Genomic DNA, 56,896 nt, shown 5'->3' with positions numbered 1-56,896 from the left:
GCTAAACGGAGGGCATCAATCAAAGCTTCTTCATCCGACGCATAGTTCCACATACGGAGACCACCGAGTGCTGGACCAAGTGTCGTATCATGAATTGCGATGATTGCTTTTAGACCTGAGACCTTATCGTGACAAAAGACGACCTGTTCGTAATCTTCCATAGCCATTGTTTCAAAGATGCTGAATCGTGCTTCTACGTTTGTTTCTACCATTATGAGTTCCCCCTTAGATTGTCTGTGTGAGCTTTTTTGTAGGTTGGGCATTGAGTAAGGCAAAGGCTAATGAATACAATTTTGCTTCTGCTGTATCCGCTCGACTTGTTAAAACGACAGGTGCCTTCGCTCCGACTAAAATTGCCGCGACGGATGCCTGCGCAAAGTACATCAACGATTTGTAAATCACGTTTCCGACCTCGATTTGGGGAACGACAAGAAGATCAGCTGCCCCTGCAACGTCTCCCGTCAGTCCCTTTTGTTTCGCCGCTTCTAAATTGACCGCATTATCAAGGGCAAGTGGACCGTCAACAAGGCAATCCTTGATCTGTCCGCGCCGATTCATCTGTGTGAGCAGTGCCGCATCGATGGTCGCCTGCATCGTCGGGTTGACGACTTCGACCGCTGCTAAAACAGCAACTTTTGGTAACGTATAGCCAATCGCCCGCAGTGCCGTCACTCCGTTTTCAATGATGTGGACTTTGTCTTCAAGCGTTGGTGCGATATGGATGGCGGCATCCGTCAGTCCGATAGCCGTTTCCCGGCCAGGTACTTCAAATAGTGCCACGTGGGACAATACGTTTCCTGAACGTAAGCCGGTTTCCTTGTTCAATACGGCTTTCATGAACGTCGCTGTTGGTACAAGACCCTTCATCAAGACATCCGCATCCCCTTTACGAACGGCATAGGTTGCTCGTTCTGCGGCTTCTTGTGCAGTAGCTGTATGTGTGATGACGAATTGTGACTCACTTAACTTTCGATCATGAATCATTTTTTGGATACGTGTCGCATCCCCGAACAAATGAAAACGAGCTAATTCATTTTCAATCGCTAGCGACACGGCATCCATGACTTCCTCATCGTCCGCTGACGCGATTGCGACAACGGAATCTTCAAGACGTGCTGCTTGTCGTACCATTTGATCAAACCTCAAGTCATTACCCCCTTACCTGTCATTCTCTTTATTTAACAGCAATTTTCATGCCAATCTAGAATCGACGCCCTACTTGGTTTCTTCTCTTTTAATTTTGCATGGAATTGCATTTTTTGCAATATGTTGCACGCAAAGTTTTGCAATTCAACATTGAATGTTAAACCGTTCGACCTTGTAGTAGAGCGCGCGTAAAGAAATTCCTAACTGTTTGGCTGCTTCCGTCTTATTGCCGTTGACGACATCAAGGGCTTCACGAATTAATTGTTCTTCGACATAAGACATCTCATCTGAAAGATGTTTAATTTCTTTTTTTGGTCGTTCGGAACGTTTCGGAGTCACGGGTACAACCAGTTGAAGGTGCCCTTTTCGTAAGACTTGTTCTGTTTTATCTGTAAAAATCAAAGCACGTCCAATGACGTTTTCCAACTCACGGACATTCCCCTTCCACGTCTGTTTTCGAATCGCTTCAAGTGCGTCTTCCGAAATCCGCTCGACGGATCGGCCGTAACTTTGATTGAGTTTGCGAAGCAAGTGGGTGGCGAGTGGTGACAGATCGTCTGGCCGTTCACGTAAGGCGGGAATGTGAATCGGTAAACGATTGATCCGATAGTACAAGTCTTCCCGGAATTCGCCGGTAATGATTTTTTGTTCGAGATTGGCATTCGTTGCCGCGATAATCCGGACATCGACCGGAACAGCTTTTGTTCCGCCGACCCGGACGACTTCATTTTCCTGTAAGACCCTTAATAATTTGGCTTGGACGTCAAGCGGCAATTCACCGATTTCATCTAAAAACAACGACCCCCCGTGCGCTTCCTCAAAATAGCCTCTTTTACCGCCACGACGTGCTCCTGAAAATGCCCCTTCTTCGTAACCAAATAATTCACTTTCAAGTAAACTTGGTGCAATGGCGGCACAGTTGACCCGAACAAATTGTTCATATCTCCGGTCGCTCGCCGCATGAATCGCATGGGCAAACAATTCCTTCCCCGTCCCGGATTCCCCACGAATCAAGACGTTAACAGGCATAGTTGCCGCTAGTTTGGCTTGGTCCACGACAAAACGCATCGGTTCGCTTTCCGCAATGATGTCATCGAAGGTGTACTTCGCTTCTAACGTTCGAATTTTTTGTTTCGCGGCCTTGAGTTCCTTTGCAAGCGCCTTCATTTCGGAAATATCACGGATGACCCCGACAGAGCCTCTGACTTGTCCATCAACGACGACCGGAGCCGCATTGACGATGATGTCCCGCCGATCTTGTCCAATCTTCATCCGCGCATCGCGTACACTTTCCCCAGTTTCAAGCACCCGTAAATGAACCGATTCCTGCATCCCGATATCGGCACTCGCCGGTTTACCGATCACATCCTGTTCGGTATACCCCGTCATGCGGGTATACGCTGGATTGATTAACATCGTTTCACCGGCTTGATCCGCTACAGAAATCGCTTCACTCGTACAGTGAATGATCGCTTCTAGCATACGTTCTTTTTCTGCCAGACGTTCAAGTAAAACGCGGACGAACTCTCCCGGTAACACCGCGGCTTCCGGGAAAAAATGAATCAATTGTTCAAGCACCCCGTGTTCTCCGGTGGCGTCAATGATAAAATCAATCGCTGTTCCTTCAAAAGCCGTCCATGTCGTCTCGACACGGATTTGTCCTCGTTTGGCGAGCTGGACTCCGATTGCGTGTTCATTCGGATCAACGACCCCGATGACCGTCAACAATGGTGAGCGTTGAAAAGCATGCAGTACTTCTGTCCCACCATGCCCAGCACCCACAATCAAGAGATGATGCATTATGATTCCCCCTTTGAAACTGCTTACATCTTTATCCTACTCGTATTAAAACAGGAGGGCAAATCCAATTCGCAGTCTCGCTTCTTTTCTGATACAATACGCTTGGAAAGGGGTCACACTCATGCGAATCATCGGCTTATTATCTTTACTCATTCCTGGAATCATTGGCGCCATCGGGATCAAACTCATGCGGGATAGTGTTTTCTTAATTGCCCAGTTTCCCTTCCATTACCTGGGGGACTCTGCCTATGTATATGTGTTGCAAGGGGTTAGTGGATTAGTCTTAGCCATCGGCGGGATTGGTTTTGTCGCCGGTTATGTCTTTTACCGTGACCGCAAACGGGGGAAAGTATCCGAGCGGTATCAAAAAAAATAAGCACACAAAAAGGTCCCCATCTCTTGAACTCATTTCAAGCGCGGGACCTTTTATTCGTATAAAGTTGGTTTCACTTACGGATGAACTCCTCTCATAGTAGAACTATTCGTGTACTTCAAAACCATAGGTTGTCCTCTTAATGAAGAGGTTGAAAGAAATCAGATCTGGCTATCGAGCGATCGATAGAACGGTAAAACGACTCCATTATCTGACTTTACTTGGACCTAGGTGAAGCGTAATGTCATCCGCTTGAAGCAGTCGATCATTCGGTTGCTAACATTCACTGCTAGACAACACTCCTTTTCACGAACTGTACTTGTTTCTGGTCTTGCTTGGTCTTGCTTGGTCTTGCTTGGTCTTGCTTGGTCTTTCTTTTTTTTTTTTTTTGTTTTGTTTTGTCTTGCTTGGTCTTGCTTGGTCTTGCTTGGTCTTCGTGTTGCTTTGGACGTTTAATTTACGTTACCCTCCACTTTTCCCTTGCTTCGAAATCGTGGAGCCTCATACCTATTCGAGATGTCTCATCTGAAAAAGATATGAATTGCCTTGGTATAAAAAAACTACCAAGAGAATGTCGTCCATCATCCTTGAGCCGTTTACAGGTGGCGTCCTGAGATGAAGTGTGTTGAATGGTTTTCCGGGAACCAATTCGACTCGACGTTCATCTAACGTCTTTCCAAATCATTTGGTACCTTTATTATAACAAATATTTTAGTTTGTGCAACATATATTTAATGAATATTTATTTTTATTTTTTAATGTAATAGAAGTAGCTGGACCCGATAAAGTAATCCAGGTCCAGCCACTTCGTTTTATTCTCATCTGTTTGCTCAAGATCCATTCATATGACTCGATACATAGGAAATGAATTCTGAGTTTTTAGGACTTTTCTGTTGTTCGATCCGTCCCGTAAACAAGATATGTTCGCTCATGCCCTCTTTCCAAGCTGATTTAATCGCATGGCGCATTGCCCGTTCCACGCGGGACGAAGTCGTTTGATGTTTCTTCGCGATCATCGGATACAATTCCTTTGTAATCAATCCCAATAGATCTTCCCGTTCCAATACCATCAGGACGGCATCTTTTAGATAGGTGAACCCTTTGATATGCGGGGCAATTCCGATTTCTCGTAAAGTAGTCCCGACTTTCGTTTCAACCGGCTCAACCTGGTTTGTCTGGACGCCATGTACGACTAGACGAATTTTATTGACGAGTTGATCCAAACTGAACGGCTTTAATAAAAAGTACGCGGCCCCAAGTGAAACGGCCTGTTGAGATACTTCGTCCTTACCAAATGCACTCAACATGATCACGGCCGGACTGTTTTTATGTTTCGCCAAGGCTTCTAGAACTCCAAGCCCATCTAGATGCGGCATGATGATGTCTAATAACAGGACATCCGTCTCTATCTGTTCTAATTTTTCAAGACAACTCTCCCCATTGTATGCGACACATACCACTTCCATGTCTTCTTGAACAGCTAGATGTTGACGAATCAATTCGACCATTTCTTGGTTGTCATCCGCAATCCCGACTCTAATCAATCGTTACACCCCATTTTTAAGCGATTCCTTCGTGTTCATTGCTTGCTCCATTAATTCTTCTGCGTGACGTAACGTCAAATCCGTCATGTGTGTCCCGGAAATCATCCGCCCTAGTTCATTACCACGCTCTGCGTCCGTCAAGACGTTGACTTGTGTCGTCGTCCGATCCGTCTCTTCGATTTTTCGAATGTACAGATGTTGATCGGCAATTGAAGCGACTTGAGGCAGGTGGGTGATGCATAACACCTGGCTATCAATTGACAGACGATAGATTTTCTCCGCCATCGCTTGGGCGACACGTCCTGACACACCTGTATCGACTTCATCAAAGATGATTGAGGCGACGCCAACCGAACGGGAGAAAATCGATTTGAGACCAAGCATGATCCGAGACAATTCCCCACCCGACGCTACTTTCCCGAGCGATTTAAACGGTTCACCGGCATTGGTCATGATATAGAATTCGACGAAATCAATTCCATTTTTCCGCAGGACTGGTGCTTTTCCGTCCTGCAGGAACCGGATTTCAAATCGCGCTTTTTCCATATAGAGCTGACGTAATTCAAGATGAATCGCTTCACCTAAAAGATGTGATGCCTGTCGTCGTACTTGCGATAACTCGCTGCCGATTTCAAACAACTCAGATTCTAACTGTTCGACTTCCACTTTCAAGTTTTCGATTCGCTCGTCTCGATTGGTCATCGTATCTAGCTCGATGCTGATTTTTTCACCATATGCGATGACTTCTTCAATCGTCGCTCCGTATTTCCGTTTTAGTTGTTGAAAGACCGACAAACGTAGTTCGATCTCATCCAACCGGTTCGAGTCAAACTCTAACGTCTCGAGTTGATCACGAATCGCATACCCAACCTCTTCAAGGGCGTAAAACGCATTGGCAAGTGTATCGCTTTGCCCGGAGAATTCGTCATCGATGCTTGCCGCTTGCTGAAGCTCACGCATCGCGTCACTAACGGAATCGATACCTCGTCGTTCCTCGTGCAACGCATCATAAGCAGCGCTCAGAGACGCATGGAGTTTTTCGAAGTTCGCCAAACGATTTCGTTCGCTTAAGAGTTCTTCTTCTTCCCCCTTACGCAGTTTAGCACTGTCGATCTCTTCCGTTTGAAAGGATAGTAAATCGATTCGCTGTGCCAATGCCTGTTCACTTTGCGCAAGTGCTTGTAAGGCGTTGCGCTTTTCTTCATACAGTTGAAAACGCGCCTGGTATTTCTCAAGAATCGGAGCAATCGTCTCATACCCAAAGTCATCTAAAATCGTTTGATGATACGTACTCTCCATCAAATGTTGATGCTCATGTTGACCATGTAAGTCGACAAGGACACGTCCGAATTCCCGTAGGATCGTCAACGTGACTAATTTATGGTTCACCCGACAAACACTTTTTCCAGAAGCAAACAAATCACGCCGCAAGATGATCATGCCATCTTCCATATCGATACCGTATTCTTCTGCTAACGTATAGGCCATATGCCCCTCTTCGATCATGAACAGTCCTTCAAGCTCAGCTTTGTCTTCACCATAACGGACAAATTCGGCAGATCCACGCCCACCAATCAATAATCCAATCGCATCCAGGACAATCGATTTCCCGGCGCCCGTCTCTCCGGTCAATACCGTCATCCCTTTTTTAAAATCAATCTGTAGCTGGTCAATGATCGCAAATTGTTTAATCGATAATTCAGCTAACATCATGTCAACTCCTTAAAGCATCCCTAAGATACGTTCCGTCACTTCTTTTGCTGCCTCTTCATTCCGTGTAATCATCAGTATCGTATCATCCCCACAGACCGTACCGAGCAGCTCCGTCCAATTTAAATGATCAAAGAGGACACCTAATGCATTCGCGTTACCCGGCAAGACATGCATGACAATCAAATTTTGAGCAGAATCAATCGAGATGAAGCTATCACCGAGTAACCGTCGCAACTTCCCAAGTGGATTAAATCGCTGATCGGCAGGCAGACTGTATTTATAACGCCCATCGTTTAGCGGTACCTTTACAAGATGTAGTTCCTTGATGTCTCGCGAGACAGTCGCCTGCGTTACTTTATACCCTGCATTTCGAAGTTCCTCGACTAACTCATCCTGTGTCTCGATTTCTGACTGCGTAATGATTTCCCGAATCTTGATTAACCGTTGCCCCTTTGTCATCCTTGCACCTCACAGTTTTTCTTCACTGATACTATTGTAATCCAATAATTCGATAAAAGTCCATGCTTGCCCTATGCATTCGCTCCAAAATCAAAAGCAGACTTCATCATCACGACGAAGTCTGCTTTGAATGGGTTCGACTTATAACGCGGCATGTGCCAAACGAACCGTTTCGACTGGATCAACTGACGTATCCATTCCCGGCGTGTCGAGTTGTGCATGCAAAAGAAACTCAATGTTTCCTTCGCCCCCGGTAATCGGTGAAAAATCGAGCTGTTTGACGTAAAAACCTTCCCGAACAAAGAAATCGACCATCTCTTTGAGCACCCGACCATGAATCCGTTCATCCCGAACGATCCCCTTTTTACCAACATCGTCACGCCCCGCTTCAAACTGTGGTTTGACGAGCGCAATGACATCCCCACCCTGAGCTAGAATGGCTTTTAAGGGCGGAAGAATCAATCGCAAGGAAATGAACGATACATCAATGGTCGCAAAGCTTGGCTGAATTGAAAACATGTCTGGCGTCGCATGGCGGAAATTTGTTTTCTCCATTGCCGTCACACGATCGTCCGAACGTAATTTCCAGTCCAGTTGATTTGACCCGACATCAAGCGCATACATATGGGCAGCTCCGTTTTGTAAGGCACAATCCGTGAAACCGCCTGTTGAAGAGCCGATATCAAGACCAATCCTTGCCGACACATCGATATCGAACATAGCAAGTGCCTTCTCCATCTTGAACCCACCACGCCCGACATAGGGCATGACTTGACCTTTGACGGTCAAATCAATATCCGATTTGACCTTTTCACCGGCCTTCTCCAAACGTTCTGTGCCACTAAAGACAAGCCCCGCCATAATCGTCCGTTTTGCTTTTTCACGTGTTTCACATAGACCCCGCTCGACGAGTAAGACGTCGAGGCGGATTTTTTTTACAGTTTCCATGAATCGTTACACACTCTGTTTCTTTCCTTGATTGACAAATGCCCGTACTTCTTCAGCAATTTGTCCAGGTAATAATCCAATTTCTTCCAACAATTCATTGACACCACCGTGTTCAATATACCAATCCGGAATACCAAATCGTTTCACACGTGGGAAGGCTTCCTGCTCATTCGCATGTTCGAGAACGGCTGAACCGAAACCACCTTTTAAGACGGCTTCTTCCATCGTCACGAGTGGAATGCCTTCTGCGTACAACGCATTCAACATTTTTCCATCCAACGGTTTAATTGTCCGCGCATTAATAACACGGACCGACAAGTCACCGTCAAGCAACTCAGCGATTTTCAAGGCATCCTGCACTTGAGGACCAAACGCCATGATGGCGACGTCCGTTCCTTCCCGTTCCACTTCCCATGTATCAAGGGAAATCTCATGCAACGTCTCATCCATCTGAACACCGATCCCTTCCCCACGTGGGAACCGAACGGCAATCGGACCTTCATGTTTGACGGCTGAATAAAGAAGATGCTGCAACTCATTTTCATCTTTTGCCATGACGATTCGGATGTTCGGCACATGACGCATAAAGGCGATATCAAAGACGCCTTGGTGTGTTTCTCCATCTGCTCCGACAAGACCAGAACGATCGATCGTAAACGTCACGTCTAAGTTTTGTCGGGCGACATCGTGTACAAGTTGATCGTATGCCCGTTGGAAGAAGGTCGAATAAATCGAGACGACCGGTTTCATTCCTTGCGTCGCTTGACCAGCAGCAAAGGTCACGGCATGCTGTTCGGCGATTCCGACATCAAACATCCGGTTCGGGAATTCTTTTTCAAAACAATCCAGTTTCGACCCGACGCTCATGGCTGGTGTGATCAACGTCAACTTCTCATCATCACGGGCTATCTTCGTTAACGTATCCGCTACTGTAAACGAATAGCTTGGTGCTTTTGATTTCCCTTTGATGACTTCGCCTGACTCGATCTTATACGGTCCAAGACCATGCCATGTACCGATTCCATCATACTCAGCCGGACGATACCCTTTACCTTTTTTCGTGATGACATGAAGCAGGACAGGTCCTTCTTCTTTTTTCACGTAATTCAACTGTTCGATTAAATCCGTTAAGTCATGACCATCGACCGGTCCGTAATAGTTGAATCCAAGTTCTTCAAAAAACATTCCGGGGACAAGCGCGCCTTTGACAGCTTCTTTTAGCTTCTCGCCGCCTTTTTCAAGTTTTCCACCAATCAGCGGGATTTTCTTGATCAACGTCTCGAGCTCATCTTGGGCATAACGAACTTTACGTGACGAACGGATGCGCCCTAACATCTGGTGCATCGCCCCGACGTTCGGTGCGATCGACATTTCATTATCATTGAGGATGACGATGACATTTTGTTGTTCCGCTCCGATATGGTTCAGTGCCTCAAGCGCCATTCCGCCTGTTAATGCCCCGTCACCGATGATCGCAATCGCCCGGTCATCGTTTCCTTTTAACTCATTTGATACGGCAATCCCCATCGCTGCTGACAGCGACGTCGAGCTATGCCCCGTTTCCCAGACGTCATGAATACTTTCATTCCGTTTTGGGAATCCACATAACCCTTTATGTTGACGCAACGTATCAAACTGCCCAGCACGTCCTGTCAAGATTTTATGCACGTACGCTTGGTGTCCGACGTCCCAAACAAATTTATCGTTCGGGCTATCAAATTCCCGGTGAAGCGCTAACGTCAGCTCGACGACACCCAGGTTCGGTGCCAAGTGCCCACCAGTCGTCGCTAATTCTTCAATCAAAAAGCGTCGGATGTCGCCTGCGAATACTTCTAATTCCGAGATTGACATACGCTTTAAAAATGACGGATCCTGTATCTCTGTCAACTTCATACCTTACCGCCTCTTTCCCTTACATTCTTATATGGTTTGTACCCTACATTGTACTAGAACAATCTTTCGAACGCCACATTCCGGGCGCATAAAAAAAAGACGGCGTGCTACGCCGTCCCTGTTAATGGTCTCGCTTGACGACAAAATCAAGTAGTTCCTTGAGCGGAGCCGCTTCGACCGATAGAGCTTCGATTGCTTCATTCGCCGCGGTCACTTGTGCTGCAAGTGCACGTTTCGCTCCGTCAAGACCTAGTAGTTTCGGATAGGTCGCTTTATCGTTTCCTTCATCACTACCGACCGGTTTACCAATTTTTTCGGCATCCCCCGTCACATCCAAAATATCGTCTTGGATTTGGAATGCAATCCCGAGATGACGTCCGTATCGTTTCAAATGATCAATGTCTGTATCCGTGACTTGCGCCAAAATACCGCCCGCTTCGACCGCAAAGATCAACAAGGCACCTGTTTTCCGTCGGTGAATCGATTCAAGTTCCTGCGCATCACTGATGCCACCACGTTCTCCGAGCATATCGTCGAGTTGACCGCCGACCATCCCGGCCGCCCCGGCCGCCGTCGCGAGCCGCTCGATCAACTTCACCTTGATGTCAGCTGTCGCTGTTGTCTCCAGTAAACAGGTAAAGGCATTGGTCAGCAAGGCGTCACCCGCAAGGATAGCCGTCGCTTCGTCGAATTGAATATGGTTGGTTGGTCGTCCACGTCGCATGTCATCATCATCCATCGCCGGTAGATCGTCGTGAATCAGCGAATATGTATGAATCATCTCAAGTGCCGCTGCCGTCGCATCTCCCATCTTCCGGTCGATCCCATACGCATCAAGGACGGCATAAATCAAGGCAGGGCGGACACGTTTTCCACCGGCATCAAGCGAATAACGCATCGCTGACCGCAGACGGTCTGGTGCATCCAATCGATTCATGAACGTTTCGAGTGCCTGTTCAACTTGCGTTTTCCACTCTGTCAAAACAATCATTGTGATCCCCCTTTTTCTCGTAACGTACCATCTTGCTCCAAGATTTGATCCAGTCTTTGTTCCGCCGTCGACAACTTGCTCTGGCAGAGCGCCGTCAGTTTGACACCTTCTTCGTACAAAATCATCGCTTGCTCAAGTGGCGCTTCCCCTTCTTCAAGCAATTCGACGATTTCTTCTAGCCGTTCCAGCGCAGCTTCAAATGATTGTTCCGTTTCCATCTTCTTCATCCTCTCGTTTCGCTAGGATACTTCCGTCATGAAACTGAACCCGGAAGGTCTGATCTGACAATTGGTGGACTGAACGGATCAGTTGTCCGTCCTGTTCGACATACGTATACCCGCGCAGGAGCACTTGTGTTGGACTGACCGAATCGAGACGGGCGATCATTTGATGAAGTCGTTCCTGTTTCGAACGCATGACGTAATGGATCTGTTCCAACTGTTTACGGGCCCGAATCAGTTCACGCGTTTGATCCGCCAGCCGTTCTCGTAATGGAATCCGCTTCATCCGGTTCGAGATATCTCCTAATGCCTGCTGTTTCGCTTGCATCATCTGCCTGCTGATTCGACTGAGTCCCATCTCCGCCCGGTCTAACCGTTCTTGTTTTAACCCTAACAGGACCCGTGGTGATTTTAAACCATAGCTCCCAGCGAGGCGCGTCACTTGGTCTTTACGTTCTTTGATGTATTGATCGTAGTTGCGGGTCAGACGACGCTTCAACTCGACCACACGTTTTTCGATTTCCGCGGCTTCCGGCGACACCAATTCTGCTGCGGCCGTTGGTGTCGCTGCCCGGACATCTGCGACGAAATCGGCAATCGTAAAGTCCGTTTCGTGACCAACGGCGGAAACAACCGGAATCACGGATTCATAAATCGCTGTCACAACGGCCATCTCATTAAAGGCCCACAGTTCCTCGATCGATCCGCCACCCCGACCGATGATCATGACATCACATGCCTGATGTTCGTTCATCGCTTCAATGGCCCGGACAAGTTGGGGAACCGCTTCTTTTCCTTGGACGAGGACAGGGGCAAAGACGATGGCGGCTTGCGGATAACGGCGGCGTAAAGTCGTCGCGATATCATGTAAAGCGGCGCCTTTTGGTGACGTCACGATTCCGATTTTTTGCGGAAATGCGGGAATCGATTGTTTATGTTCCGCATCAAACCATCCCCGGGCTTCGACATCCTCTTTTAATCGGACATATGCTTCGTAGAGCGCACCTACACCGTCTTCCATCATCCGTTCGACATACAGTTGCATTTCGCCTGATGCCAGATACACCGAAAGTCTCGCCGTAATGACGACACGGGCTCCGTCTCGGATATCTGTTTTGACACGACTCGCGTCGCGTGCAAACATGACTGCCTTCATCCGCGACTGTTCATCTTTCAACGTAAAATAAAGGTGACCGGAAGAGTGCCGTTTAAAGTTCGACACTTCTCCCACCACCTGGACTTGTTGCAGCAACGAATCACTTTCGAGTTCACGTTTCACATAACTGACAAGCTCGGAAACCTGAAGGGGGTTCGTCATTTGGCCGCCTCAATCGTATTATGGAGCAACATCGTGATCGTCATCGGTCCGACACCACCTGGTACAGGCGTAATCATCGATGCTACCTCCTTGACGGTCTCGAATTCGACATCTCCGACCAATTTCCCATCCACCCGGTTGACACCGACATCGATGACGACTGCGCCTGGTTTAATCATGTCGGCGGTAATCAGTTTCGGAACACCGACGGCGACAATCAGAATGTCAGCTTGACGTGTCATCGCTGCTAAATCAGCTGTTTTCGAATGGCAATAGGTCACGGTCGCAGATTCATTCAAAAACAACATCCCAACCGGCTTCCCGACGATTTGACTTCGACCGACGACGACGACATGACGCCCCGCAATCGGGACATTCATTTCTTTGACGAGATGAAGAATTCCGTTTGGTGTACACGGCAAGAAGGTCGGTTCACCAATCATCATCTTCCCAACAGAAACGGGATGGAAACCGTCGACGTCTTTTTCTGGAGCGATCGCGAAGATGACCTTACTTTCATCAATATGTGCAGGCAGAGGCAATTGTACTAGAATCCCATGGACACTCGCATCAACATTCAATCGTTCGATCAAGTGAAGTAATTCCGATTCCGTCGTCTCGTCCGGTAGACGGATCAGGTCGGAATCCATTCCAATCTCTTGCGCCGCTTTTTCTTTACCGCGCACATAAGATTGACTTGCTGGATCTTCCCCGATCAAGATAACGGTTAGTTTCGGTTGAATACGTTGTTCTTTTAGACGTGCGACTTCTTCTTTCAGTTTCAAACGATACGATTGTGCGACTTGTTTCCCATCGATTACGACTGCCATGATTTTGTCCACTCCCCCAAAAATATTCACTTCACTCTGTGCCTGACTTACTTTCTCTTTTTAGTGACTTACGAGTTCTCTTTCGAACCCTCTTTGTCGACTTCTTGTGCGACTTTCCCTAACACACCATTGACGATTTTAGTTGCTTCTTCATCGGCAAACGCCTTCGTCAATTCAATCGCTTCATTGATCGTCACTCGAACAGGAATCTTTGGTTCAAATAACAACTCATAGACAGCAAGACGGAGAATCGTCCGCTCGATGTTCCCGAGACGTTCGAATGACCAGTTCACAAGTGCCGCGCGTAATTTTTGATCGATTTCTGGTTTGTTGGCTTCGACGCCGACTACTAATTGTTCTACAAACGTATCATATTCTTTACCTTCTACTGCGAATGAAATGGCTTCTTGTGCAGATAGATCCGAGAGTTCCATCTGGAACAAAGACTGTACTGCGAGTTCGCGTGCCATATGTCGTTTCATCATGATTTTACGTGCTCCTTTTTTTATCGTTCTCAATCAATTAGTTTAGCACATTCCTTTTTCAAAAAACATAGAGAACGCCAAAAAGACGGGAGTTAAATCCATCAGCTCCCGTCCTCAATCATTTCACGATTTCTGCCTTCAGTTCACGTTCCGTAAACTTCGTCGTAAATGTTCCACGGCGAAACACGGGATGTGCCAAGACTTTTTGATGGAAAGGAATCGTCGTTTTGACCCCTTCGATCCAAAATTCCGATAAAGCGCGTTCCATCTTCGCACACGCCTCTTCTCGTGTTTCAGCATGCACGATCAATTTCGCGACCATCGAATCATAGTACGGTGGAATCATGTAACCCGGATATACGGCACTGTCGATACGGACGCCCATCCCACCCGGTGTGACATACTGTGTGACACGTCCCGCATGCGGACGGAAGTCGTAATCCGGATCTTCCGCATTGATCCGGCATTCAATCGAATGACCCCGGAATTCGATATCCTCCTGTTGGACCGCTAACGGATGATCCAGCGCAACCTGAAGCTGTGCCTGCACAAGATCAAATCCGGTGATCATCTCGGTTACGGGATGTTCGACCTGAATCCGCGTATTCATCTCCATGAAGAAAAACTCTTCCGTCTCTTCGACGAAGATGAACTCGATGGTCCCAGCTCCCGTGTAGTCAATCGCCTTCGCCGCTTTGACGGCTGCTTCCCCCATTTTTAAGCGTGTCGCCGGACTGACTGCCGGTGACGGTGCTTCTTCGATTAATTTTTGCATCCGTCGCTGGACCGTACAGTCTCGCTCCCCTAAATGAATCACGTTACCATGGCGATCTGCCAAGACTTGGACTTCGACGTGACGAAACTCTTCAATGAAACGTTCGAGATAGACGTCACTGTTCCCGAACGCCTGTTTTGCCTCACGGCGTGTCTCATCTAGTCCTGTCACGAGTTCCGCCTTCGAACGGGCGACACGAATTCCTTTACCACCGCCGCCTGCCGTAGCCTTTATGATGACCGGGTATCCGATCTCGTCTGCCAGTTGCAACGCTTCGTCGTCCGTGACCGTCCCGTCCGAACCCGGTACGACCGGCACGCCACAGGCTATCATTGTTTTTTTAGCGACATCTTTGATCCCCATTTGACGAATCGCATCCGATGTCGGTCCGACGAATTTGATGCCGCATGCCTCACACATTTCTGCAAAATCGACATTTTCAGCCAAAAATCCGTATCCGGGGTGAATCATCGTCACATTCCGGTTGGTCGCGACGGCTAAGATATTCGTGACGTTTAAGTAGGAGGCGGCCGAACTCACATCGCCGATACAATACGCTTCATCTGCTAGTCGGACATGTAAAGCATCACGATCCGCTGTCGAATAGACCGCAACCGTCTGAATGCCAAGTTCTTTAGCTGCCCGGATGATTCGGACTGCAATCTCGCCTCGGTTCGCTATTAAAAGTTTTTCCATTGCCATCACCTCGCTCAAGGACGAATCCGGAAGAGGGGTTGTCCAAATTCGACAAGATCTCCATCTGCGACGAGAATTTCGACGACCGTTCCGGCTACTTCCGAGTTCAGATTATTAAATAGTTTCATTGCTTCTAACACACAGACGACTTGACCGACTTCGATTTGATCGCCGACTTTGACGAAAGATGGTTTGTCCGGGTTCGGACGCGAATAAAACGTTCCGACCATCAGCGCATTGATTGTCACCGTATCGGTTTCAACGTCTGGTTGTTCCGTTGCTGATTCTGTGACTGCCACTGGAGCTTGCGGTGCTGATGTTGCCACCGGAGCCGGTGCTTGATGTGAGACAACAATGTTATCATTTTGTTTTTTTAATTTTAACTTATACGTATCGGTTTCAAGAGAAAGTTCATTGACACTCGACTGGTCCAACATTTCGAGCACTTGCTTCAACTGATCGATTTTCATTTTTCTTCATCCCCTATCTTAACATTCACCTTTGTTATTATACTTAAATATTATACCAGGTGCTAATGCCTGCTCAAATACTAATATTAACTGGTCATACCAAAGGACGCAAGTCAAGACAAAAGAAAAAAACGCCCGTTGATTCAATCCGAGGATGAACGGGCGTTGTTTTAACTGAATTATCCGTTGTAACGCCCTGTGAAATCACCAGTACGTGTATCAACTGTTACTTTTTCTCCTGCTTCGATGAAGAGTGGGACGTGGATGATATGTCCCGTCTCAACCGTTGCATTTTTCTTGACGTTTGATGCTGTATCCCCTTTGACTCCCGGCTCTGCTTCGACAATCGTCATGACGATCGTATTCGGAAGTTCGATTCCAAGAACTTCACCGTTGTAGATGGCAATTTGAACTTCCATGTTTTCAAGCAGGAACGGGAGTGCTGCTTCGACTTGAGCCGTTGTCAGTTCCAATTGCTCGTATGATTCTGTATCCATGAAGACATACGTTTCACCCATCGGATAAAGATATTGCATTTTATTCCGTTCGATGTGAGCACGTTCGACACGTTCGCCGCCACGGAATGTCATCTCTTGAATGTTTCCGTTTCGGATGTTCCGCATTTTCGTCCGGACGAATGCCGCACCTTTACCTGGTTTAACGTGTTGAAATTCAAGGACTTGCCAAATCATTCCGTCTGATGTCTTAATTGTTAATCCTGTTTTTAAATCGTTTACTGATACCATGAAAAGTTCCTCCTAAATGTTGATCTTGCTGTTTTAAAGTGTGATCAGTTCTTTTGGTGAAGACGATAGAATCTCACGCCCTGATGCGGTAATCAAAACATCGTCCTCAATCCGGCATCCTCCGACTTGCGGAACGTAAATACCCGGTTCGACGGTTACGATCATCCCCGGCTCAAGTTTCGTTTCGGAACGGAACGATAGTCCCGGTCCTTCATGCACCTCTAGACCGATTCCATGTCCTGTCGAATGTCCGAAGTACTCTCCGTATCCCGCGTCTTTGATGATATCGCGTGTCAATGCATCGGCTTCGATTCCGGTAATACCAGGACGAAGTCCATCTACACCCGCAAGCTGTGCTTTTAGCACCGTATCATAAATCTTTTGTAACTCCGGACTAATTGGTCCGATTGCGACGGTACGCGTGATGTCCGATACGTATCCATTCAGAAGCGCACCGAAATCCAGTGTGACGAGTTCGCCCGTCTGAATGACTTTTGAACTTGCGACGCCATGGGGTAACGCCGAACGGTAACCGGAAGCAACAATCGTATCGAAAGAAGAAGACGTCGCGCCTTGTTTGCGCATGAAGAATTCCAATTCATTCGATACTTCGAGCTCGGTTCTGCCTGCTTGAATATACGTCAAGATGTGGTGGAACGTGGCATCAGCCAACTCCACCGCTTCCTTAATCATCTTAATCTCTGAAGAATCCTTAATCAAGCGTAGGTTTTCGACGATTCCCGTCGTCGGTACCAACTCGACCGAAGAAGCTTGATCGAAAGCTTCAAATGAACTGAGCGTCATCGCATCTTTTTCGACGCCAACTGCACGGACACGTGCACCCACCATCAATTCTCCCATCGTCTCTGGAATAGACCGTTCGATTTGAACGATTTCCATTCCTTTGACTTGATCCGCCGCTTGTTCCGTATAACGGAAATCCGTTACGAAATAGGCTTGTTCAGCTGTCACAAGACATGCACCACTCGAACCGGTAAATCCGGAAATATAACGAATGTTTTCTGCCTTCGTCACGAGAAGACCTGGTAAGTCACGTTCTTTAAGTGCCGTTTGAAGTGCTTCGATACGATGTTTCATGTCTGTTTTCCCCCTTTTATTATGTAGACGGATGAATCAATGCCTCAACAGCTAGTAGATACCCCTTCATGCCGAGTCCACTGATGACCCCACGACAAACCGGTGCTAACATCGAGTGGTGTCGAAACGATTCACGGGCGTGGACGTTCGACAGGTGGACTTCAATCGTCGGCACTTCAATCGCCGCTATCGCATCCCGTAAGGCAATGCTCGTATGCGTATAGGCAGCGGCATTCAAGACGATTCCGTCATATCCTCGTGCTTCGTGTAACCGATCAACCAAATCCCCTTCATGATTCGATTGTATGAACCGAAAATCAACCTGTTGAAAACGTTCCCTCAGCTGCTCTTCTAAATCAGATAACGTCTCGGTTCCATATGTAGTTGGTTCTCGTGTACCCAGCAAATTCAAGTTCGGTCCATTCAAGATCAATATCCGCATCTCATCACCTCCAGATTGTCCCTGTCATTGTATCATAAGTCGTTTTCCGGCTCCCAAATTTTCATCTGACTTCGACAGCTGAGCATAGTCTTTTTTCCACAAATCAAGTAAACTGACGGTACACGATATTTTACTTGAAGATAGGATGCGTTTCTATATGAAAACTGCTAAAGCACCCGTCGGTGGACAAGCCATCGTCGAGGGTGTCATGTTCCAAAATGCGACCCATGCCGTCTCCGCAATCCGGCGAAACGATGCGACGATTGAAACGTTCGAACAAAAAAAACCGATTCGCCGACGGATTGCGATCGGTAAAAAAATCCCTTTACTTCGTGGTTTATTCGCATTAGTCGAGTCCTCTGCCAATGGAGCGAGTCACATGAACTTCGCAAGTGATCGTTACGGCGTCAATCCAGGGGAGGAAGAACCGGAAGAAGCACATCAAGGACAATTAACGAAATGGCTTGGTGTTGCCTTCATCGGCGTATTGTCGTTCTTTTTCGGTAAGCTGCTGTTCACGTTATTGCCTGCTTTTTTAGCCTCACTCTTCAGCTATTTCCCGGCGTTATCCGGTCACTTGATTCAAAATGTTCTTGAGGCGTCGATTAAACTGACACTTCTCTTCACTTATTTGTATTTGATTTCCTTGACCCCACTCGTCAAACGGCTGTTCCAGTATCATGGGGCGGAACACAAAGTCATCAACTGCGTCGAAAGCGGGCGGCCGTTGACCGTCGAAAATGTTCGAGTGAGTAGTCGCCTGCATTACCGATGTGGATCAAGTTTCTTAATCTTCACGGTCATCGTCGGGTTTTTCGTCTATTTAATCGTGCCGACTGATCCTTTGTGGGTCCGACTCGCCTTTCGGATTGCGTTACTTCCCGTCGTCATCGGTCTGTCATTTGAAGTTTTACAGTTAACGAACAAAGCCCAAAACATTAAAGGATTACGTGTCATTGCGTTGCCCGGCCTTTGGTTACAGTACTTGACGACAAAAGAACCGGACGATTCACAGATCGAGGTTGCGATTTATGCGTTTGAAGCACTCGAAAAACAGGAAGATAACCTACATGAGAACGCACTTGGTTAATTGATAACAGGGGTGATAATATGATTAGACAACGGATTGGCTCTACATTTGCACTGGTCGTGTTACTGTTTGCTTTTGTCGGCTTTGGATATAAGCTTGCTAATGATCCTGGTAGTCTGTTTTCACAATTACTGTTTTTTGCGATTACAGCTGGAATCATCTTCTTGCTGTTTAAATTTTTAACACGCAATAGCGTCAGCAGCGGATCGAACTCTCAATACCGGAAGTCTGTGGCTCAGTCCAAAAAAATGCATGCCAAACGTGATCAACCACCTCGCCGGACTGAATTTAAAAAGAAACCGGTTAAAACGACGAAAACTCCTGCTTCCAATAAAGTCCGCCCGCTTCGCGATCGGTCAAAAGCACCACATCTGACCGTCATCGAAGGTAAAAAAGGCAAAAAGAAAAAACGTGCTTTTTAAACAACAAACAGCAACCGGATGTCCGACGGGGACAACCGGTTGCTGTTTTTTTAATCGGTCTCGACCCAGCCGACATACGGCAGGTTACGGTATTCTTCCGCACAATCAATTCCATACCCGACTACAAAATAGTCCGGAATCTCAAACCCAACATAATCAGCTGCCAACGGTACCTCACGCCGGGCAGGCTTATCAAGCAGCGTACAAATCTTCAGGACACCTGGTTTATGCAACTTCATGTGTTCGCATAAGAAACTTAATGTATGCCCCGTATCGATGATGTCCTCGACGACGACGACATATTTTCCTTCTACATCGAGGTCTAAATCTTTTTTGAGTTGTACGCGCCCTGACGAAACCGTTTTAGCACCATACGAAGAACAGGCGACTGTATCGATTTGGACACTGCCCTTGATTTCACGCATTAAATCGGCAGCAAATACCATCGATCCTTTCAGTACAACGACTAAAACGATTTGCCGGCCTGCTGCATCATGTTCAATGGCAGATGCGAGTTCTTTTACTTTTACCGCAAGTTCCGACTCTGAGACTAACTTTTCTTTAATGACGATTTCCATATCCAGGTGAGAATCCACCCGTCACCCCCTCTGATGATTTTCACCGTCAGTATAGCACACTCCATCTTCATTAACCGTACTATAATGATATTACATTATAGATTGTTCGTCTTTTAAGTTAATTTATGCAAAAAAACAAGTACACTCAGTCTTCCGGGTGTACTTGTTGATGTTTTTGAAATTCTTTTTGTAATTCAGGTCGGTCTGCAAAAAATTGAATCATTCCGTTGATTTTATCTAAGGCCTCGATACTGATATGGTGTTCGATTCCTTCGACATCTTTATAAATCAAGGATTCATCCACACCAACGAGCCGTAAAAAATCTTCTAATAAAGCATGACGTTCGACCAGACGTTTCCCAACTTTCCGACCTTTTGCCGTCAACATCAGACCACGATACTTCTCATAGACAAGATATTCTTCACGATCCAGCTTTTGGACCATCTTCGTCACAGAGGACGGGTGTACACCTAAAAGTTCAGCGATATCAGAAACGCGGGCATATCCTTTTTCTTCAATCAAAATATAGATTTGTTCCAAATAATCTTCCATGCTCGGAGTCGGCACGACATCACCTTCCAATCCATCTCTTTAGCGCTTCCAGTTCCATTCTTCACTACGGTATTTCGCGGCCAAACGTTCAATCTCCTGCCATTGATGTTCTGTGAATTCAAGGGGTGTGAATGTCAACTGAAGGGCCTCTTCGAACCCCTTCAAAAAGGCGACACGGACTTCTTCGAATGATACAGTCCGTCCTGCCAACTCATTTAAGGCAACCGCCTTCCCGGCAAACCGAGCTTTCATCCGTTCCCGGATCGTCTCATCTTCATATACGAAACAATCGAACAGTTCACCTTCGTCTACCGAAAGCGGAACTGATCCATGCTGTAAGACGACACCTTGATGCCGCACTTGCGCACTGCCAGCCACTTTTCGTTTCCCGACCGCCAGTTCATAATACGACGCCGCATCAAAACAGACGGCAGATTTTGGTTTTCGTAATTCTTCTTTTTCTTGCTCGGTCATTGGAACCGAAAACTCGACCGGAATGCCTAAATGATGATACCCTTTCCGGACACCTTCTGTCAGCATCCGATAACTTTCAATGACCGTTTTCGGTAATCCCTCTGACGTTTCTGGAATGACGATACTGTACGTCAATTCGTCAGCATGAAGAACCGCCCGTCCGCCCGTCATCCGACGGACAATCGGGATGCCTAGCTGTTCAATCCGTTCTCGATCAATATCCTTAACTGCGCGCTGAAAATGACCGACACTCAACCCTCTAGGTTCCCACGAATAAAAACGAAGTGTGGGAGCTACTTCCCCACGCCCTACAAATCCGATCAATGCTTCGTCAATCGCCATGTTTAGAGCCGGTTCCAATCGTTCAGTCGTCAATACTTGCCACTCTTTTATCAAGCGAACACCCCCAAAAACGTTTCCGTATTAGTGTATCAGACCCTTTCTGTCCTGCGCAACGACGAGTCGATTGCCGAAATCGATTTCGTTTACTATAATGATAAGGATGTTATCTGAACGAAGGGGTTGGAAGTTAGCTATGGAAACCAGTACAATCATCACAATCGTCTTGTGGGTAGCCTTGATCGCTTATATCGCATGGCGTTTCATGCCGGTCAAAGGAATCACAAAACTGTCACAAGAAGAATTCCGCGCCAATTATCGAAAAGCACAAATCGTCGATGTCCGCGAAACACAAGAATTCAAAGGTGGTCACATCATTGGCGCGCGTAACATACCGGTCAGCCAAATGAAGATGCGGGCAAAAGAATTACGTAAGGATATGCCGATCTACTTGTATTGCCAAGGCAACATGCGTTCGTCGCAAGCTGCCAAAGTGTTGAAAAAAGCCGGTTATACAAACCTCTACCAACTCAAAGGTGGATTCAAACAATGGACAGGAAAAGTCAAACGTAGCTAATCTCCTGTTCACAAAAACCATCCCCGTCAGTACTGACGGGGATGGTTTTTTGATTATACGTGCACTTCTTGTTTCGGTTGATACCGTAAGACTGGTTTACGCGCAGCCAACGTTTCATCCATTCGCTTGACGACCGTCGTATGTGGTGCATTCAAGACGACATCCGGTGTTTCCTCGACTTCTTTTGCAATTTGTAGCATCGCGTCACAGAACGCATCCAACGTCTCCTTCGATTCCGTTTCCGTCGGCTCAATCATGATACATTCTTCGACGTTTAGCGGGAAATAGATCGTAGGTGGGTGATACCCAAAATCAAGCAGTCGTTTGGCGATATCAAGCGTCCGTACACCCAGCGCCTTTTGACGACGACCTGATAAAACAAATTCATGTTTGCAGTAGACGTCATACGGTGCATCATATGCGCCTTTTAATCGGGCGAGCATATAATTGGCATTCAAGACAGCTTCTTTCGAGACACGGGCAAGACCGGTTCCTCCCATCGTCCGGATATAACTGTATGCCCGAACGTTGATCCCAAAGTTCCCGTAAAATGGTTTGACACGTCCAATCGATTCTGGACGATCATAATCGAGTACAAACCCGTCGTTGGTCTTCGCGACGATTGGTTTTGGCAAGTACGGAATCAAATCCTGTTTGACACCGACCGGACCCGAACCGGGACCGCCGCCACCGTGAGGACCTGTAAACGTCTTATGAAGGTTCAAGTGAACGACATCAAAGCCCATATCTCCGGGACGTGCGATTCCCATGATAGCGTTTGAATTCGCCCCATCATAATACAACTTCCCACCTGCTTCGTGGACTGCTTTGGCAATCTCGACGATGTCCGACTCAAACAAACCAAGTGTATTCGGATTCGTCAGCATCAAAGCCGCTGTATCCTCGCCGACCTTACTCTTCAAGTCCGCTAAATCCACCAGGCCCCGCGCATCAGACAAGACGGTTACTGTATCAAACCCTGCGACTGACGCCGAGGCCGGATTGGTCCCGTGCGCTGAATCGGGTACAAGGACTTTTGTCCGTTTAAAGTCTCCTCGTGCGTGATGATAGGCCTTGATCAACATCAAGCCTGTCCATTCGCCATGAGCACCTGCTGCCGGTTGTAACGTCACTTCATCCATTCCCGTGATAACAGCCAGTTTTTCTTGCAAATCATACATCAGACCAAGGGCACCTTGGACACTCTCAACGGGTTGGAGAGGGTGAATATGCGCAAATCCCGGTAGACGTGCCATATCTTCATTAATTTTTGGATTGTATTTCATCGTGCATGAACCAAGCGGATAGAAACCTGAGTCGACCCCGTGGTTTCGATTCGACAAGGCAGTATAATGACGGACAAGATCCAGCTCGGATACTTCCGGCAATTCCACTTCTTCTTGACGTAACAGGTTCGCCGGTAACAACTCTTCCGGTGCTACTTCTTCGACCGTCGCGAGCGGCAAGCTGTACGCGATACGACCCGCTTTTGAGATTTCAAAAATCAACGTCTGTTCACTAGTTTTATGCATGAGTCAGTCCCCCTAACGCTGTCACGAAGTGATCCAGTTCTTCTTTTGTCCGTAGTTCCGTCGCACATACAAGCATCTGATTGGATCGTTTCTCATCAAACGTACCAAGTGGCAACCCGCCGATGATCCCTGCTTTTAACAACTGTTTGCTTGCTTCGTTTGCATCAATCGGCAGTTCTACAACAAACTCATTGAAGCTTGGACCATCATCGATGATGCGGAATCCCGCCTCGCTTAATGATTTTTTCAAGGCATATGCTGTCTGCAGGTTACGGGTCGCAAGCTCGCGGATTCCGCGTTTACCGAGTGCACTCATGGCGATGGAAGCCGCTAACGCATTCAGTGCCTGGTTCGAACAGATATTTGAGGTCGCTTTGTCACGGCGAATGTGTTGTTCACGCGCTTGTAATGTCAAGACGAATCCACGTTTCCCGTCTTCGTCGACCGTTTGACCGACAAGACGCCCCGGGATTTTTCGCATCAAGGCTTTTGTCGTCGTGAAATATCCGCACGTTGGTCCACCAAAGCTTTGCGGAATACCAAACGGTTGACAGTCACCAATCGTAATGTCGGCGCCGAGCTTACCTGGTGCTTCCAACAAACCGAGCGCAAGCGGGTTCGCCGAGACGATGAACAGACCTCCTTTCGCATGTGTTGCGTCCGCTAACGCCTGTAAGTCTTCGACCCGTCCGTAGAAGTTCGGATACTGGACGATGACACACGCGACATCACCGAGCTCATTTAATTGGTCGATTGCCGTCTCACCACGGTCGAGTGGTAACGTAGCTACTTGAAGACCCGGACCGTTCGCATACGTTCGGACGACATCATGTGCCTCCGGATGAACTCCGTCTGATAAGACAATCGTCTTTTTCTTTTTATGGGCACAAGCAAGCATCGCCGCTTCGGCGAGAGCCGTAATCCCGTCATACATCGAAGAGTTGGCGACATCCATTCCTGTCAGTTCACAAATCATCGTCTGATATTCAAAGATTGCCTGTAATTCTCCCTGTGAGATTTCAGGCTGGTACGGCGTGTAAGCCGTATAAAACTCGGACCGCAGCAACATATGGTTGACGACTGCTGGTGCGTAATGATCATAAATTCCGGCACCTAGGAAAGATGGATATTGTTTCGTATTCATGTTTTGATCAGCGAGTTTTGAGAGTGTTCGGATTAAATCCGTTTCCGGCAAGGGAATGCCGACTGCTTCTAACGTTCCTTTGTCGCGAACGCTTGCTGGAATATCAGCCAGTAAATCCTCAATCGAATCTGCACCAATCGTCTGTAACATCTCTTGTTCGTCTTCTTGTGTCATCGGTAAATAACGAAAATCCATCTTTTAGTTCCCCCTTATTTGCTCCGGCGATAAAACGGTGTGTCGATCCGTCTTGCCGCTAGTTTTTTTCCACGCACTTCGATTTCAAACGAATCACCCGTCGCATATTCCGTTGGGACTAATGCCAAAGCGATCGCTTTACCAACTGTCGGAGGCAACGTCCCCGTCGTGACGAATCCAACCGTTTCTCCGTTGACTAAAACAGGAGCATCCTGACGAGCAATTCCTTTGTCCAACAGTTCAAGACCAATCAAGCGACGTCCTGGTCCTTGTTCTTTTTGCTTTAGCAATACATCGGACCCAACAAACGATTTGACCTGTGGTTTGACTGCAAACCCCATACCCGCTTCAATCGGTGAGATCGTCGCCGACAGTTCATGTCCATATAAGGGTAAACACGCCTCGAATCGTAACGTATCGCGCGCGCCTAGCCCACACGGTACAACGCCTGCTCCAAGCAATGCCTGCCAGACGACACTCGCGTCTGAAGCCCGCATATACAGCTCAAAACCATCTTCTCCCGTATAACCACTCCGTGACACCAACATATCGATGCCCGCTAATTGTCCTTGAACAAAGCGGAAAAACTTGATTTCGTCTAACGTCAGTTCAGTCAACGCATTTAAGACCTCCATTGCTTTTGGACCTTGAACCGCAATTTGACCATACGCGTCCGACTGATTTTCTAGTGTCACGTCACCCTGCAGGTAGCGGCGTAAATGGGTTTCATCTTTTTCAATATTCGATGCATTGACAACAAGCAAATAATCATGTTCTGCCAGACGATAAACTAATAAATCATCGACGGTCCCCCCGTCTTCTTGGCAAAGGACATTATACTGCGCTTGGCCAATCGCAATTTTCGAAATATCATTTGACAGTGTATGTTGAAGAAACGAAAGCGCATCTGGACCCGTTACCAATAACTCGCCCATATGCGACACATCAAACATCCCAACCTGTTCCCGGACTGCTAGATGTTCTTCCTTAATCGATGAAAACAGAACCGGCATTTCAAAACCTGCAAAATCGACCATTTTCCCCGTTGGTGCAATCATGTCGAACAATGGTGTTCTCTTCAATGTCGTCTGACTCATACTTCTCCCCCTAATTACGAACAATTTTACTTCCTTTTCTCTTTATCGTTCAACTTTCAATTACATTCTACCAATTCAAAATCTTTTTTTCTAGGTTTATTCAGAAATTGAACAAAAGCAAAGAGAGAAAGGACCAAGTCCCTTCTCTCCTATTGTTTCATATTCAGCCGATGAAAGCCATTTCAAAATGGTTTAAGCCCGGCCGTATGTTCAACCTCAGTTTTAAGACGCTGTCCTTCAGTAAGAAGTTGGCGTCCACCTTGCTGAACACGTTTCCCTTCTGCGACCAAATGATCGATGTTTCCTTTGATTTGATCAATCCGACTTGTCGTATGATCAATCCCTGTTTGTAATGTTTGTTGACGGATTGAGAAACGTTCGAGTAGTTGCTTCATGACAGTCACATCTTTTGAAATCTTCTTTTTGTAAAGAATCACTCCATAAATCACCAAACCGATGATCGCCAAAACGATAATTCCTAGATTAATCCAAATCATACGTTCTCCTCCAATAGTGTTTCGATTTCTTTCGTCAGTTCCCGCACGGACTTCGTGCCGTCCAAACGAACATCTGCTGCTCGTGCATAAAGTGGCCGACGACGACGAAACAATTTTTCGACCGTTGACCGGGACTTCACAAGTGGACGGGATGGATCCGTCTTAATCCGGTTCCAAACGATATGGAACGGCGTATCAATCCAGAAGATGGTCCCCGTCTCTTTCATGAACAATCGATTTTCCGGACGTTCTATGACGCCTCCACCCGTAACGACAATTTGTGCCTGACTACGTTGAAGCAATTCGACCTCTTGTTTCCGAAATCCTGTTTCACCATGTTGCTTGAAGAACTCCGTAATCGGACCATGTTCTTGCACAAAACGTTCATCCAGTTCATCGACACTGTAACGCGCCTTAAGATTTCGACCAATCGCTGTTTTACCAGTTCCCATAAAACCAATTAAATAAACCTTATCCATTCGAAACGACCGCCTCGATTCTCTGTCCACTTTCTAGTATTGCTTCCATTTTAAAGCCTTTATCCGTCCGTGTACAGGTCACTCGTCCAATCGGGTAGTGAATCGTTTCGTCTTGCCGGCAATCACTTGTCGCCGCTCGAACGAGCGACTCGAGTTGCAAGGCTTCCTGCTCTAACTGAAGTTGCGTTACCGATTCATCCATATAATGACAACTCAGCAAAATCGCCGCACCGATTCCAAGTAACAGCAACAACGTTTGAATCAAGATGAACCCTTGTTCCGGCACTGAACCGTTCTTTGACGTTGGTTGAGTTCGAAGACGAGTGTCCGTCCGTCTTGCCTGACTTGATAAGTGTCTACATTGTGGGCATAGGTCAATTCGCCTCCAAACTCTTTTTTTAATCGAATCTGATTTTGAACACGGACGAGCCGCCACTTCACCGGCTCCTCTTCCGGATCCACATCGACTCCCCGAACTTCTTCACCTACTTTCTCACAGGTGATACTCCGCCACATCAACCGTTCGATCGTATGAAAAAACAATTCTTCTTCCATCCGCTGTTCGTAATCAGAGATACTGACGATGTGTGTCATCGTAATGAGACTAATCAGTAGCAACGGGCTCAGCCAGAGGACCAACGAGATTTCGAGGAGTGTCGTTCCGGATTGAGCTCGCCAAACAGAGCTCTTCAATACACCACGTCCCTTCCCTGATTTGATAACCGTCCCGTCTTTCCGCCACTTGATCTGAAGCCATCTTATCTAAACGGTGCGTCTCAATCATCAACTGATTTTTTTGTTTTTGAAAAGACAAGACGGGATCGATCGCAAGCAGTAAGAACAAAGCGATGGCGACCATCGATAACACGACTTCAAGAAGCGTAAATCCCCGTTCTCCTTGTTGCTTCAAGCATTTTCGCCTCACTACCTTCACCTCACCTTTTGGACGATCATCTGATAATTCCCGAGCAGAAACTTGATTTCGTAAGCTTGTGTCGCAGACTGGCAATTCCACGTCGACGCATAGGTGGAATGATAACTCTTGAAATAGATGATTCGTCCTGTCGTCGGCACAAAACAAGAATGGCCGGTTTGAAAGTTACGTTGCCACAATAACCGGTCGTTCGCCATGACCAAATACCCTTTTCCATCATTTTTCCATCGTAACTGAATCTGGTTTTGTTCACTTGTCTTGGAATATTGGAGCAGACGAAGTGTCTGCATATCTTGTTTAAGTATGCTGATATCCTGTTCAAGTGTGTATAGGGCTGGCCTTCGGTCGATGACCGTTGGCAGGAGAAATACGAGCAGACATCCAATCATCACAAGGACAATCGTCATTTCAATGAATGTAAATCCATCACTTGGCTTTTGTAAGTTCACCAGTCTTCGCATCATACGTATATGTCTCCTGATCACAAGCGAGTTCGTTTGGTTTTTCTGCTGTGCCACGGTTAATCGTTTGAAGTGATTCCGGATATTTTTTCTCCTTTGCATAATACAAATTGACCTCGGAGCGAATGACACGGATGTTCGCCTCACAACTGACACCTTTCGCTTGATCCTTGCCGCTTGTCATCGTCGGAATCAACACAAGTAATAACAAGGAGATGATCAGTAAGACGGCTGCCATCTCCAGTAATGTAAATCCTCGTTGATCTTGTATAAAACGTTTCATCTCATCGGCTCCTTATCTTTTTAAAATGGAAGTTGTTGAATGGCAAGTTGGATCGGATAGTAGAGAATCAAAAATAGTGTACCCGTCATGACGGTCAATCCTCCGTACAAAGCCGGTTCGATGAGTAACAGTTTCTTTTCGATTTCTTCCTCGATCGACTCATGTAATAACGAGGCTTGCTCAAGCAACAATCGCCCTAAATCACCACTTTCGCGCGCAATATGCACCAGTCCGACTGTTTCTACATCGATGACGTCCTCATCCTGCATCGCTTCCGATAACGGTTGCCCACTTTTTTGACGTTGATGTAATAAGCCATACATCTGTTTCTTTTTTCCAGTTTGACCCTGTTCTAACGAACGAAAGGCTTCTTCTAACGAAAAACCGGCATCGATAAAAGATCCTACTTCGATTGTGAACAGGTAGCTGTAGTATAGACGCAGTATTTTTTGAATCATCTTCATCTGTAACAATCGATTCAGTGGAATACGACGAAAGGTGACAATCAGAAGAATCACACTCACAAAAGGGGAAAAAGCTAAGATATATTTGGCGGAAGGGTGGATCAACGGGAGAACAAAACGTGGGAGAGTGTCGGGATTCGACATTTCCAATAAAGAAGGAAACACATAAAGCGCATAAAACATAAACAGCAACAACAAGCTAGCTGCTAAGAGAAGAGGATAACGTGCCATCTTCCAAAACTTCTTTTTCATCTGACTTTCTAACTCGAGCAATCGAATGACTTGTTTTAAAATCATCAACGGACGTTCGGTCTGATCACCTACCTTGAGTAATTGTTGTAATGCTGACGGAAGTGCCAACGGCTCCAGGGAAACGGATAACCGACTTCCTCCTTGTAAACGCACTTGAATTTCCTGAATGACCGGAGTCAGTAATGGTTCTTCAAAACGCACTAAAATCTCTAACGATTCTTTTGCTGAAATGCCTTTTGACAATAGACGATGAAAACGATTCAAGAACCGGCATTTACTGCCGACTGTAAGTTTTCGACGATACAGCGTACGGTCCCCTCCTCTCGATACAGATGAATGATCTTTTTGCAGACGGATAATTCTTCACCTGTGATGCCGAGTGTCTTCAGACGAAGCAAAGCTTCTTCAATCGATCCTGCATGTAACGTAAACAGGACGACGTGTCCACTTAAAGCAGCATTGATGGTCAATCGTGCCGCTTCTGCCGTCCGAACTTCACCAAACGCAATCCAGTCCGGATCTGCCCGTAAAATTTCTTCGAAACAACGTGTCGCATCAAAACCTGCCTTATCATTCAACTCAAGCTGTAAAATGCCTGGTACGGTACATTCGACCGGATCCTCGACCGAGATGATCCGCTTTCCTTCCATCGATGCCATCAAGGAGTAAAGCATCGTTGTTTTCCCTGCTCCGGTCGTTCCGGAGATAATGATACAGCCATGCGTTTGTTGCTTCATCCATTCTAAATCAAGTGTCGGATCAAGTAAGCGAACAGCTATCTCACTTGATACGACGGCTCGATAAAAACGCCAAGACATCGCATCCCCGTACCGACTCGGTAGGATGGATACACGCATCCCACTTTCTTGAAAGGGATATAGACCACTTTGTGGGATTCGTTCATTTTGTTCCTTCAAGTTGGATTCATAACGAATATGACTGACAAGCGCCCGGTAATGCTCAACAGCAATCGGGGATTGTTCTGCCAAGCCTTCACTCGTACGACAAATGATCTGTGCCAATCGATCACCGGGAATAAAATGGACATCTGTGGCACCCACCACTTCGAACTGACGAATCAACTGACTGATTTCTTCTCTCAACCCAACACCTCCTTAAGCAAAAAAATACACAAAAAAAGAAGCCGATACAAATCGGCTTCTTTAAGATACTTGCGCAATAATACGGTTTTTACGTTTTGCTAGCGTCTCGAGTCCTGGTTTATCATACCCGATTACTAGTTGTTTGCCATCCGTAATGATTGGACGACGTAACAGTTTTGGATTGTCACTCATTAAACGAAGCAATTCACTTAATTTCATGTCATCGACATCGATTCCTAAATCTTTAAATGCTTGGCTTCGTGTCGCGAGTAAACTTTCAATTCCATCTGTTGAAAGCTTTAGTAATTCCATCAATTCATCTACTGTTGGAGCATTTCTGAACAGATGACGTTCTTCTACATCAACATGTTCCTCTTTTAACCATGATTTCGTTTTACGACAAGATGTACAGCTTGGATATGTGAAAAATATCAACTCATTCGCCATTATTGCTCCTCCTCTCAAAATCTGCGCTTCTCATTACAGAAACTATACCATGTCTTTTTTACTTTGTACACCTTTTGTACAACTATTGTACAAGTTTTTTTCAAACTTCATCTTTTGTTCACAGTTATTCCTCAACAAACACTAGAACATGATGGACGGATGATTGTTTGCTTGGTAAAATAAGTACGTATATTGACTATCTGTCGGATTTAGGGGGTTATATGAATGGGGAGAATGTACCGCGTACTCGGATTTTGGACTGGCATCATTGCAGTCATGGCATTTATCGGCGCTCTAGGTGGAGACGCCAGCTCAAGTGAGCATACGGATTCATTTTTAGTTATGGGCTTTGTCTTCTTAGCACAAACAGTATTCTTTGCAGCATTAGGCTATCTTCGCCTAACTGAGAAAACGTATGTCTACATCTTTGCGGCATACTTAACAGTATTCTTTATCGTCTTCACATATTGGTCCAACTTCCAAATGTGAAAAAAAATCCCCTCACCTTCGATTGAAGATGAGGGGATTTTTCATTGATCAAAAAAATGGATTATGTTTGATTTCTTGACGTAACGTCGTTTCCGGTCCATGCCCTGGATAAAAAGTAGTATCATGCGGGATTTCTGCGATGACCCGATCGATGGAACGCATCAAAACATCTTGATCGCCGCCTTCAAGATCCGTCCGGCCGACACTTCGCTTAAAGATCAAATCACCGGCAAAAGCACATTGTTCCTTTTTGAAATAGAACGTCACACTGCCCGGTGAATGACCGGGTGTTTCAAGAACGTGCATCTGAAACGGTCCGATCGTCAACGCCCCTGATTCTAACGTACGTTCCGCCGGCTTCACTTTTAAGGGAGGCATATCAAATTTAATGGAACCGTTGAGATTCGGGTTTGATAACCATTTTATTTCGTTCGGGTGGATATAAGCCGGCGCCGAAGTAAAACGCCGCAACATATCTACACCACCGATGTGGTCAAAATGGGCATGCGTCAGGAGGATTGCTTCGACTTTTGCGTTACGTCGTTCAATCTCATCAAAAAAGCGCATATCTTCCGTACCAGGATCAATCACTAAACATTTCCCATCTTTAAAAAGAAGATATCCGTTTTCTGAGGCAATACCTGAAGTAATACTTACAATTTCCATCTCATCAAGCTCCTTTATGAATCATTCTTCTTTACTATACACGAAATTGTCGAAAGTTCCCCTTCCCCCCTCTCGACTTTATCCGCTCAGTCAGCTAAACTAAAAAGTGAGATTTAAGTGAAATCTTCGTGAACTTCATAACGTGATTTTTTTAAGGGGGAGTACGTCATGCATTTGGATCAACCAATCGGTTGGCTTTTCTTTATCGTTGCACTCGTCGGTGTTTGGGCCGTCTTGCGTTCACTTAAGAAACGTCAAATGTTTCCACTCGTATTTGCTGCGCTGACTGTAATCTTATTTGGTTGGTTTGGTATTGCGACATTGATTTTCGGTGGAATTCCGGCATAATCATTTTTTTCAAAAAAGGTCAGCTTTCCTTTGCGGGGAGCTGACCTTTTTTGTGACTTTCCAGCTAAAAAAAGCGCCGATAAACTAATCAAGTTTACCGACGCTTCCCTTGCAGAAAGATTATTTAGATGTCTGTAAGAAACGTAACAGATCTCCATAGATGACTTTATCCGACAGTCCGAGTTCTTTTTCAGACTGCTTGACAGACTCTTTACAGATTGCGCCAACTTGTTCATCTGTGACTTCTTCACCTGTTTTACGGTCGTAACACGTTTCTTGTGTGTACACCGTTTTGTCGGTGATAACAGAACCGTCACGGAACAACGCATAATCTTTATGTTCTTTTGAGAACAAATCTGTTCCGAACAAGACTTCGTCCTTAAAGTCATGACCCAGTAGATTCAGCAACGTCGGTTTGATGTCGATTTGACTTGCGACATCATCGTGTTTTACACCTTTATCTTGTCCAGGTAAGTGGATGACAAACGGAACACGTTGAAGTTGTGCGACATCGTACGGTGTCAATTCATCTTTTTCCAACAATTCTGCCATCGCAGCATTATGATTCGTCGAAATCCCATAATGATCTCCGTAGACCATTAGGATCGTATCGTCCCATGTGCCGTCTTTCTTTAAACCTTCAATGAACTTACCAAGCGCCATATCTTGATAAGCAAGTGCTTGTACATAATGGTTTAATGTCGTTGAACTCGTTTCAAGTGGTGGAACGAGCTCATCTTCCGGTTTTGGCATTTCAAACGGGTAATGGTTCGTAAGGGTAATGAATTTTGAATAGAATGGTCGCGGAAGATCCTTAAGCATCGGTAACGATTGCTCGAAGAACTTATCATCCAGTAGACCCCATTCTGTCAAATCGTCTGGATTCCCTAGGTCATAATCGGTTTCCGAGAAGAAACGATCGACACCAAAACTATTGTAGACAATGTCACGGTTCCAGAAGGATTTATTATTCGCATGGAATACAGCTGAGTAATAACCATCTTCTTTTAACATCTCCGGCGTTGCACGGAATTCGTTTTCTCCGTTTGTAAAGAATGCCGCTCCTCGACCTAATGGATAAATCGAGTTTTCAAGAATGAATTCTGCATCCGCCGTTTTCCCCTGCCCAGTATTGTGGTAGAAGTTATCCCAGTAATGCGATTCTTTGATTAGCTTGTTGAGATTCGGTGTGATTTCTTGACCATTCGGTGCTTTTAAGCCGACTGCAAACGTTTGAGCGGACTCAAACGAAATCACGATGACGTTTTTCCCTTCGTACTTTCCAAACATCGCCGGATTCGGTTTGGCGTATTTCGCATCCGCAAAACTTTGGACTTCAGAAAGTTCTGAGCTGTCTGCCATCGCTTTTTGTGCCGACGTTTTCGACTGGATCAACGCATCATACATGTGGAAATTAAAAGTACCGATGTTTTTGACGAGCAACTCGCGGTCAAACGCACGTGTCAGTAACTCCGGACGTTCTGTTTCAGCAAGTGCCAAGTTTCCTAAGAATACAGCTGTTGCTGCTACGAACGCTAAAATTGCACGTCCACGTGACGCGATGTTCTTCGACATATCCATTTTTCTAAGGAAGAATGGAAGAATCAATAAATCACCGACGATCAATAGATCTGCCCACGTCAACAACGAACCGAGTGAGGCGGATACCGTCTCTGCATTTGATGTTTGGAACAGAACCGGTAACGTCAAATAATCATTGAAGAACCGGAAGAAAATAATATCCGCATACAGTATCAATGTCGCAACGACCAGTGTACCGTAGATAAACCATTTTTGGACGTTTCCACGGAAGAAGAAACTAAATCCAAACATGAACAATGCCGAACTGATCGGATTAATCAGTAAAATGAATGCTTGTGCCGAGTTCGTCACAGGCACATTGAAAAAGAGCGTATACGCAAGATACGTCTTTAACCAAATCAATAGTGTCGCAATCCAAAAGACTTTGTGCTCTTTATAGGTGCTGCGAACACCTTGACCCACCTTTAGTCGCATACGCGACCAGATGCCAGAGTCTTGCTGCATAAAAACCTGCCTCCTAATATACGTGTGTCCTTTATATCGAACTTTTACACGACTTACATGTCTTATCTATTTATACCCGTATCACGTGAAAATTTTACGCCTACTTTTACAAAAATGCAACCGGAATCCGGTCGATACTTAACAATCACATACTTTTATTACGTTTGTAAATAAAAAAAAGATTCGAAATATCGAATCTTTTTTTAAAACTTCGTGTAATTATTTTTTAAGGAACATCTGTTTTGCGAGCCATGCACAACCAATGACACCCGCATCATTACCCAGTTCAGCAATTTTAAACGTTGTCGATGCAAAGACACGCGGCAAGGCAAATCGTTTAAATGTTTCTTTTAATGGCATCATCAAAGCATCACCAGCTTTTGAGACCCCGCCCCCGATGACGATGATTTCAGGATTAAGACTGTTTGCCAAATTCGAAATCGCAAGTCCTAGGTGGAAAGCCACCTCTTCGACGACTTCCGTAGCAATGGCATCTCCTTTTGAATAGGCATCAAAAACATCCTTTGCCGTCACCGCTTGAATTTCGTTTAAAAGCGTGACTTGCCCTTTTCGTTTCTCAAGGCCCAACCGTGCTACACCGGTCGCGGACGCGATCGTCTCTAAACACCCTTTACGCCCACATCCACACATGACACCACCTTCAGGCAACATCGTGATGTGTCCGATTTCCCCTGCCATACCGACCGTCCCATGAACGATTTGACCATTGGTGATCAACCCACCCCCAACGCCCGTTCCAAGTGTCACTGCAAGTAGTTCCGTCGCACCACTGCCCGCGCCTTTCCACATCTCGCCGATTGCTGCCGCGTTGGCATCATTCTCGATGACGGCCGGCAAGCCCGTTAATCGCTCGAACTCGCCAACCAGCTCGAAGTTGTTCCAGCCGATATTGACGGCTTTTTCGACGACACCCGTATTAAAATCGATGAATCCTGGTGCCCCGATTCCCGCTCCGACAAAGTCTTCGACCCGCTTATTACTTTGTTGACACTTCTCAAAAAACGAACGGGCGATGTCTTTCGGAATTTGTTCTCCATCATTCAAGATGACCGTCTCGATTTCCCACTTCTCTACAATGATGCCTTGCAGATCCAAAATTGCCATTTTGACTGTCGTACCACCAATATCTACACCGAGTAACCACTTCATCGTCATTGCTCCCTTATGATAAAAAATTTCGCTCCCCTTATTTTAGCTGATTCGTCAGATAGTGCAAAGGGTTGCACAAAATTTTCAACCTTTTCTTGATTGTTGTAATTCATATGCCAAAATAATTTTTGCCGAATCATACTGTTTTTTCTCAAGTACACCTGCTTGATCAAGTTCATCGAGTTCCAGCATCATCATCGCGATATCCGATTCTCGGTCCCCAAGATATACAATCGTCCCATAGGATTTGAGTAACTGTTGGACATCATAAAGTGTTTTCATCGTTCATCGGCTCCTTCACGAATGCGTCAAGTAAATCATAGGTGGCTTGAAGCGATGTTTCATGTGTTCGCTCGTACGAATGACTGGATTCAATACCGGGACCAAGTAATCCGTGGCGAACATCATGACCGGCATGGACGGCAGCCGACGCATCTGAACTATAGTACGGATAGATATCGACTTTATACGGAATCGCCTGTTGTTGTGCGAGACGCGTAAACTGGTGACGTAATGCAAGATCGTATGGACCTGAACCATCCTTCGCACAGATCGAGACTGTATATTCATCCGAATGTTGCCCTTCCCCGAGTGCCCCCATATCGACAGCGATATATTCTGCGACATCCTTCGAAAAACCGGCGTTCCCTCCAAAACCAACCTCTTCGTAGTTCGAGATTAAAATATGGACAGGATGAGGCAGGTCGATGGATTTCCATTTCTTGACGAGCTCCAGTAATAACGCAACCGACGCCTTATCATCAAGGTGACGTGATTTTACAAATCCCGTCTGCGTGTGGACGAAGCGTGGATCAAAGGTCACGATATCACCAACCTCAATCCCAGCAACCCGTGTTTCTTCAGCCGTCGTCGACCGGATGTCGAGTCGGACTTCGATATTTTCTGCACTCCGTTCTTCTGTATTCGTGACACGAGACGTATGCACACTCGAATGATGGAATAAAATCGTTCCAGAAATCGTTTGGCCATCCATCTTGTGGACTAAGCAGTTTTCGCCTTCAATCGCCGTCCAAGCGTACCCTCCGAGTTGCGATAAGCTAAGACGTCCCGTTGGCAGGATTTCCTTCACCATCGCACCTAACGTGTCCACATGGGCTGTCAGTAGACGAATACGGGGTGACTTGCCAGGTAACATGGCAAGCAACGCACCTTTTTCGAGTTTTGTATAGGAAATTTCTTCTTCTTTAAATCGATTTTCTACATATGTAAGTGCTTGGACCGTAAACCCCGTCGGACTCGGAATCTCCACTAAGTCACGAATCGTTTGAACAACTTCCTGCATATACTTCACTCCCTTTGATGTCGAATGTGTTCTCCTTCTTCATGATAACAAAAGTTGGGACATGCGGGTACACATTCAACGGATTCGTCAATGACTCCTCCAACATGAAAAGTCGTAGTATCAATGTGAGTTGACACTACGACTTTTCATGAATCGTACTTGGATCTCGTCACGACGAGATTCAAAACAACTTAGACGTATTTTTTCATCCAGATATCATCTCGGTACGTGCCATCTTCTAACTTAACGGAATCCGGATCTTCCCCATATACTTCAAAACCAAGCGATTCATATAAACTTTGTGCGGCCTCGTTTCCAGACAAAACAGCTAAGATGACTTGTTCGACGTCCGGAATCTGTTTGGCTTCTTCAATCAAGGCTTCCATCAAAGCTCGTCCTGTTCCGCCACGATAATCAGGAGAGACATAAACACCCGAAATCATCGCCTTGTGCGACTCGCGTGACAATTCATACGGTTTGACTTGACCGAATCCAAACAATTTTTCACCATCAAACATTCCAAGCCAAATCTCATCCGATTCTGGATCACCTTCAAGACCTTCTTGAACATCTTTAATCGGTGTTTGTTGTTCATCGTCAAACGAATGACCAAATGCGTCCGGATGATTTTTTAATCCTTCAAGTCGAAGACTCCAATACTGTTCTGCATCTTCTTTCGTTAACTTCCGAAATGTATACATGACCGTCGTTCTCCCCTTTATACGTTTTCTTCTCAAGTTTAATGACACGAAAAACTCTTCTATCCCTTACATAACCTTTTTCTAGTAAAATAAAACCTCGTTTGATCGACAATCTTCGAAGCAAAAAAAGCCGTTTCCTTCTGACTTGATAGAAAGGAACGGCAGGCTATATAGAGAACTCATAACGCTTATCGAAGAACGGGTTCCATCGTTTGCCGCAAGACTTCGGCTGAATGATGGAATTTTTTGAGTTCTTCTTCTGTCAACGAAACTTCAATGATCTCGCGGACTCCTTGACGATTGATGACGGCAGGTACCCCGATATGAATTCCGGAAATTCCATACTGCCCGTCGACGTGTGCCCCGACCGTCAACAAACAGTTCTCATTTCCAAGGATCGCTCGGACGATTCGAACAAGTCCAAGACCGATTGCGTAATACGTCGCTCCTTTACGTTCGATGATATGGTAAGCAGCGTCACGGACATTGATATAAATCTGATCCAGATCAGCCTGGGAATAACGATCGTCTTCTGCTAGTAACTCGTCGATCGTCTTCCCATAAATACGAGAATTACTCCAAGCTGCAAACTCCGTATCCCCGTGTTCCCCTAAAATGTAGGCATGGGCATTCCGAGAATCGATGTGGAAGTACTCCCCTAACATTTGGCGTAACCGTGCTGTATCGAGAACTGTTCCAGAACCAAAGACACGTGACTTAGGAAGACCGGAATATTTCCATGCTAAGTGAGCCATGATATCTACAGGGTTCGAGGCGACGACGATGATCCCGTCAAAACCTGACTCCATGATTTGACGCATCATCTCTTTCATGATCAAAGCATTTTTAGCGACGAGATCCAGCCGGGTTTCACCCGGTTTTTGTGGCGCTCCAGCCGTGATGACAATCACTTCAGAATCTTTACAATCAGAATAATCTCCAGCCCAGATGCGCATCGGAGAAGAACTAAATGGCGTTCCATGATTTAAATCCATCGCTTCCCCTTCTGCTTTTGCTTTATTGACATCGATGATGACTAATTCTTCGCATAATCCGGCAGTTGACATCTGATACGCAAAACTTGACCCTACAGCTCCCGCACCAATCAAGGCAACGCGTGTAACTTTCGCATGTAATTCCATCCTATATGTCCACCCTTCTAAGGTAATCTAAAAGTTTGTTAACTATCTCACAATTATATTGTAACATCTTTCACAAAGATTTGTTTGTTGTGAAAACGGTCACATCTTGTCTAATTTGTGTCAATAATATCCTAACATAAGGAAAAATTGCATCTACAACTTCCACTTACCACATTCGGTAGACAATAAAACCAATCACTCCAGCGAGTGCGCTTGATAAAAAATTCACGCCGTCGTTCCCAAGCCACTTCCATCCCGTGACATACAACGTCGGCTTTTCATGATGGATCCGCTTTTCAGTTTCTTTACCGCAAACTGCGCACCGGAACTTCCGCTGGATCGTCCCACCAAAAAGCGTATCGAAAAGACTGCCTAAGACACCAGCAACTGTCACCAATAACCATTCTGCCGTCGTCAAATCAAACAATACGTCGCCCGCCGTCGCGATGAACAAGGACCCAATCACAGTCGCTGACGTTCCAAGCATTGAAATCGCGCCACTTGTTCCAGCAGGGACACGCCGTCCACTGAGTAAAAACGGCTCTTTTTGGGACAATGGTCCGATCTCAGACGCCCACGTATCCGCGTTCGAAGCTGCTAATACAATCAGGAACAACAATAAAAAACTAGCATGATCGGTAACAATAATCCCGACGGCAGCAAGTGAAGCCACCCCACCATTTGCTAATACTTGCCACCCATCGCGTGCTCCATCTTTTTCGACAATCTGATTGACGGAACGTTTTCTTCGTTTTCCAAGTTTTGATAAGAGGCTAGAACTTCCAAAAAACAGCATCAATACGATTAACCCACTATAGCCCAATCCGTAAATGACGAGCGTACCGACAACAATTGTCCAGATGGCACCGGTGATCGTCAATAAATGCAGCCGGTAACCGAGATAACCGAGTATCAAACAAAATAGGATTCCATAGATCAACGGCATCGGATGACCTCAGATTCCGTAATGATTTGATCGACCGGTTGATCAAATCGTTCGATATCAAACATCGAAACAAATTGTTTCTCAAATGCAACCGATAGGGTATTTCCTGGATAACTCGCTAAGGCCCGGTCATAAAATCCACCGCCCCATCCGATCCGAAATCCATTTCGCATGAAGACGCGTCCCGGGACGATACAGAGATCTATCGTATCCAGCGTCCGTTCGACAGCCGTTTCATCCGGTTCACGGATGCCCATCTTATTTTTGACTAAACGACTAGTTGGCGTGTAGTCAAAAAATCGCATTTGTCGTTCGACGACTTTCGGAATGACAACGTGTTTTCCGAGCTCCCATGCTTTTAAGATGATTGCCTCTGTCGCACACTCATTTCGAAAAGATAATGTGATTGCCACCGATTGCGCGGCATGCCATTCCGGCAACGTAAACAGTTGGTCATAAATCTGTTGTTCCCGGTGTCTACGATTCTCTAATGTATCCAGTTGACGGGCAATGAATTGGCGTAACTCCTGTTTATCCATCTGTTCTGCTCCCCCTCATTCAACAAAAAAGCCATCACACAAGGTGATGGCTTCCATCTCAATTATTTTACTTCACGGTGAAGTGTGTGCTTACGGAGACGTGGGTTGTATTTCTTCAACTCAAGACGCTCTGGGTTGTTACGCTTGTTCTTCTTAGTGATATAAGTACGATCACCAGTTTCAGTGCAAGCCAAAGTAATTTTAACGCGCATGGGATTCCCTCCTATCTAGCTCTCAATGTATCAAGTGTTTTTGCTTTACATAAGGTTAAGCATACTCAAGTATCGTACCAAGAAAGGAAGTGAATTGCAACTGTTCATCCGTTCTTTTTCGGAATCGTTACATGCTGGTATGGATTTTCAAGGTCCACCTGGAAATTACGGAGTTCTTTTGCTACATGATAATCATGTTCAATCCCGTTTCGTGCTTCTTCCCGCTCCAGATAAATGACTTCTGAATGACGTAACGCTTCTCCTTCGAGGCGTTTGATGGCAACGACCAAACCACCTGTTCTAGCTTGCGAACGTTCACTCTCTAAATCATACACGTTGCTGACAAGAGGTAAACCATTCATTTCAGCGAATGATTGCGCAGCGGAAGCTGTCTCCATATTAAAATTATGGACAAGACGGAACTCTACGATCTTATTGAGCGCTTGTGCCTGTCGTAAGACAGCGAGGTTCAAGCCTGCCAATTGATTATACGTCTGAATGAGTGGCAATCCGTTGACTTCGACGTGGTAGACATGGACACCATCTTGAAGCTGGTAATCCAAGGAGCCTGACGTGATGACATAAACGTTTTCACCTGCAGCCGCTAATCGTTTCGCAAATTCAGCAATCGGACGATTCGGATCATCATACTGAGTCGTCAAAAGCAGAACCGCATTCGTGTTCCAAGACGCGTCCCGTTTTACAGCGACGTAATAGTCATGTGGTGTCAAGAAGACATCTGGGTCGATATCCGTATCTGCGAGGAACGGGTAGTCTGCATAACGCGCTTCCAGCCACTCTATCGTCAATTCATTCGCATCTAGACGGCGTTCTGTTTCTTCAAACCGCTTGATGTGTTCACGGAACCGATTGGCTGCGTATTGAGCAGTTGTCTGTCCATCTAAAATAAATGGCCAGTCACTTGAGACGGCAAGAAGATATTCGCGAATCAATTGACGTTTCGCTTTGACGGTCAACTCATCTTGATGACGATTACGTGCGACAACTCCCGCTAATCGTTTTTCAAGTTGATGTAAATGACGAATCATCCAATCATTTCGTTCGTTGATCCAGACGTCTGCATATCCTTTTCGTCCCCATGTTCCCATCGCGACATGAACCGTCTCGATATCTTGGAAATGGCGTTCGAGGAAGGTTGTTGGAGAAATCGATTCAATCCCATAGTCTTCGAACCGTTCCATCGTTTTACCGAGGAAGTCAGGACCTTCAAACCACCAATGTCCGAACAATTCCGCATCAAACGGTGCTGTGACGATAAAGGGTGGGAAATCTTGTCCACTCTGCTCATCCAAATGATTCGCAAGTGCTTCTGCAAAATCAGTCGCATGGACATCTGTTCGTTTCCAGGCCCAGTCACGGACATAATATTCTTTTTGATCCGACTCTCCCGTCACCCGGTGAAGTTTTAAGCCGGTATCATACCGAAGTCCTTCCGGATGCATGAATTCAGCGATTTGATCCCATTCCCGGTCGTACGCGAGATCGCGGTAAAATTCACGGTAATCCGGATGCCCAGGATAACCGATGACAGAACTCCAGATGCGACCTGAGATGATTTGATCGCGCGGGAATAAAGCGACACCGTGTGGTGAATAGACTGGTGCCCCGATTCCGTGTTTTGGAGAAGGATCTGCATTGAGAATCGAGTGTTCATCGACAAACGTATACCGGATCCCTTCTTCGTACATGATTTTATCAAGTCCTGGTGTATAGGCACATTCCGGCATCCAAAGACCTGTCGGACGATAGCCGTAGTGGCGTTCGAAACAGTTTAGTCCGGTTTGGATCTCAGACCGAGCTGCTTGTTCCGACAACATGTGTGGACTGAATCCGTGTGTTGCGGTACACGTCATCAATTCCAGATAACCTTGTTCTTTATAGTGGCGGAACGCACCATTCAAATCGCGTCCCCAATGTTCAAATGTCACTTTTAAATCATGATACCGTTCTCTATAGAATAAAAGTGCATCACGCTCTTCTTTCATTAAATCACGTTGGAGCTCCTGCTCGATTAAACGTAACGTATCTTCTAGGTGTTCGACGTAACGACTTTGAATCAATGAATCCGCCAACATCTCGATGACAGGTGGCGAGATACTGATCGTCCAGCCGAGTGGACGTTCCAATCGATTAATTTCCCATAACAATGGAATGTACGTTTCTGAAATCGCTTCATACATCCAGCGTTCTTCGAGCCGATGGGCTTCCTGATGTCGGATGTATGGTAAATGGGCGTGTAGAACTAATGAAAAATAACCTTTGCGCATGTCTGTTCTTCCTCTCCTTGTGCTTTCTATCTGTTTTACTTAACGGACTCGATCAAAGTAAGAGTATGGACGTAAGACTTCCACCCACTCTGGTTGTTCTACTTCACCAGACTGCCAACGTGCGACGACTTCTGCAAAACGTCCCTCTGTGACAGGTTCATCACGCGGTGTCTCAACCGGTTTCGAACGTAAGACCGGTAAGAAATCTCCATCGATCGTCTGAATGCCCCATTCGATGATGTATGTAGTGTTCGGCATCAACGGACGGACAAACCATGTATTCGTCATTTCTGGTAATTCGAATTGATAGGCACGGTTCGCTTCACCTTTTTCATAATTCCGTAACGTCACATCAATGATGCGCATCTCTTTGCGGAACGAATCAAAAGAAGCATGATAGTGTGTCTCAAGCATTTTTCGTGATAATTCAGATAGCTCCCAGTAAACATAGACCGCTGTCGGCGATTGAACGATCGCGTGCATGATATCATCTTCATAATGTGTCGCCATCCCAAAAGCATCTCGTTCCAATGAAGGAATTGCTGTCAGTGCAGGCACGATTTCATGTTGTTTCGGAGTGCTCACGGTTACCCCTGCCTTCTTCTTTTTTGGTTTAGTAGCCGTAGCAGTTTCCGTTGGTGCTGTTTTGTTTTCTGTTAACGACTTCCGGTATTTGCTCCACGCATATTTGACTTTACCTTCCGTCGATTCTACTTGTTCCGCGATTTGTTTAATCGTAAGTCCCTGTTCTTTTAATTTTATAATTTTTTCAAGCATTACCTATCACCTCTTTCTCTTTATTCACTTCTTTCTTATTCTACAAACTTGTTTCAAAATCCTTTTCAAAAAAAAAGTAGGCAGAGGATCTCCCTCTAGCCTACTGCAATTAGTTGTTTAAATCATAGTGTTTTCCTTTTTCCAGATAAATGAGATGTTCACCGACGTTCGTCAAATGATCACCCATCCGTTCGATGTATCGGCAAATATTCGTAAACTGCATGATTTCATCGACGACGATTGGTTGTAACGACATGTGACGCATGTATTGACGCAATGCTTTATACGTCGTCTCATCGATGATGTTATCGAGTTCCGATAGAGCTTTTGCTTTTTCGATATCGCCATCTCGATAGGCGACGATTGCCGTCTCCGTCATATCAAGTAACGTTTCGAACGCTTCTTTTAATAATGAAATATCGATCACGTACGGGAATGTTTCGACACGCAAGACCGCTTTTGAGATATTGCCAGCATAATCGGCAATCCGTTCTAAATCGGTCGCAATCTTGATCGCTGTAATCAGCCGTCTTAAATCGGTCGCAACGGGTTGTTGTTTCGCAATCAGTAAAATCGCATCATCATTGATTTCAAGTTCGAGGGCATCGAGCTCATTGTCATTTTCGATGACTTTGAGTGCGATGTCGCGGTCGTATTTTTCTAATGCTTCCGCCGTCGTCGCAATCTGTTGCATCGTCTTACGGGCTAACAAAAATACTTTTTGATCGAGTACTGCCAGGTTTTCTCCAAAAATCGTCCGGTTCGCTGCCATTGAAAGTTCCTCCTCGTTATCCGAATCGTCCTGAGATATAGTCTTCTGTCCGTTTATCACTCGGATTCGAGAAGATTCGATCTGTTTGATCGAATTCAACGACTTCACCGTTCAAGAAAAAGGCTGTTTTATCCGATACACGTGCTGCCTGTTGCATGTTATGCGTAACGATGATGATCGAATAATCTTTTTTGAGTTCCTGAACGAGTTCTTCGACTTTTAACGTTGAAATCGGATCCAGTGCTGATGTCGGTTCGTCCATCAAGATGACGTCCGGTTCGATGGCTAAACAACGGGCGATGCAGAGACGTTGTTGCTGTCCACCGGATAAGCCATACGCGTTCTCATTCAAACGATCTTTGACTTCTTCCCAAATGGCTGCACCGCGTAGACTACGTTCAACGATTTCATCCAAGATCTTTTTGTTCTTGACGCCGTGGACACGTGGTCCGTAGGCGATGTTATCATAAATCGATTTTGGGAACGGGTTCGGTTGTTGGAATACCATCCCGACCGATGTCCGTAATTCTTCGACTTCATAATCTTTATCAAAGATATTCCGACCATGGTATTCGATTACCCCGTTCGTCCGAACGATTGGTACAAGTTCAACCATCCGGTTCAACGTTTTGATGAACGTCGATTTCCCGCATCCTGACGGTCCGATGATTGCCGTGACTTCATTTTGTTTGATATCGAGATTGACATCTTTTAAGGCGTGATCGTCCCCGTACCATAGGTTCAAATCGTTTACACGGTATACACTTTGTCGCGCAGCTACTGGTTGATTCATCGTTTTTGCCCCTTCTTTGGCTGGTTTCGTCGTCAGCTTCGTATCCATCATCTGTGTTCCTCCTTAGTGGTTCAGAACGTTGTTTATTTTACTTGTTCGATTAGTATCGTTTTGAGAAACGGTTCCGGATCCAAATCGCAAGCGAATTCATCGTCAACAGAATAACCATCAAGACGATGATTCCGGCAGCAGCAAGACCTTGGAAGTCAGCCTGCGGACGGCTTGTCCAGTTGTAGATTTGAATCGGTAACGCTGTAAACTCTGAGAAAATCCCTTCTGGTGCGCGGGCGATGAAGATAGCTGCACCAACCATGATAAGTGGCGCCGTCTCTCCGATTGCACGTGATACAGCGAGGATGATCCCCGTGATGACACCTGGCAGCGAAGCCGGTAAAACGACTTTAAACGTCGTTTGCCACTTCGAAGCACCAAGAGCAAGTGACGCATGACGCATCGCTTGTGGAACCGCACGAATCGCTTCTTGGGAAGAGACGATGACGACCGGTAAGCTCATCAAGGCAAGTGTCAATGCTCCAGCAATCAAGGTTGATCCAAAGCCCATGTTCCGGACGAAAAAGGTTAATCCAAGGAGTCCGAAGACAATCGAAGGAACACCCGCTAAGTTTGAAATGTTGACTTCGATGAACGACGTCATCCGTCCTTTTTTCGCATACTCTTCTAGATAGATTGCCGCGCCTACTCCGAGAATGAAAATCATCGGAATGATCAACAGCATTAAGAAGATCGAACCCATGAGCGCAGGATAAATCCCTGCTCGGTCCGGTCGGCGGGATGGTGCATTTTGAAGGAAGTCGAGTGACAACCAGGCTGCTCCGTCACGGACGACACCAAACAGAAGAATACCAAGGACCACTAAACCAAATAACAATCCAATCAAGAAGATGATTTTAGTGATATTATTGACAACCAAACGTTGGCTGATCGATTTTTTAACAGCAACAGGATCAATAAACTTTTTTTGTACGGGTTGTTTTTCTGGTAAGGCCATCTTAATACTCCTCTCTGAAACGACGCGTGATCCAGTTCGCGAGTAAGTTCATCAAAAGAGTAAAGACGAACAACAACGTACCGACAGCGTAGATACTATAGTATTCAATCGTACCGAATCCAGCATCACCCAGTGCAACTTGGACGATATAAGCTGTCATCGTTTGTACAGGCTCTAACGGGTTGACGAGGGCGGTCGGATTTGATCCTCCGGCAATCGTCACGATCATCGTTTCTCCGATTGCTCGTGACATACCGAGAACGATTGAAGCGATGATTCCTGAAAGTGCTGCCGGAACAACGACTTTTAAAGCAACTTCTAGACGCGTCGAACCAAGTGCTAACGCACCATCTCGGATCTTTTTCGGGACTGAACTCATCGCATCCTCTGAAATCGAAGCAATCATCGGGATGATCATGATACCAACGACGATCCCTGGGCTTAAGGCATTATAGATCGCAAGACCTGGAATTAATTTAACGAGTAGCGGTGTAACAAACGTCAATGCGAAAAATCCGAAGACGATTGTCGGAACACCGGCTAAGACTTCAAGAATTGGTTTGAGGACACGGCGCGCACGTTCTGATGCGTACTCACTCAAATAAATCGCCGAAGTAAGTCCAATCGGCACGGCAACTAGCATCGCAATCACGGTAATTTCAAGCGTTCCGACGACAAGCGGCCAAATCCCGTACTCAGGTTTCGAGTTCAACGGATACCAGCTCGTACTGCCGAAAAATTCTTTGATCGACACCACTTCAAAGAAGTGACGCGTTTCAAGAACTAACGTGAGAATGATGCCGATGGTCGTAACGACTGAAACGAACGCACATAGGAACAGTACGATCGGCATGAAACGTTCCATAATGTTCTTCATGCTAAATTTTTGTTGTCGGTTCTGTTGAATCAGCTCGCGAACCGATTTGTTTGATGAATTCATCCTTCTTCGCTCCCTACTTCATCATGCCTACATAAGAACGGGACCCGAAAAAAGGGAATTTCCCCTTTTTTTGGGCCGTCCTCGTTTGGTGATGGTTATTTCATTGCGTCTTCGATAGCTTTTGCGTTTTCATCATAACGATCTTGTTTCATCTTGACGTAACCAACTTCTTCTGCCAAGTCTCCTGCGTTTTCATTCGTGAATTGAACGAAATCGGCAACTTGTTTTTTATCTTTTAATGACTTGTTGTTGACGTACGTGTAAATCTCACGTGAAAGCGGGTAAGACAGGTCATTGATTGTTTCTGGTGTCGGATCAACCGCATCTTTTCCTTCAGCTGAGAGTGGAACTTCTTTTAACTTGTCTTTGTTTTCCGCGTAGTAGGCATAACCGAAGTAACCGATTGCTCCTTTTGTTCCTTCAACCCCTTTGACAAGAACGTTATCGTCTTCTGAGAGCTGAACATCTTTACGCATATCTTTTTCATCTAAGACTTCTTCATCGAAGTAATCAAATGTTCCTGAATCTTTACCAGGGCTGAAGAATTTGATTGGTTCTGCCGGGTATGATGGATCAACATCTTTCCACGTCTTGATGTTTGGATCGAGCCACATCTTGTTCAGTTGATCGAGTGTCAATTCCTTGACCCATGTATTTTGTTTGCTGACAGCGACTGTCAAACCGTCAAGCGCTAGGGATAGGCGTGTATATTCAATGTTATTTTTTTCAGCTTCTGCTGCTTCTTCATCTTTGATTTCACGTGACGCGTTTGAAAGATCCGTTTCACCGACGACGAAACGTTTGAATCCGCCACCTGTTCCGGATACTCCGACTGTTACATCGACGTCTGGTTGTTCGATTGAGTACTCTTCACCGACTGCTTCCATGATTGGGAAGACTGTTGAAGATCCATCTACTGCGATCTTTCCTGAAAGATCAGAAGAACTTGAAGAGCCATCTGTTTCATTTCCGCATGCCGCACCGACTACTGCGATTGACGCTACCGTTGTGATAAGAGCTGTTTTTTTCATCCAAGACATGATTAATTTTCCTCCTCGAAGTATGTCGCTGGTAACGCTACGACTTTATATCCGTTTTCCTTACAAGACTTATACTACGGATGAACTATTAAACCAAAATGAATCCAACGTAAAAGAATTGTAAAGGCGTGTATTTCTGCGTTTACAATCTGAACTTCATTAGAAAAACAGGTCAATCCATACAAAAAAACGAAGATGAGTTTTCTCACCTTCGTTTGACTAGTTAATTTGGCTTAGTCTGCCATGGAACGTCCTTGACGTTAAAGTAGGCTTTGACTAAATCATGCCCAATCTTCGAGTTGACTGTTTCCTGCTCCATATATGGAAGGAACACGGCCCACGCCATCTCTGGATTATCATACGGTGCCCAACCGACCAGGTTCGAGTTTAATGAGCGAACCGGTTGACCACTGCCATCTCGAAGTGCGATGCCGTCTTCACCATACACACTGACCTGTGCCGTTCCGGTTTTCGCTGCCGCATCAATCCCCGTCTGAGCAATGATTTTAGACGTACCACGTTCTCCTTTGACGACTCGGTGTAATCCTTCACGAACATGATCGATGTTCGCTTGACTGACTTCGATTCGGTTCAGGTAATTTGTTTTGAAGCTGTACTCGACTTGTTTTGTTCCATCTTCGATTGAATTCGAAGCCAACACTTCTTTTAAGAAGTGAGGCTGCACGCGATACCCCCCATTGGCGAGTGTCGAGATGTACTGTGCCACCTGTAACGGTGTAAAGGCATCATATTGACCAATCACTCGGTCCATCAAGAGTGTGACACGATCTGGTGTTCCTTGTACCCCTTTGGCTTCATAGGGTAAATCAATTCCCGTCGTGACACCTAAACCAAATTGGCTGTAATAGTTCTGCATAATCGCTGCTGCTGCATCAACACTCGCACCAGCCACACCATTACTCGGATAATTTGCCATCCGCATCGCGATGTTAAACATGTAGACGTTGGATGAACGTTCAAGTGCCGTCAGATCCGTAATCGGTCCCATGTTGACATACGACCCTTTTTTGGTACCACCGATCGTAATCGGAGCATCGTTGATGACTTCATTTTGACGAATGACACCTTCCTCAAGTCCCATCGCAACCGTCGCTCCCTTGATCGTCGAACCAATTTGGAGGGACGTCAAGACGTTATTGATGGCAACATCACTAAATTTGTTCGTTGACGTGTCGAGTTTTTGTCCGGACATGGCAAGGATTTCACCGGTCTGCGGATTCATGACGACGGCATATCCTTCTTTCAGATAGCCACTGCCCATGCCGCGACCCATTTTGATCGCTTGCTGCAAGATTTGGTCAACTTGTTTATTGTATTCCGCATCAACCGTCAAGACGAGATCTTTTCCTGACTCGCCTTCTTCACGGTTTGGTTCACCAACCGGTTCACCATTAAACGTTTCATACACATCATACGCCGGTTTCCCACGTAATAAATCTTCATATTGTTGTTCCAAGAATGAGGTTCCGACACGGTCATTTAAGCTGTAACCTTTTGCCTTAAACTCCGCTTGTTGTTCTGCTGGAATTTTCGAATACTTCCCGAAGATATTACGTAACGTACCTTCATAGGGGTACGACCGTTCATAAAACGGCTCGACCGAAACCCCTTTTAACGCTTCAAGGTTTTCATCGATGATTGCCATTTCTTTTGCGTCCGCTCCCAATTTAACAAGTTGCGGATCAAGGGCATAACCGACTTCCATGTTGTGCTTGATCGCGATGATTTCCATCGTCTGATCATCAAAATCGATATCTTTTTCTGTAATCGTATCGAGACGAAGTTGATCTTGTTCCGAAATCGATAATTTATCACGTTTTTCAGCATCCGGATACTTTTCTTTAACCGCTTGTTCATAACGCCGGTCTGACTCGTCACCATTGACAGCAATCCAGTAATCCTTCATATCCCGCTCTGTTACTTTCCAATCGTCTTTTGGCAACTTGATGATGGCTGCAAGACGTGACGCAATCTCAATCCGTTCGTCGACCTTTGTATTTTGAGAACGGCGGTAGACGATCGAATACTTCGAAATCGTATCGACTAATAATCGTCCATCGCGGTCATAAATCTTTCCGCGCGGTACTTCGTATTTCGAAGCAATCATCTCCGTTTTTTGGACTTCCCGTGAAATTTTTTCACCGTTCACAATCTGAACGACACCTAATCTAAAAATTAAAATCGCAAACAATAAAAACACTACAAAAAACATTAAGTTCAAGCGAAGCGGCAGGTGGTTCCGCCGTTTCCCTCTTACCGTGATTCGTTTCGCCATGGCGTACTCCCCTATCGTTCAAAAAGTCATCTTGTTTCATTATATAGAAGGAAACTTTCCATAACAACCTATCCCATCATTTTCCGCATTAAAAAAGAGCACCGGTTTCCCTTACGGAAAATCGGTGCTCCTATATACCGTTTATTTTGCGTCAGTGTAAAGCTTCGCAACGTGATCCCAGTCAACAACGTTAAAGAACGCATTGATGTAATCCGGACGACGGTTTTGATAGTTCAAGTAATAAGCATGCTCCCAAACATCAAGTCCAAGAATCGGCGTTTTGCCTTCCATGACTGGTGTATCTTGGTTTGGTGTTGAAACGACAGCTAATTTACCACCGTCCACGATGAGCCACGCCCAACCTGAACCAAAACGTGTTGTTGCTGCTTTTGCGAATGCATCTTTAAACGCATCGAATGAACCAAATGACTCGTCGATTGCTGAAGCAAGTTCGCCAGTCGGAGCCGCTCCGTCGTTCTTTTTCAAGAGTTTCCAGAAAAATGAGTGATTCCAATGTCCACCACCGTTGTTACGGACAGCTGTTTGAATGTTAGCAGGAAGCGAATCAAGGTTTTGAAGCAACTCTTCAAGTGATTTCCCTTCGTGCTCTGACCCTTCAAGTGCCGCGTTGACGTTCGTGACATACGTGTTGTGGTGTTTAGAGTGGTGAATCTCCATCGTACGAGCATCGATATGTGGCTCCAGCGCATCATAAGCGTAGCCGAGTTCTGGTAATTCAAATTTTGACATTTTCATGTCCCCCTTTATCCTATTTTCGGAATTTCAGTACTCTTTAAGACTAGCAAAAATAGTTGGTCAGGCGCAAGCAATGACCCTTAGAAATTACTGTTCGTCGCGTGGAGCGAATACAGAGACGCCGCCGCCCGGAACCGGGAATACACCAAATCCTTCTTCATCGATGACGACCGGTTCTTCCTGGTGATTCGTATAATCGAACCAGTGCTCTCCGGCACGTAATTCACCAACGAACATCCGTTTTTCACACATATCCGCGTTCGACAGTAAAACCGCACAGCCTGAGTTCGGGAATTCTTCGACACCACGACGGACCCAACCGACACAATGTGGATCGTCGAGATAATCTTCTTGTTCGCCATATGCTTTATGGTAACGAGCGTACAGCAAGGCATTGATCATCTCTTTTTTACCTTCGACCGGGTGAGGTCCTTGGACACCATAGTAGTCACCGTAGAAAACACATGGGTAACCATCTTTACGAAGGAGTACCGATGCATAGGCATGTTGTTTGAACCAATCGTCAATCCACGATTCAAGCGATTCACCTGGTTGCGAGTCATGGTTATCGACAAATGTCACCGCGTTCGTCGGGTGCGATTCGACGAGCGTATCTGCAAATAATGTCGTTAAATCAAATTCTTGTCCCTGTTGCGACGCTTCATGAAATTTATAATGAAGCGGCACATCAAACAGATCGATCGTATAATCCACACTGTCTAAAAATTGACGGCAATCATCTAAATCCGATTTCCAGAACTCACCGACCATATAAAACCCTTCTGGATTATCTCCAATCATCGATTTTGCGAATTCATTAACGAACTCATAGTTGATGTGTTTGATTGCATCCAATCGGAATCCTTGGCAATTGATTGTTTCTTTGAACCAATTTCCCCAATTGATCATCTCTTGACGGACTTCCGGGTGGTTGTAATCAATGTTTGCAAACATCAAGTAATCGTAGTTACCGAACTCATCATCCACCTGGTCGTTCCAGTCTTTATTTTTACCGGAAATTTTAAAGACACCCGTTTTTTCTTCACGCGCATCAAAATCCGTTCCATTGAAAAACTCATGTGACCAAATGAAATCAGAGTATTTACCATTTCGACCCGGGAACGTAAACTTCGTCCACGCATCGATTTCAAATTCTTCTGAAATTTCTTGCGAACGGTCTTCCGGGTGTACTTCCACGACTTTAATCGTTTCTAATTCATCCGCTGCCGCTTTATGGTTCATGACGACGTCAGCATAGACGGCAATGTCATTTTCATGGGCAACTTGAATCGCTTCAATCAATTCATCTTTTGTCCCGTATTTCGTCCGGACCGTTCCTTTTTGGTCAAACTCCCCTAAATCATAGACATCGTAAATGCCATACCCTGTATCTTCATCTGATTGTCCCTTTGAAGCGGGTGGAATCCAAACAGATGTGATGCCTGCAGCACGCAGTTCCGGCGCTCTCTCTTTTAAGCGTTGCCAATGCTTTCCATCATTTTCTACATGCCACTCAAAAAACTGCATCATTGTATGGTTACGTTCCATCTCTCTTCGCTCTCCCTTAAATTGCCATAGTATGAATAGTATTGTATTAACATTATTACAATATCTTTAATATTCCCCAAGGAAGCAAAAATAAACGCACACTCCAAAAAAAGAGTGTGCGTTTCTAAAATGGACCCTGCAGGACTCGAACCTGCGACCGGACGGTTATGAGCCGTCAGCTCTAACCAGCTGAGCTAAGGGTCCTTAAGTAATAGTAGCGGCGGAGGGAGTCGAACCCACGACCTCACGGGTATGAACCGTACGCTCTAGCCAGCTGAGCTACACCGCCATGATCAATTAAAACAACTAATATCAGATTACTGGAATTGAACTTGAATGTCAATAAATTATCTCACAAAAACAAAGAGGAATTTCTTTTCGGAAATCCCCCTTGTCTCATTTGTCTATTCACGCTGTTCCTGAACGTTGTTCGAGTACGAGATCTGTAATGTTGACAGCATGATCCCCGATCCGCTCTAGGTTCGATAATAAATCAACGAAAATCATTCCAGCTTGACCGGTACACTCCCCTGCATTAACACGCAAAACATGGTGTTTGCGGAATGAACGCTCAAAGGAATCAAGTTTCCCTTCTAACTCAAGCACTTGACGTGCTAACGAAACATCGTCCGTTTCAACGGCTTTAATGGCTGTCCCAACGATTTTCTGAGTCAAGACGTACATCTCGTCTAGCTCTTTTTTCGCTTGACTCGTAAAGACAATCCGGTTGACGATTTGGAAATCAACGAGTTCGATGACGTTTTCGACGTGATCACCGATCCGTTCAAAGTCATTGACGGCATGCATCAAGAGTGAATGGTCATTTGATTCCCGTTCCGACAAGTCGTGCGCTGCGACTTTGACGAGATAGCTCGTCACTTCTGTATTCAGATGGTTGATGGCATATTCGATTTGATCCGCTTCAGACACATCTTTTTTATCATGCGACTGTGTATAACGGTGCGCTTTACCAAGCGCTTCTTTCGAGAACTCACCCATCCGTAACACTTCGAGTTTCGCTTGATTCAATGCAAGTGACGATGATTGATTGAGGATGTTTTGATCCAAGTGACGTGGTTTTGAGTCAACCGTCGTATCCGTTCCCGGAACGACTTTTTGGACGAGCCACGCGATTTGCGCGATGAACCAACATTGAATCAATGTGTTGACGACGTTAAACGTCCCGTGTGCAAATGCGATTTGCATTTTCGGTTCAAGTTCAAGCGCACCTGTGATCCAGGTGATGAAACTCGAGAATACAGGCAAGGCAATCAAGAAGAGGATTGTTCCGACGATGTTGAAGATGACGTGCGCCGCTGCCGTCCGTTTCGCTGCAATCGATGCTCCGAGTGCTGCAAGAACAGCCGTAATCGTCGTACCGATATTGTCACCGAACAAGACGGGCAAAGCGGCCTTGATATCAATCATCCCTCCATCATATAACTCTTGCAAAATTCCGATCGTCGCAGATGAGGATTGGACGAGCATCGTAAAGACCGTCCCAACAAAAACACCGAGTAAAGGACTATCTGACATCGAGACTGTCAGGTCACGGAACCACTCACTCGATTCAAGAGGTGCCATTCCGTCACCCATTAATGTCAATCCATAAAAGAGAGCTCCAAATCCAAAGAAGATTTGACCAATGTATTGAATCCTTTCTTTATTGAAGAAGAAAATCAAGAATGCTCCGATTGCAATCGCCGGGAGTGCCGCTTCCTTCACATTAAAGCCGATGATAAAAGCAGTGATTGTCGTTCCAATGTTCGCCCCCATGACGACACCGATTGCTTGACGTAAATTCATCAATCCGGCACTCACTAAACCGACGACAATGACGGTTGTTCCGGATGACGACTGGATCAAGACCGTGACGACAATACCAGCCAAAATCCCGAGAAACGGGTTGGAGGTATACTTATCTAAAATGTACCGTAAACGGTCTCCCGCTGTTTTTTGAAGACCATCTCCCATATACTTAATACCGAATAGGAAAATACCCAGTCCACCGATAAAGGTGAAAATCATTTCCTGTAAATCATAGTTCATCTTGTCATCTCCTCATATACAAAGTGGAATTGATTTGTTGTTAAGAATTCATTATTTCAACCTCCACTATTATGTAAAGGTCTAGTGAACTTGTAAATAGTTTTTCAGACATTCGATTGTTAAGGTTTTATTAATCTGTACCGATACAGATTAACCCTTTAAATAAAAGGTTTTTCATCAAATCAAATCTTGTTATAAAACAGAAGAAAGAGTGATTTAATTGCATTTTTTAAGTCAACTACTTAATTACTTACAAACCACCCTAATTCCAAATCGCCCTTTTTTAAAGACTCGCTTGGCAGATGTTTCCCTTTATTTTTGTGGATTGACTTGGATTTCCTTGTGGACGACGGTAATCGACAGCCTGTTTCTCGAACAATCGATCCCGTTTATCATCTGGTTCATTCTCCATTTCATCTTTATTGCAATTGCCGTTTTATTATATCTGTTGTTCGTGTCTTACTTAAATCGTTGGTTCATTCAATGGATCTTGCCAAAACCTTGGGCGTTTCGACAAGTGTTTCCTTATACCGTCGCAGCAAACATTTGGACGTTCCCGATCGGCGTCTTTGTTTATCAACTCGGATACTCTTCGGTCGGTGTCGCGATTCTATTAGCCGGACACCTCTTGTATTCATTGCTTCCACTTTTCCTGGCCCGTCGAAATAAGAAGCCCGCTCGAAATTTCTCTTAACAACCTTCTCATTGGAGCAATTTTTGAGTTTCAATGCCCGTCCAGCGACGGATTGACTTTCATCTATTCGTGTTAAACAATTGTAAATGTTCGATTTTCGTTCTTGTTTCTCGATTTTTAGGGAATAGTTCGATATGATAGTACAAGTAGTCATAAACAATCTGGCGTTATGCCACAAAAGGAGATTTTCGATATGCCGAAAATGGTCCATCGCTCTAAGACTCGTCCCGTTCGTGTTGGGGACCTTGTCATTGGTGGAAGTAATGAAGTCATCATTCAAAGTATGACGACAACAAAAACACACGACGTCGAAGCGACTGTCGCTGAAATTTTACGTCTTGAAGAAGCAGGATGCCAAATCGTCCGTGTTGCTTGTCCGGAAGAACGTGATGCGTTAGCACTTGCAGAAATCAAGAGCCGGATCAATATTCCGCTTGTCGTAGACATTCACTTCAACTATAAACTCGCTCTCATGGCCATCGAAGCGGGTGTCGATAAAATTCGGATCAACCCGGGTAATATCGGACGCCGCGAGAAAGTCGAAGCGGTCGTTACGGCAGCAAAAGCGAAAAACATTCCGATTCGGATTGGTGTCAACGCCGGTTCGCTCGAGAAACACATTCTTGAGAAATACGGTTATCCGACAGCTCGCGGGATGGTCGAAAGTGCTTTGCACCACATTAAGATTCTTGAGGATCTCGATTTCCACGATATCATCGTTTCGTTGAAAGCATCTGACGTACAACTGGCGCTCGAAGCATATCAGTTAGCCTCTGAGTCATTCGACTATCCGCTTCACGTCGGAATCACGGAGTCTGGTCCACTACGTACCGGTTCACTGAAATCGGCGGCTGGTCTTGGTGCGATTCTGTCACGCGGTATCGGGAATACAGTTCGTGTCTCACTTTCTGCCGATCCAGTTGAAGAAGTAAAAGTCGCAAAAGAAGTCTTGAAATCATTTGGTCTCGCAGCAAATGCCGCAACATTGATTTCTTGCCCGACATGCGGACGAATTGAAATCGACTTGATGGCAATCGCAGCAGAAATCGAAGACTACATCGATAAAATTCAAGTCAACATCAAAGTTGCTGTTCTCGGTTGTGCCGTCAACGGTCCTGGTGAAGCACGCGAAGCAGACATCGGTATCGCCGGTGCGCGTAACGAAGGATTGCTGTTCCGTCATGGAGAAATCATCCGTAAAGTGCCGGAAGCAACGATGGTTGAAGAATTGAAAAAAGAAATCGATGCGATCGTTCTTGAAAAAGAAGCGGAAAAAGAAGCCGCAAAAGCTAGTCAAGCGTAATCAAAAAGAGTCCTCCCTATGGAGCGACTCTTTTTTTCGTTTCTGCTTTTCGACTATGTTATACTAGTGGCAGAAAATTTATAGAATGTTGGTGATGTAAGTGAAAATCGGAATTGATATTGATGGAACAATCACTCATCCTTCTTCGTGCTTTAACTATATGAATAAATATCTCGGGACATCGATTGATTTTGAGATGG

64 protein-coding genes and 2 tRNA genes (2 of these 66 cut by a window edge) are annotated in these 56,896 nt (G+C 45.6%); 9 read left to right on the top strand and 57 right to left on the bottom strand.

Translation table 11 applies throughout. The features are described from left to right. From BLD48_RS01105 to BLD48_RS01095, 3 genes are all read right to left on the bottom strand, one after another. Positions 1–212, bottom strand: the 5' end (the start) of a protein-coding gene (locus BLD48_RS01105; RefSeq protein ID WP_071498575.1) for a Glu/Leu/Phe/Val family dehydrogenase. The gene continues 913 nt to the left of window position 1, outside the view; 212 of the gene's 1,125 nt are visible here — the first part of the coding sequence; it begins with the start codon at positions 210–212; its stop codon lies beyond the left edge, outside the window. Positions 213–225: 13 nt separating this feature from the next. After that, positions 226–1,146: a phosphate butyryltransferase gene (gene yqiS, locus BLD48_RS01100; protein WP_071498574.1), complete on the bottom strand. Its 921-nt coding sequence runs from the start codon at positions 1,144–1,146 to the stop codon at positions 226–228. A gap of 144 nt (positions 1,147–1,290) precedes the next feature. Next, positions 1,291–2,946: a sigma 54-interacting transcriptional regulator gene (locus BLD48_RS01095; RefSeq protein WP_071498573.1), complete on the bottom strand. Its 1,656-nt coding sequence runs from the start codon at positions 2,944–2,946 to the stop codon at positions 1,291–1,293. Positions 2,947–3,067: 121 nt separating this feature from the next. On the opposite strand from BLD48_RS01095, the gene BLD48_RS01090 reads away from it, so the two are divergent. After that, positions 3,068–3,322: a DUF2627 family protein gene (locus tag BLD48_RS01090; protein ID WP_071498572.1), complete on the top strand. Its 255-nt coding sequence runs from the start codon at positions 3,068–3,070 to the stop codon at positions 3,320–3,322. An 827-nt stretch (positions 3,323–4,149) separates the two neighbouring features. On the opposite strand, the gene spo0A is transcribed toward BLD48_RS01090, so the two are convergent. The 15 genes from spo0A to aroQ form a co-directional block, all read right to left on the bottom strand. Further along, positions 4,150–4,863, bottom strand: a complete 714-nt coding sequence (spo0A, locus tag BLD48_RS01085; protein WP_083412213.1) for a sporulation transcription factor Spo0A — start codon at positions 4,861–4,863, stop codon at positions 4,150–4,152. Positions 4,864–4,866: 3 nt separating this feature from the next. Then, positions 4,867–6,573, bottom strand: coding sequence for a DNA repair protein RecN (gene recN, locus BLD48_RS01080; protein WP_071498571.1), 1,707 nt, complete (start codon positions 6,571–6,573; stop codon positions 4,867–4,869). A 12-nt stretch (positions 6,574–6,585) separates the two neighbouring features. Continuing rightward, positions 6,586–7,035 (bottom strand): transcriptional regulator AhrC/ArgR, encoded by a 450-nt coding sequence (gene ahrC, locus BLD48_RS01075; protein ID WP_071498570.1) that lies wholly within the window; start codon positions 7,033–7,035, stop codon positions 6,586–6,588. Between the two features lie 141 nt (positions 7,036–7,176). Beyond that, positions 7,177–7,983 (bottom strand): TlyA family RNA methyltransferase, encoded by an 807-nt coding sequence (locus BLD48_RS01070; protein ID WP_071498569.1) that lies wholly within the window; start codon positions 7,981–7,983, stop codon positions 7,177–7,179. A gap of 6 nt (positions 7,984–7,989) precedes the next feature. Further along, the gene (gene dxs / locus BLD48_RS01065; protein WP_071498568.1) at positions 7,990–9,876 is read right to left on the bottom strand and encodes a 1-deoxy-D-xylulose-5-phosphate synthase; all 1,887 of its coding nucleotides are present in this window, start codon (positions 9,874–9,876) and stop codon (positions 7,990–7,992) included. A gap of 121 nt (positions 9,877–9,997) precedes the next feature. Continuing rightward, positions 9,998–10,867 carry a polyprenyl synthetase family protein gene (locus tag BLD48_RS01060; RefSeq protein WP_071498567.1) on the bottom strand — a complete coding sequence of 290 codons (870 nt, stop codon included), beginning with the start codon at positions 10,865–10,867 and terminating at the stop codon, positions 9,998–10,000. Next, the gene (xseB, locus tag BLD48_RS01055) at positions 10,864–11,085 is read right to left on the bottom strand and encodes an exodeoxyribonuclease VII small subunit (RefSeq protein WP_071498566.1); all 222 of its coding nucleotides are present in this window, start codon (positions 11,083–11,085) and stop codon (positions 10,864–10,866) included. The genes BLD48_RS01060 and xseB overlap by 4 nt, the downstream gene beginning before the upstream one ends. Further along, positions 11,063–12,406 carry an exodeoxyribonuclease VII large subunit gene (gene xseA, locus BLD48_RS01050; RefSeq protein ID WP_071498565.1) on the bottom strand — a complete coding sequence of 448 codons (1,344 nt, stop codon included), beginning with the start codon at positions 12,404–12,406 and terminating at the stop codon, positions 11,063–11,065. The genes xseB and xseA overlap by 23 nt, the downstream gene beginning before the upstream one ends. Next, complete coding sequence (gene folD / locus BLD48_RS01045; RefSeq protein WP_083412211.1) at positions 12,403–13,236, bottom strand: bifunctional methylenetetrahydrofolate dehydrogenase/methenyltetrahydrofolate cyclohydrolase FolD; 834 nt, start codon at positions 13,234–13,236, stop codon at positions 12,403–12,405. The genes xseA and folD overlap by 4 nt, the downstream gene beginning before the upstream one ends. Before the next feature lie 68 nt (positions 13,237–13,304). Beyond that, positions 13,305–13,721 (bottom strand): transcription antitermination factor NusB, encoded by a 417-nt coding sequence (gene nusB / locus BLD48_RS01040; protein WP_014969881.1) that lies wholly within the window; start codon positions 13,719–13,721, stop codon positions 13,305–13,307. 118 nt (positions 13,722–13,839) lie between these two features. Then, positions 13,840–15,192, bottom strand: a complete 1,353-nt coding sequence (gene accC / locus BLD48_RS01035) for an acetyl-CoA carboxylase biotin carboxylase subunit (protein ID WP_071498564.1) — start codon at positions 15,190–15,192, stop codon at positions 13,840–13,842. Positions 15,193–15,206: 14 nt separating this feature from the next. Next, entirely contained in the window at positions 15,207–15,662 is a 456-nt protein-coding gene (accB, locus tag BLD48_RS01030) for an acetyl-CoA carboxylase biotin carboxyl carrier protein (protein WP_071498563.1), read from the bottom strand. 179 nt (positions 15,663–15,841) lie between these two features. After that, positions 15,842–16,408, bottom strand: a complete 567-nt coding sequence (gene efp, locus BLD48_RS01025; protein ID WP_012369804.1) for an elongation factor P — start codon at positions 16,406–16,408, stop codon at positions 15,842–15,844. A 33-nt stretch (positions 16,409–16,441) separates the two neighbouring features. Further along, positions 16,442–17,506 (bottom strand): M24 family metallopeptidase, encoded by a 1,065-nt coding sequence (locus tag BLD48_RS01020; protein ID WP_071498562.1) that lies wholly within the window; start codon positions 17,504–17,506, stop codon positions 16,442–16,444. 19 nt (positions 17,507–17,525) lie between these two features. Then, positions 17,526–17,948 (bottom strand): type II 3-dehydroquinate dehydratase, encoded by a 423-nt coding sequence (gene aroQ, locus BLD48_RS01015; protein ID WP_071498561.1) that lies wholly within the window; start codon positions 17,946–17,948, stop codon positions 17,526–17,528. 157 nt (positions 17,949–18,105) lie between these two features. On the opposite strand from aroQ, the gene BLD48_RS01010 reads away from it, so the two are divergent. Together BLD48_RS01010 and BLD48_RS01005 are read left to right on the top strand one after the other, a co-directional pair. Next, positions 18,106–19,038, top strand: coding sequence for a DUF1385 domain-containing protein (locus tag BLD48_RS01010; RefSeq protein ID WP_071498560.1), 933 nt, complete (start codon positions 18,106–18,108; stop codon positions 19,036–19,038). Positions 19,039–19,058: 20 nt separating this feature from the next. Continuing rightward, a complete protein-coding gene (locus BLD48_RS01005; protein ID WP_071498559.1) occupies positions 19,059–19,460 on the top strand; it encodes an SA1362 family protein in 402 nt (133 codons plus the stop codon). Positions 19,461–19,510: 50 nt separating this feature from the next. Here the strand turns inward: BLD48_RS01005 and hpt are convergent, their stop codons facing one another. The 3 genes from hpt to BLD48_RS00990 form a co-directional block, all read right to left on the bottom strand. Next, the gene (gene hpt, locus BLD48_RS01000; protein ID WP_071498628.1) at positions 19,511–20,038 is read right to left on the bottom strand and encodes a hypoxanthine phosphoribosyltransferase; all 528 of its coding nucleotides are present in this window, start codon (positions 20,036–20,038) and stop codon (positions 19,511–19,513) included. Positions 20,039–20,183: 145 nt separating this feature from the next. Then, positions 20,184–20,606, bottom strand: coding sequence for a transcriptional regulator MntR (gene mntR, locus BLD48_RS00995; protein ID WP_071498627.1), 423 nt, complete (start codon positions 20,604–20,606; stop codon positions 20,184–20,186). A 24-nt stretch (positions 20,607–20,630) separates the two neighbouring features. Further along, positions 20,631–21,461 carry a lipoate--protein ligase family protein gene (locus tag BLD48_RS00990; protein ID WP_083412210.1) on the bottom strand — a complete coding sequence of 277 codons (831 nt, stop codon included), beginning with the start codon at positions 21,459–21,461 and terminating at the stop codon, positions 20,631–20,633. Between the two features lie 139 nt (positions 21,462–21,600). Between BLD48_RS00990 and BLD48_RS00985 the strand changes: the two genes are divergently transcribed. Next, positions 21,601–21,981 (top strand): rhodanese-like domain-containing protein, encoded by a 381-nt coding sequence (locus BLD48_RS00985; protein ID WP_014969870.1) that lies wholly within the window; start codon positions 21,601–21,603, stop codon positions 21,979–21,981. A gap of 53 nt (positions 21,982–22,034) precedes the next feature. On the opposite strand, the gene gcvPB is transcribed toward BLD48_RS00985, so the two are convergent. The 13 genes from gcvPB to BLD48_RS00920 form a co-directional block, all read right to left on the bottom strand. Then, positions 22,035–23,513, bottom strand: coding sequence for an aminomethyl-transferring glycine dehydrogenase subunit GcvPB (gene gcvPB / locus BLD48_RS00980; RefSeq protein ID WP_071498558.1), 1,479 nt, complete (start codon positions 23,511–23,513; stop codon positions 22,035–22,037). After that, the gene (gene gcvPA, locus BLD48_RS00975) at positions 23,506–24,852 is read right to left on the bottom strand and encodes an aminomethyl-transferring glycine dehydrogenase subunit GcvPA (protein ID WP_071498557.1); all 1,347 of its coding nucleotides are present in this window, start codon (positions 24,850–24,852) and stop codon (positions 23,506–23,508) included. The genes gcvPB and gcvPA overlap by 8 nt, the downstream gene beginning before the upstream one ends. Positions 24,853–24,866: 14 nt before the next feature. Further along, positions 24,867–25,949, bottom strand: a complete 1,083-nt coding sequence (gene gcvT / locus BLD48_RS00970; protein ID WP_071498556.1) for a glycine cleavage system aminomethyltransferase GcvT — start codon at positions 25,947–25,949, stop codon at positions 24,867–24,869. A gap of 182 nt (positions 25,950–26,131) precedes the next feature. After that, positions 26,132–26,446: a hypothetical protein gene (locus BLD48_RS00965; RefSeq protein ID WP_071498555.1), complete on the bottom strand. Its 315-nt coding sequence runs from the start codon at positions 26,444–26,446 to the stop codon at positions 26,132–26,134. Further along, positions 26,443–26,925, bottom strand: coding sequence for a shikimate kinase (locus BLD48_RS00960; protein WP_071498554.1), 483 nt, complete (start codon positions 26,923–26,925; stop codon positions 26,443–26,445). The genes BLD48_RS00965 and BLD48_RS00960 overlap by 4 nt, the downstream gene beginning before the upstream one ends. After that, positions 26,918–27,211, bottom strand: a complete 294-nt coding sequence (locus tag BLD48_RS00955; RefSeq protein ID WP_071498553.1) for a hypothetical protein — start codon at positions 27,209–27,211, stop codon at positions 26,918–26,920. Before BLD48_RS00955 ends, BLD48_RS00960 begins: the two co-directional genes overlap by 8 nt. Next, complete coding sequence (locus BLD48_RS00950) at positions 27,187–27,543, bottom strand: hypothetical protein (RefSeq protein WP_236629897.1); 357 nt, start codon at positions 27,541–27,543, stop codon at positions 27,187–27,189. Before BLD48_RS00950 ends, BLD48_RS00955 begins: the two co-directional genes overlap by 25 nt. Next, entirely contained in the window at positions 27,530–27,835 is a 306-nt protein-coding gene (locus BLD48_RS00945; protein ID WP_071498552.1) for a type II secretion system protein, read from the bottom strand. Before BLD48_RS00945 ends, BLD48_RS00950 begins: the two co-directional genes overlap by 14 nt. A 20-nt stretch (positions 27,836–27,855) precedes the next feature. After that, entirely contained in the window at positions 27,856–28,323 is a 468-nt protein-coding gene (locus BLD48_RS00940; protein WP_236629896.1) for a type II secretion system protein, read from the bottom strand. Next, a complete protein-coding gene (locus tag BLD48_RS00935) occupies positions 28,286–28,603 on the bottom strand; it encodes a competence type IV pilus major pilin ComGC (protein WP_014969860.1) in 318 nt (105 codons plus the stop codon). Before BLD48_RS00935 ends, BLD48_RS00940 begins: the two co-directional genes overlap by 38 nt. Positions 28,604–28,623: 20 nt before the next feature. Beyond that, positions 28,624–29,583, bottom strand: coding sequence for a type II secretion system F family protein (locus BLD48_RS00930; RefSeq protein WP_083412209.1), 960 nt, complete (start codon positions 29,581–29,583; stop codon positions 28,624–28,626). After that, positions 29,580–30,422: an ATPase, T2SS/T4P/T4SS family gene (locus tag BLD48_RS00925; protein WP_071498551.1), complete on the bottom strand. Its 843-nt coding sequence runs from the start codon at positions 30,420–30,422 to the stop codon at positions 29,580–29,582. The genes BLD48_RS00930 and BLD48_RS00925 overlap by 4 nt, the downstream gene beginning before the upstream one ends. Positions 30,423–30,482: 60 nt before the next feature. Beyond that, positions 30,483–30,869: a Spx/MgsR family RNA polymerase-binding regulatory protein gene (locus tag BLD48_RS00920; protein WP_012369783.1), complete on the bottom strand. Its 387-nt coding sequence runs from the start codon at positions 30,867–30,869 to the stop codon at positions 30,483–30,485. Positions 30,870–31,094: 225 nt separating this feature from the next. Here BLD48_RS00920 and BLD48_RS00915 point away from each other — a divergent pair, with 225 nt between their 5' ends. Then, positions 31,095–31,358, top strand: coding sequence for a DUF2626 family protein (locus BLD48_RS00915; protein WP_012369782.1), 264 nt, complete (start codon positions 31,095–31,097; stop codon positions 31,356–31,358). A gap of 48 nt (positions 31,359–31,406) precedes the next feature. Here the strand turns inward: BLD48_RS00915 and BLD48_RS00910 are convergent, their stop codons facing one another. Continuing rightward, positions 31,407–32,024: an MBL fold metallo-hydrolase gene (locus tag BLD48_RS00910; RefSeq protein WP_071498550.1), complete on the bottom strand. Its 618-nt coding sequence runs from the start codon at positions 32,022–32,024 to the stop codon at positions 31,407–31,409. A 168-nt stretch (positions 32,025–32,192) separates the two neighbouring features. On the opposite strand from BLD48_RS00910, the gene BLD48_RS00905 reads away from it, so the two are divergent. After that, positions 32,193–32,372 (top strand): DUF2759 domain-containing protein, encoded by a 180-nt coding sequence (locus BLD48_RS00905; RefSeq protein WP_014969856.1) that lies wholly within the window; start codon positions 32,193–32,195, stop codon positions 32,370–32,372. A gap of 120 nt (positions 32,373–32,492) precedes the next feature. Here the strand turns inward: BLD48_RS00905 and BLD48_RS00900 are convergent, their stop codons facing one another. The 22 genes from BLD48_RS00900 to BLD48_RS00795 all read right to left on the bottom strand — a co-directional run bounded on the left by BLD48_RS00900 (position 32,493) and on the right by BLD48_RS00795 (position 54,699). Next, the gene (locus BLD48_RS00900; RefSeq protein WP_071498549.1) at positions 32,493–34,418 is read right to left on the bottom strand and encodes an LTA synthase family protein; all 1,926 of its coding nucleotides are present in this window, start codon (positions 34,416–34,418) and stop codon (positions 32,493–32,495) included. Positions 34,419–34,637: 219 nt separating this feature from the next. Further along, positions 34,638–35,594: an ROK family glucokinase gene (locus tag BLD48_RS00895; RefSeq protein WP_071498548.1), complete on the bottom strand. Its 957-nt coding sequence runs from the start codon at positions 35,592–35,594 to the stop codon at positions 34,638–34,640. 78 nt (positions 35,595–35,672) lie between these two features. Then, the gene (locus tag BLD48_RS00890; protein ID WP_014969853.1) at positions 35,673–35,870 is read right to left on the bottom strand and encodes a YqgQ family protein; all 198 of its coding nucleotides are present in this window, start codon (positions 35,868–35,870) and stop codon (positions 35,673–35,675) included. Then, a complete protein-coding gene (locus BLD48_RS00885; protein ID WP_071498547.1) occupies positions 35,854–36,891 on the bottom strand; it encodes a M42 family metallopeptidase in 1,038 nt (345 codons plus the stop codon). The genes BLD48_RS00890 and BLD48_RS00885 overlap by 17 nt, the downstream gene beginning before the upstream one ends. Before the next feature lie 191 nt (positions 36,892–37,082). Continuing rightward, positions 37,083–37,592, bottom strand: coding sequence for a GNAT family N-acetyltransferase (locus BLD48_RS00880; RefSeq protein WP_071498546.1), 510 nt, complete (start codon positions 37,590–37,592; stop codon positions 37,083–37,085). Between the two features lie 188 nt (positions 37,593–37,780). Beyond that, positions 37,781–38,734 (bottom strand): L-lactate dehydrogenase, encoded by a 954-nt coding sequence (locus BLD48_RS00875; protein WP_014969850.1) that lies wholly within the window; start codon positions 38,732–38,734, stop codon positions 37,781–37,783. Positions 38,735–38,900: 166 nt separating this feature from the next. Then, entirely contained in the window at positions 38,901–39,680 is a 780-nt protein-coding gene (locus BLD48_RS00870; RefSeq protein WP_071498545.1) for a DUF92 domain-containing protein, read from the bottom strand. Next, entirely contained in the window at positions 39,671–40,219 is a 549-nt protein-coding gene (locus tag BLD48_RS00865; RefSeq protein WP_071498544.1) for a 5-formyltetrahydrofolate cyclo-ligase, read from the bottom strand. The genes BLD48_RS00870 and BLD48_RS00865 overlap by 10 nt, the downstream gene beginning before the upstream one ends. A gap of 62 nt (positions 40,220–40,281) precedes the next feature. Continuing rightward, positions 40,282–40,431: a 50S ribosomal protein L33 gene (gene rpmG, locus BLD48_RS00860; protein ID WP_012369771.1), complete on the bottom strand. Its 150-nt coding sequence runs from the start codon at positions 40,429–40,431 to the stop codon at positions 40,282–40,284. Between the two features lie 104 nt (positions 40,432–40,535). Beyond that, positions 40,536–42,719: a glycoside hydrolase family 57 protein gene (locus BLD48_RS00855; protein WP_071498543.1), complete on the bottom strand. Its 2,184-nt coding sequence runs from the start codon at positions 42,717–42,719 to the stop codon at positions 40,536–40,538. Between the two features lie 39 nt (positions 42,720–42,758). Then, positions 42,759–43,496 (bottom strand): DUF4912 domain-containing protein, encoded by a 738-nt coding sequence (locus BLD48_RS00850; RefSeq protein WP_071498542.1) that lies wholly within the window; start codon positions 43,494–43,496, stop codon positions 42,759–42,761. 109 nt (positions 43,497–43,605) lie between these two features. Further along, positions 43,606–44,268, bottom strand: coding sequence for a phosphate signaling complex protein PhoU (phoU, locus tag BLD48_RS00845; RefSeq protein WP_014969845.1), 663 nt, complete (start codon positions 44,266–44,268; stop codon positions 43,606–43,608). A gap of 16 nt (positions 44,269–44,284) precedes the next feature. Next, positions 44,285–45,061, bottom strand: a complete 777-nt coding sequence (gene pstB / locus BLD48_RS00840; RefSeq protein ID WP_051525195.1) for a phosphate ABC transporter ATP-binding protein PstB — start codon at positions 45,059–45,061, stop codon at positions 44,285–44,287. A gap of 100 nt (positions 45,062–45,161) precedes the next feature. Next, on the bottom strand, positions 45,162–46,070 hold the full coding sequence (pstA, locus tag BLD48_RS00835; RefSeq protein ID WP_014969843.1) for a phosphate ABC transporter permease PstA: 909 nt from the start codon (positions 46,068–46,070) through the stop codon (positions 45,162–45,164). A gap of 1 nt (position 46,071) precedes the next feature. Further along, positions 46,072–47,010: a phosphate ABC transporter permease subunit PstC gene (pstC, locus tag BLD48_RS00830; protein ID WP_071498541.1), complete on the bottom strand. Its 939-nt coding sequence runs from the start codon at positions 47,008–47,010 to the stop codon at positions 46,072–46,074. A 95-nt stretch (positions 47,011–47,105) separates the two neighbouring features. Beyond that, positions 47,106–48,050, bottom strand: coding sequence for a PstS family phosphate ABC transporter substrate-binding protein (locus tag BLD48_RS00825; RefSeq protein ID WP_071498540.1), 945 nt, complete (start codon positions 48,048–48,050; stop codon positions 47,106–47,108). A gap of 223 nt (positions 48,051–48,273) precedes the next feature. Further along, positions 48,274–50,346, bottom strand: a complete 2,073-nt coding sequence (locus tag BLD48_RS00820; protein WP_071498539.1) for a peptidoglycan D,D-transpeptidase FtsI family protein — start codon at positions 50,344–50,346, stop codon at positions 48,274–48,276. 141 nt (positions 50,347–50,487) lie between these two features. Then, positions 50,488–51,096 (bottom strand): superoxide dismutase, encoded by a 609-nt coding sequence (locus tag BLD48_RS00815; RefSeq protein ID WP_071498538.1) that lies wholly within the window; start codon positions 51,094–51,096, stop codon positions 50,488–50,490. A gap of 93 nt (positions 51,097–51,189) precedes the next feature. Beyond that, positions 51,190–52,650 (bottom strand): alpha-amylase, encoded by a 1,461-nt coding sequence (locus tag BLD48_RS00810; RefSeq protein ID WP_071498537.1) that lies wholly within the window; start codon positions 52,648–52,650, stop codon positions 51,190–51,192. A gap of 130 nt (positions 52,651–52,780) precedes the next feature. Continuing rightward, positions 52,781–52,854: transfer RNA gene (locus tag BLD48_RS00805), tRNA-Ile, on the bottom strand. 11 nt (positions 52,855–52,865) lie between these two features. Next, positions 52,866–52,939 (bottom strand) — tRNA-Met (locus BLD48_RS00800). Positions 52,940–53,058: 119 nt separating this feature from the next. After that, complete coding sequence (locus tag BLD48_RS00795; protein ID WP_071498536.1) at positions 53,059–54,699, bottom strand: Na/Pi cotransporter family protein; 1,641 nt, start codon at positions 54,697–54,699, stop codon at positions 53,059–53,061. A gap of 340 nt (positions 54,700–55,039) precedes the next feature. On the opposite strand from BLD48_RS00795, the gene BLD48_RS00790 reads away from it, so the two are divergent. The 3 genes from BLD48_RS00790 to BLD48_RS00780 all read left to right on the top strand — a co-directional run. Further along, positions 55,040–55,393 carry a hypothetical protein gene (locus BLD48_RS00790; RefSeq protein WP_236629895.1) on the top strand — a complete coding sequence of 118 codons (354 nt, stop codon included), beginning with the start codon at positions 55,040–55,042 and terminating at the stop codon, positions 55,391–55,393. Between the two features lie 193 nt (positions 55,394–55,586). Continuing rightward, a complete protein-coding gene (gene ispG, locus BLD48_RS00785) occupies positions 55,587–56,696 on the top strand; it encodes a flavodoxin-dependent (E)-4-hydroxy-3-methylbut-2-enyl-diphosphate synthase (RefSeq protein WP_026833607.1) in 1,110 nt (369 codons plus the stop codon). A 100-nt stretch (positions 56,697–56,796) separates the two neighbouring features. Then, positions 56,797–56,896 carry the 5' portion of a 5' nucleotidase, NT5C type gene (locus BLD48_RS00780; protein WP_083412208.1) on the top strand. Its footprint extends 470 nt past the window's final position, so only the first 100 of its 570 coding nucleotides appear in the window; it begins with the start codon at positions 56,797–56,799; its stop codon lies beyond the right edge, outside the window.

The sequence above is a fragment of the Exiguobacterium sp. KRL4 genome, assembly GCF_001870785.1.
In the GTDB taxonomy this organism is placed as follows: Bacteria; Bacillota; Bacilli; order Exiguobacteriales; family Exiguobacteriaceae; genus Exiguobacterium_A.
Note: the sequence above shows the minus strand (reverse complement) of the source record. Positions and strands in the feature narration are given on the sequence as shown.

What these genes read in the sequence shown, in the direction of transcription:
- BLD48_RS01095 (WP_071498573.1), bottom strand. Translation starts at nt 2,946, where the DNA reads ATGCATCATCTCTTGATTGTGGGTGCTGGGCATGGTGGGACAGAAGTA.
- BLD48_RS01090 (WP_071498572.1), top strand. Translation starts at nt 3,068, where the DNA reads ATGCGAATCATCGGCTTATTATCTTTACTCATTCCTGGAATCATTGGC.
- recN (WP_071498571.1), bottom strand. Translation starts at nt 6,573, where the DNA reads ATGTTAGCTGAATTATCGATTAAACAATTTGCGATCATTGACCAGCTA.
- ahrC (WP_071498570.1), bottom strand. Translation starts at nt 7,035, where the DNA reads ATGACAAAGGGGCAACGGTTAATCAAGATTCGGGAAATCATTACGCAG.
- BLD48_RS01070 (WP_071498569.1), bottom strand. Translation starts at nt 7,983, where the DNA reads ATGGAAACTGTAAAAAAAATCCGCCTCGACGTCTTACTCGTCGAGCGG.
- dxs (WP_071498568.1), bottom strand. Translation starts at nt 9,876, where the DNA reads ATGAAGTTGACAGAGATACAGGATCCGTCATTTTTAAAGCGTATGTCA.
- BLD48_RS01060 (WP_071498567.1), bottom strand. Translation starts at nt 10,867, where the DNA reads ATGATTGTTTTGACAGAGTGGAAAACGCAAGTTGAACAGGCACTCGAA.
- xseB (WP_071498566.1), bottom strand. Translation starts at nt 11,085, where the DNA reads ATGGAAACGGAACAATCATTTGAAGCTGCGCTGGAACGGCTAGAAGAA.
- xseA (WP_071498565.1), bottom strand. Translation starts at nt 12,406, where the DNA reads ATGACGAACCCCCTTCAGGTTTCCGAGCTTGTCAGTTATGTGAAACGT.
- folD (WP_083412211.1), bottom strand. Translation starts at nt 13,236, where the DNA reads ATGGCAGTCGTAATCGATGGGAAACAAGTCGCACAATCGTATCGTTTG.
- nusB (WP_014969881.1), bottom strand. Translation starts at nt 13,721, where the DNA reads ATGATGAAACGACATATGGCACGCGAACTCGCAGTACAGTCTTTGTTC.
- accC (WP_071498564.1), bottom strand. Translation starts at nt 15,192, where the DNA reads ATGGAAAAACTTTTAATAGCGAACCGAGGCGAGATTGCAGTCCGAATC.
- accB (WP_071498563.1), bottom strand. Translation starts at nt 15,662, where the DNA reads ATGAAAATCGATCAGTTGAAGCAAGTGCTCGAAATGTTGGACCAGTCG.
- efp (WP_012369804.1), bottom strand. Translation starts at nt 16,408, where the DNA reads ATGGTATCAGTAAACGATTTAAAAACAGGATTAACAATTAAGACATCA.
- BLD48_RS01020 (WP_071498562.1), bottom strand. Translation starts at nt 17,506, where the DNA reads ATGAAACATCGTATCGAAGCACTTCAAACGGCACTTAAAGAACGTGAC.
- aroQ (WP_071498561.1), bottom strand. Translation starts at nt 17,948, where the DNA reads ATGCGGATATTGATCTTGAATGGACCGAACTTGAATTTGCTGGGTACA.
- BLD48_RS01010 (WP_071498560.1), top strand. Translation starts at nt 18,106, where the DNA reads ATGAAAACTGCTAAAGCACCCGTCGGTGGACAAGCCATCGTCGAGGGT.
- BLD48_RS01005 (WP_071498559.1), top strand. Translation starts at nt 19,059, where the DNA reads ATGATTAGACAACGGATTGGCTCTACATTTGCACTGGTCGTGTTACTG.
- hpt (WP_071498628.1), bottom strand. Translation starts at nt 20,038, where the DNA reads ATGGAAATCGTCATTAAAGAAAAGTTAGTCTCAGAGTCGGAACTTGCG.
- BLD48_RS00985 (WP_014969870.1), top strand. Translation starts at nt 21,601, where the DNA reads ATGGAAACCAGTACAATCATCACAATCGTCTTGTGGGTAGCCTTGATC.
- gcvPB (WP_071498558.1), bottom strand. Translation starts at nt 23,513, where the DNA reads ATGCATAAAACTAGTGAACAGACGTTGATTTTTGAAATCTCAAAAGCG.
- gcvPA (WP_071498557.1), bottom strand. Translation starts at nt 24,852, where the DNA reads ATGGATTTTCGTTATTTACCGATGACACAAGAAGACGAACAAGAGATG.
- gcvT (WP_071498556.1), bottom strand. Translation starts at nt 25,949, where the DNA reads ATGAGTCAGACGACATTGAAGAGAACACCATTGTTCGACATGATTGCA.
- BLD48_RS00965 (WP_071498555.1), bottom strand. Translation starts at nt 26,446, where the DNA reads ATGATTTGGATTAATCTAGGAATTATCGTTTTGGCGATCATCGGTTTG.
- BLD48_RS00960 (WP_071498554.1), bottom strand. Translation starts at nt 26,925, where the DNA reads ATGGATAAGGTTTATTTAATTGGTTTTATGGGAACTGGTAAAACAGCG.
- BLD48_RS00940 (WP_236629896.1), bottom strand. Translation starts at nt 28,323, where the DNA reads ATGATGCGAAGACTGGTGAACTTACAAAAGCCAAGTGATGGATTTACA.
- BLD48_RS00935 (WP_014969860.1), bottom strand. Translation starts at nt 28,603, where the DNA reads ATGAAACGTTTTATACAAGATCAACGAGGATTTACATTACTGGAGATG.
- BLD48_RS00920 (WP_012369783.1), bottom strand. Translation starts at nt 30,869, where the DNA reads ATGGCGAATGAGTTGATATTTTTCACATATCCAAGCTGTACATCTTGT.
- BLD48_RS00915 (WP_012369782.1), top strand. Translation starts at nt 31,095, where the DNA reads ATGGGGAGAATGTACCGCGTACTCGGATTTTGGACTGGCATCATTGCA.
- BLD48_RS00910 (WP_071498550.1), bottom strand. Translation starts at nt 32,024, where the DNA reads ATGGAAATTGTAAGTATTACTTCAGGTATTGCCTCAGAAAACGGATAT.
- BLD48_RS00905 (WP_014969856.1), top strand. Translation starts at nt 32,193, where the DNA reads ATGCATTTGGATCAACCAATCGGTTGGCTTTTCTTTATCGTTGCACTC.
- BLD48_RS00900 (WP_071498549.1), bottom strand. Translation starts at nt 34,418, where the DNA reads ATGCAGCAAGACTCTGGCATCTGGTCGCGTATGCGACTAAAGGTGGGT.
- BLD48_RS00895 (WP_071498548.1), bottom strand. Translation starts at nt 35,594, where the DNA reads ATGACGATGAAGTGGTTACTCGGTGTAGATATTGGTGGTACGACAGTC.
- BLD48_RS00890 (WP_014969853.1), bottom strand. Translation starts at nt 35,870, where the DNA reads ATGAAAACACTTTATGATGTCCAACAGTTACTCAAATCCTATGGGACG.
- BLD48_RS00885 (WP_071498547.1), bottom strand. Translation starts at nt 36,891, where the DNA reads ATGCAGGAAGTTGTTCAAACGATTCGTGACTTAGTGGAGATTCCGAGT.
- BLD48_RS00880 (WP_071498546.1), bottom strand. Translation starts at nt 37,592, where the DNA reads ATGTATACATTTCGGAAGTTAACGAAAGAAGATGCAGAACAGTATTGG.
- BLD48_RS00875 (WP_014969850.1), bottom strand. Translation starts at nt 38,734, where the DNA reads ATGGAATTACATGCGAAAGTTACACGCGTTGCCTTGATTGGTGCGGGA.
- BLD48_RS00870 (WP_071498545.1), bottom strand. Translation starts at nt 39,680, where the DNA reads ATGCCGTTGATCTATGGAATCCTATTTTGTTTGATACTCGGTTATCTC.
- BLD48_RS00865 (WP_071498544.1), bottom strand. Translation starts at nt 40,219, where the DNA reads ATGGATAAACAGGAGTTACGCCAATTCATTGCCCGTCAACTGGATACA.
- rpmG (WP_012369771.1), bottom strand. Translation starts at nt 40,431, where the DNA reads ATGCGCGTTAAAATTACTTTGGCTTGCACTGAAACTGGTGATCGTACT.
- BLD48_RS00855 (WP_071498543.1), bottom strand. Translation starts at nt 42,719, where the DNA reads ATGCGCAAAGGTTATTTTTCATTAGTTCTACACGCCCATTTACCATAC.
- BLD48_RS00850 (WP_071498542.1), bottom strand. Translation starts at nt 43,496, where the DNA reads ATGCTTGAAAAAATTATAAAATTAAAAGAACAGGGACTTACGATTAAA.
- phoU (WP_014969845.1), bottom strand. Translation starts at nt 44,268, where the DNA reads ATGGCAGCGAACCGGACGATTTTTGGAGAAAACCTGGCAGTACTCGAT.
- pstB (WP_051525195.1), bottom strand. Translation starts at nt 45,061, where the DNA reads ATGAATCAACCAGTAGCTGCGCGACAAAGTGTATACCGTGTAAACGAT.
- pstA (WP_014969843.1), bottom strand. Translation starts at nt 46,070, where the DNA reads ATGGCCTTACCAGAAAAACAACCCGTACAAAAAAAGTTTATTGATCCT.
- pstC (WP_071498541.1), bottom strand. Translation starts at nt 47,010, where the DNA reads ATGAATTCATCAAACAAATCGGTTCGCGAGCTGATTCAACAGAACCGA.
- BLD48_RS00825 (WP_071498540.1), bottom strand. Translation starts at nt 48,050, where the DNA reads ATGTCTTGGATGAAAAAAACAGCTCTTATCACAACGGTAGCGTCAATC.
- BLD48_RS00820 (WP_071498539.1), bottom strand. Translation starts at nt 50,346, where the DNA reads ATGGCGAAACGAATCACGGTAAGAGGGAAACGGCGGAACCACCTGCCG.
- BLD48_RS00815 (WP_071498538.1), bottom strand. Translation starts at nt 51,096, where the DNA reads ATGTCAAAATTTGAATTACCAGAACTCGGCTACGCTTATGATGCGCTG.
- BLD48_RS00810 (WP_071498537.1), bottom strand. Translation starts at nt 52,650, where the DNA reads ATGGAACGTAACCATACAATGATGCAGTTTTTTGAGTGGCATGTAGAA.
- BLD48_RS00795 (WP_071498536.1), bottom strand. Translation starts at nt 54,699, where the DNA reads ATGAACTATGATTTACAGGAAATGATTTTCACCTTTATCGGTGGACTG.
- ispG (WP_026833607.1), top strand. Translation starts at nt 55,587, where the DNA reads ATGCCGAAAATGGTCCATCGCTCTAAGACTCGTCCCGTTCGTGTTGGG.